This is a genomic window from Brachyspira hampsonii (assembly GCF_002214805.1).
Lineage (GTDB): Bacteria > Spirochaetota > Brachyspiria > Brachyspirales > Brachyspiraceae > Brachyspira > Brachyspira hampsonii.
The window spans coordinates 519,043-576,713 of sequence record NZ_CP019914.1 but is presented as its reverse complement, the minus strand read 5'-3'; the positions used below and the strand labels follow the sequence as shown (position 1 = coordinate 576,713).

Genomic DNA, 57,671 nt, shown 5'->3' with positions numbered 1-57,671 from the left:
TTATAGAATATATAGGCATAGAAAAAATTATTGATATAGTATTGCATGAAAATAGTTTTTGGACTGAAGAAAAAGAAGAGTATTTTAATTTTATAGTAAGGAATATTAAAGATACACCAAAGTTAAAAAGGCTTTGGATACTGCAGTATATATTTTTATATTTAGTTTCTGTAAAAGATGATGATAAAATTAATGAGATATCCCATTATACAAGCATAGAAGTTTTCGATGACATGGCTTTTGATAAGAGATACGATAAATCAGATAATTCAAAATACAATACATACTTAAAGAAAAATAAACTTAGAATGACAAGCATAAAAAATGCAAATGATCCTAAAGAAGGAAAGATATTGATGCAGCTTCTTAGAAATAATAAGCTAAATTCTAAATACGGAAGCATTAATAATTTTATTGCATTACAAACATCATTCAGCAGATGCAAAGATTCTTTAACTATGTACAGACTATATGGAAAATCTGATAATAAAGAAGGTACAGGCTGCTGCTTGGTATTTGATAAATCATTTTTTGATACTTCTTTTAATAATTTAAATAGCAGCATAGTATTTTCATTTTCTTATGATAAAAATAATTATTCTAATATAGAATTCTATAATGAACAGACTTTGCCTTTATATTTTGTTTTATATTACAATTCTAAAAATAATGAAATAATATTTAATCCTTGCGAATCTGATTATGATAATATTATCATTGATTTAAATAACGAGTATAATGTTTGGAGCTGTGATAAAAAAGTTTATGAGAAATTAAAAAACAATATAGGTTATATATTCAATTCTATATTTAAAATTATAAAAGATTTTAATTCAGAAGAATTGTCATTATCATATCAGCTTCTTATGAATATTCAGTATTTAATAAAGGATTCATCTTTTATAGAAGAGCAGGAGATGCGTATAATACAGCTTGTAGAATATGGAAGTAACCCTTTGCATATAGATGATAAGATGAAACGCTCTTACAAAAATTATCTTTATATATTTGATAACAAGTCATTAAAAGAAGTGATATTAGCACCTAAAGTGGAAGATGCTGATTTTCTAGTAGAAAAATTTAATGACAGACTTGCAAAAGCTACAAGCATATATAATTCAAAGAATATGAAAAATAAATATAAAGTTAATGTTTATATATCTAATTCTCCTATATCTTGACAAATATATATTAATTATTATAATTATACAAAAAAATATGGAGTATTATCTTATGAAAAGTATTATATTTTCTTTGGTTATTATTTTATCAATATTTAGTTTTTCATGCGAGAAAGATAAAAGTGCAATAGATAAAGCAACAGATACTATAAATAAAAAAATAGATAATGCTTCAAAAAAATTGCAAGACAGCGTAGAAAAAGCAGGTGATACTGCTGAAAAAGGACTTGATAATTTTTCAAAAGCTATAGAAAATATTAATCCTTCCAAAGCTATGGACGATGCTTCTAAATCTATAGAATCAGGATTAAAAAAGGCAGCTGAGGGATTAGAAAAAGCAAAAGAAGATATATCAGATTCAGTAAAATAGTAATTTATATAAATAGTTGTTTTAAAATCTATTATTATGTAATTTTTATAATTTTGTTTTTTATGCTTTATCATAAAAATAAAATGCTATATAAATTACATATTTAATCTGTAAAAATTAAGTTATTTAAAATGTGTATTTAGAATGTGCTATATATATTGCAATTTTATATTGTTCTCATTATAAACTTATAATGAGTTATGTATATAAATTTATTTTTTATATGTTATATTTTTAATTATTGACTTAATAATTTTTATTTATATACTAATACAAAATAATTATTAAGGCAGATAAAATGGATTACAAAAAATTAAATGATATTATAGTTTCTATGAGAAGAGATCTGCATCAAATTCCTGAAGTTGGAACAGATCTTCCTCAAACAAAAAATTATGTTACAAATAAATTAAAAGAATTAGGACTTTCCTATAAAGAATCTTCACTTGACAGCGGATTAGTATGCGATATAGGAAGCGGTGATAATATTGCAGCTATAAGAGCAGATATGGATGCTTTACCCATACAGGAAGAAACAGGATTTGAATATGCTTCTAAAAATGGGAACATGCATGCATGCGGACATGATGTACATACTGCTTGTCTTTTAGGTGCTGCACATTATTTAAAAGAAAATGAATCAAGATTGAAAGGTACTGTAAGATTAGTATTTCAGGCTGCAGAAGAATTGGCAGTAGGTGCACATAATATGCTTAATTCAGGTTTACTGAATGGAGTTAAAGCTATAGTTGGTACTCATATAGGTACTTTGTCTGCAGATACTCCAAGCGGAGAGTTTATATTGAAAGAAGGTCCTTTAATGGCTTCTAATGACAGGATATTTATTAAAGTTATAGGAAAAGGTGCACATGGAGCATATCCTCATCTTTCTATTGATCCCATTCTTACAGCAAGTCAGATAGTGCAGGGTATTTATAATATAAAAAGCAGAGAAATACTTGCAACAGAGCCTGTAATAATATCTATATGTATGATGCATGGCGGAACACAATATAATGTAATACCTACTGAAGTAAATATTGAAGGCACTTTCAGAACTTTCAGCGAAGAAAATAGAGCATTCATAACAGAAAGAATAAAAGAGGTTGCAGAATCTATTGCAGCAGCCAACAGAGCTAAAGCTGAAGTTGTGATAAAAAGAAGGGGAGCACCTGTTGTTAATAATGCTAAAATATACGAGCAGTTAAATGAAGTTTGTAATGAACTTGGATTTAAAAAGGCATCTCATTATAGTTTATCTATGGCTGGTGAAGATTTTGCTGATTATTTGGAGAAGATTGACGGAGCTTTTATATTATTTTCTACTATGACAGAAAAGAATATAGCTCATCATAATAGTAAATTTGAAGTAGATGAGTCAAAATTATATCAGCCTCCTGTTTTGATGAGTGAATGGGCTATTAAATATTTAGAAAATAATAAATGATTATAAATTTTGATTAGTTTTTAAAATTAAATTATAAGTTAAAAATTATTGGAATATACTGTGAACTATAATGAAAAACATTTAAAAAAAATAGATGAAGCCCTAGAAAAAGCAGAACTTCTTTATGATAAATGTATTTGCTGCGGACATATATGCAATGTTAATCGCAATAAAAATAAAATAGGCAGATGCAGAATTTTTGAAGATACCAATCATATAAAAACTGCATCTCATACTTTGCATTTCGGAGAAGAGCCTATGCTTGTAGGCAAAGGCGGAAGCGGTACAGTATTTTTTTCTAGCTGTAATTTAGGCTGCGTATTCTGTCAGAATTATCAAATAAGTTCTGAGGGAGTAGGGGATATAATTGATGCTGAAACTTTGTCAGATTATTTTTTGGATTTAGAAAGACAAGGTGCTGAAAATATTAATCTGGTGAGTGCGACGCATGTTATTTATCCTGTATTAAAAGGTTTAAAAATAGCTTTAGAAAAAGGGCTTAATCTTCCTATAGTTTATAATACCAATGGTTATGATACTAAGGAGTTATTGGATTGTTTAGACGGTATTGTAGATATATATTTACCTGATTTAAAATATGTATTCGATGATAAGGCTTTTAAATATTCTAAAGCTGAAAATTATTTTAGCATTGCAATAAATGCAATAGAAATAATGAAAAAGCAAAGCGGCGATTTAGTTGTTAATGAAAAAGGCATTGCTGAAAGCGGGATAATAATAAGGCATTTAATACTTCCGAATAATGAGTCTGATTCTTATGATGTATTAATAGAACTTAAGGAGAGAGGTTTTTTAAATACGGCTATATCTTTGATGTCGCAGTATAATCCAAAATTTAAGGCTTGTAATTTTGAAAATATAAATAGAAAGCTGTATAAAAAAGAGTATGATGATTTAGTTGATTATGCTTTGGATTTAGGATTTGAAAATTTATTTATTCAGGAAATGGAAAGCTCTGATAATTATAATCCTGATTTTACTAAAGAAAAACCTTTTCAGATGCAGTGATATATTTAATATATTCATATTTTAAATTTAATTAAATGGTTTTATTTTGACAAAAATATTATATAATGTATAATATATGATGAGTATAGTGTTATTTATTAGATTTTTAAGGAAGAAACTATGAATAAAATTTTTTCACTTTTAGAAAGCGAAGAAGTTGAAAAAAGACTAGAAGCTCTTGAAGAGTTGGCAAAAAATGTAGAAAATTCCGATAAAACTACTGTAATTAAAGCTTTAAAGCCTCATATATTAGATTGGGATGAGAATGTTCGTCTAAAAGTGGCTCAAGTATTAAAATTGTATACGGGACAATAATTATGGGAAGAATAATATCTTTTTCTAGCGGAAAAGGCGGTGCAGGCAAAACTTTATGTTCAGTTAATTTCTCAGCAGAATTAGCTTCAAGAGGATATAAAGTTTTAGTTTTTGATATAGATATTAACTGTTCAAATGTATTTATTTTACTCCATGTAAAACCGCAGTCTAAACTGCAGGAATATTTTGAAGGCAGTCTCACATTAAAAGATTGCGTTATAAAAAGTGAATATGGTATAGATGTTATTAGTGCTGGAGTTAATATACAGAGATTTGTTCAGTTTGAGAATGATTTTAATTTGTCAAACCTTGCTAAAGATTTAAAAGTTTTAGCTGAAGATTATGATTATGTTATAATAGATTATGCAGCCGGTATTACTCAGCCTATGATGCGTTTCTATGAAATGTCAGATGATATAATACTTGTTGCCAATCCGGAAATTACAGCATTGACAGATCTTTACAGGCTTATGAAAATGATTTATGTCAATAATATGACAGATAAGATGTATTTGATAGTAAATAAAGTAAAAAATATAGATTGGGCTATTAATTTATACAGAGAAGTTAAGAAGGTAACGGCAAAATTTTCTCTTGATATTAATTTGGTTCTTTTAGGACCTGTACTATTTGATGAAGAAAAGGTTATGATATCTGTTCAAAAAAGAGTACCTATAATAATATTATATCCTAAAACTCCTATAAAAGGCGGTTTTTCATTGGCAGTTACTAGATATTTATACGATATAGGCGTAATGAAAGATGCAAATGCAAGAGAAAAAACTTTCTCTGATTTCTTCTGATTTATTATATAAAATATTGAAAAAAACCAAAGAGTTTTTATTTTTATAGCATATTCTTATTTTGGAATGGGGTTTTATCTGCTAATAAGAATTTTTTTATTAGCAGTAAAGTTCTGTATGTTTTGCTTACAAAAAATTAATAATAAATATTCTAAAACATTTATACATTAATATAAGAAAAGAAGTAGTTTAAATTTGACAAATACAGATAATATTGGTAAACTATTAACAGAATATAATGGAGGTATATGGTTATATGAGTAAAAATATTGTTATAACTATAAGCAGAGAATTCGGAAGCGGCGGAAGATATATTGGAGAAATGGTTGCTAAGGATTTAAATATACCTTTTTATGATAAAGCTATAATAGAAATGGCATCAGATAAAACAGGATTTTCTCCGGAATATATTAAAGAAAATGAACAGAAATTAACAGGGGCTTCTCTTTTTAATTTTGCTATAGCGGGATCTTATGCCGGTAATATGGTATTTGGTAATGGCGAGTCTTTGCAAGACACTATGTTTTTTGCACAGAGTAATGTTATAAAAGAAGTAGCCTCTAAACATTCATGCGTTATAGTAGGAAGATGTGCAAATCATATATTGGAAGGTATGGATAATTGTATTAATGTCTTTATTTATTCTGATATGGAGAGTAAAATTAAAAGAGCAGTTAATGAATATAAATTAGACAGTACAAATATAGAAAAGATCTTAAAGGAAAGAGACAAATTAAGGGCGAAACATTATAATTACTATACAGGAAAAAATTGGGGAGATTCTAGAAATTATCATGTATGTTTAAATAGCGATTTTATAGGAATTGATAATACTATAGAATTAATAGAAAAAATAGCTAAGTCAAAATTATAATAAGGTATTTATTATGAATATAATAGCTGATTTACATACTCATACTTTAGTAAGCGAGCATGCTTATAGCACAGTTGATGAAATGTTAAACTCAGCTAAAGATAAAGGATTTTTAGCTTTAGCTATTACAGATCATGGTCCTGCTTCCAGTGACGGAGCCAAATTAGTTCATTTTAAAGCTATGCATAGTTTGCCTAATTATATTAATGGTGTAAGACTTCTTAGGGGCTGCGAGGCTAATATAGTAGATTACAGCGGAAAAGTAGATCTAAGTGAAAATGTATTAGCATATTTAGATTTTGTTATAGCTTCTTATCATGAGGATTCTATACAGCCTTTGAATAAAAAAGAACATACAAATGGATATGCTGAAATTATAAAAAATCCTCATATTGATTGTTTAGGTCATATTGGAAATCCTAAATTTGAATTTGATATTGAATATATAGTGAAATTATGCAAAGAATATAATAAATTAATAGAAATTAATTCATCATCTTTTACTGTCAGGAAAGGAAGCAGTCCTATATGCCGTGAAGTTGCTTTAACTTGTAAAAAATATGAAACTAATATTGTAGTAACTTCTGATGCTCATTCAAAGTACAAAGTAGGAGATTTTAAAGATTCAATTGAATTATTGATATCAATAGATTTTCCAAAGCATCTTATACTTAATACAGATTATGATAAATTGACAGAATATCTTGGTATAGAAAAATGATAGTGTTTTTTTTGATTGTAAGTTTATCAGCATCTGTAATAGGTGCTATATGCGGAATAGGCGGAGGAATTATAATAAAGCCTGTTCTTGATTCTTTGAATGTGCTTGAAGTAAGTAAAATAAGTTTTTTATCATCTTGTACTGTTTTATCTATGAGTTTATATACATTTGTTGTATCTAAGATAAAACATGATAGTCTTGTTGATTCTAAGGTAGCAACTCCTTTGGCTTTGGGAGGAATTATAGGCGGTATATTTGGAAAGATGCTTTTTTCATATCTTATAGCATTTTTTAATAGTGAAAATATAGCAGGTATTTTTCAATCATCTATTTTGATACTATTAACATTTTTTACTTTAGTATTTACAGTAAAAAATATGGGTGATAAAAAAATAAAATCTATGCATATACAAAATATATTTTTATGCGTAATAATAGGCTTAGTTCTTGGGCTTTTATCATCATTTTTAGGTATAGGCGGAGGTCCTTTTAATATAGCTTTTCTATATTTTTTCTTTAGTATGGATTCTAAAATTGCTGCTCAAAATTCTTTATATATTATATTATTTTCTCAAATTTCAAATGTATTTATAAGTGTTGCTGACGGAGATGCTTCAAAGGTTAATCTTAATTATTTATTAGTAATGATTATAGGCGGAATATGCGGCGGTATATTGGGAAGATTTGTAAATAAAAAAATTAATTCTAAAATAGTTGATAAGTTATTTCTTATTTTATTATTAATTATTATATTAATAACATCTTACAATCTATATAACTTCTCTGTTAATATATAGTATAGATTAAAATGTGAGTGCATTATGTTAGACATCATTATCAAAAATATAGGCTCTATTGTAACAGCACAAGGAGATACCCCCTTATACGGTAAGAAACAAGGGGAGATAAAAGTATATAATAATGTTTCTATAGGCATAAAGAATGGGATAATAGAGTATGTTGGCGATTCTATTAAAGAAAAAGCTAAAAAAACATTTAATGCTAACGGAGCATTAGTTACTTCTGGTCTGATTGATTGTCATACCCATTTTGTATACGGCGGTTCAAGAGAAGATGAGAGATATAATATAATCATAGGTCATATGAGCTATTCTGATATAATAAAATCAGGTTACGGAATATTATCTACAGTTAGAGATACTAGAAATCAAACAGAAAATGCACTTTATAAGAAATCAATACCAATATTAGATAAGATGCTTCAATATGGAACTACCACAGTAGAGGGGAAAAGCGGCTATGGGTTAACGGTTAAAGATGAAATAAAGATATTAAAAGTTATGAAAAAACTTAATGATAATCATAAAATAGATATAGTAAGTACATTTATGGGAGGGCATGTAATACCAGATGAATATAAAGATGACAGAGGTTCTTATATAAATTTAATATGTAATGAGATGATTCCTAAAATATCAAAGTTAGGAATAGCAGAATTTTGCGATGTGTTTTGTGAAAACTGCGGACTTGATATGGAGGAAACAGATAAGGTTCTTAATGCTGCTCAGTCATATAATCTAGGTATTAAAGTTCATTCGGATCAATTAGAAACAAGCGGAGGTTCATATTTAGCAGCTAGATTTAATGCTGTAAGTGCCGAACATTTGATTATGTCTGATGACAGATCCATAGATGTTATAAAAAATCAGGATGTAATAGCTGTTCTTTTGCCAAATGCTTCTTTTTATTTGAATATGCCTTATGCAAGAGCTAGATATATGATAGATAAAGGAGTTCCTATAGCATTAGCTACAGATTATAATCCGGGTTCTAGTCCTTCTTTTAATATGCAGTTTATAATGAAGCTTGCATATATTATATACAGGCTTAAACCAGAAGAAATACTGAATGCAGTTACAATAAATGCAGCATGTGCTATCAATAGGGGTAAAGAAATAGGAAGTATAGAGGCAGGTAAAAAGGCTGATATTATAGTATGGAATTGCGATAACCTTAATTTTTTACTTTATAGTATGGATAATAATTTATGCAGTATGGTTTTTAAGTCTGGAGAACTTGTATATCATAATTAATATTATTTTTTATAAATTTTTTACTTTTAATAGTATTATTTTCTCTTGACAATTTGGGTTTATTTGATTATATTATAGTAATATGCGTATATATCTCTGTACGTTTTTTAGCTTTAAGGGAGTAGTTTATTTTAAATATAATGGAAGAGGAATTATTTTCTAGAAAAGAGTCTGTTAAAGATATTTTCAGCATTATAGAAACTAAATTAAAGCAGGGTTTATTTATAGAGTCTATGGAAGACTTTGATAGAATTATGTCAAAAGATTTTGAATGTGAAAATCTATATGAAAATATATCCTGTGTCAAATTTTGGATTAACAGGCTTGATAAACTTAAAACTGCACAGAGAAACTGCATAGAATACTGCAGGCTTTTAGATTCTACTTATAAGAAATTCAATGTATTTATACATGGAAAGTCTTATGATGAAAATTTAATATCAATTAACGCTATTCATTATTATGTTTATAATAAGATTATAGAGTTGATAATGCAGCGAAGCACCAATGATATTGAAGGCACGGAGGAATTACATTTACTTTCTAATGCTTTTATAGAGTTAAAGGATTATTCTAGAGCATTAAAATCGTATGAATATTTGAATACTATAGAACCATATAATTCAAGAACACTAAGTTATATTGCTATGATTTATGATAAATTAGGCAATGAAAAAAAGTGTAAAATGTATATAAGAGAAGCTTTGTTTTATGATCCTTTAAGTATAGAATTTGAGAATATAAGCATAGAAATAGTGAGAGAAATCAGAGATATAATAATAAAAAGAGGTGTTCATAATAATAGCCAAGAAGAGATAATATTATGGATGAGTGCTTATGGGGAACTTATGAACATATTGGATGTCAAAAGACCATTAAATGAACAGGAGGAATTTGATCTTAGAAGAAATATATCCAGATTGGAGGCAGATTACAGAAAGGTAAAACTTAGAGAAATTACCGCACCTAAACTTTTATCTTCGTATGCATTTTTAACTACATATCTCATCATGAGACAGAATGATTCAGATATTGAAGAAGTTAAGGTATGGGGCAGAAAGATGGCTGTAATAGATAAAGATTTGCTGCAATACTACATAAAAATATTAGATAAGGAGTGATAATATGTCAGAAGCTCTACAAAAATTAGAAAATGTATTTTCAGAAGAAACATTTACGAGAAAACCTCTTCTTAATTATACTACTAAGTATTTTGTTGATTTATCAGGTATTCTCAATGACATAAATGATAATAATGATATAAATTCTGCTATAGAAACAGCTAAAATGCAATTAGATAAAAATCCAAATCATATATCCGCTTTATATGCAAATGGATTTTTAAATTTAAAAATTGAAAATTATTCAGATATGAGTCTGGAAAAACTTTTAGGTATTTTTAAAAATGCTAAAAAATGGAATATAGTTGAGTTTATATCGCAAAAGATTTTAGATGAATATTATGAGAGTGATTATGCTTTAAGGTATTTAGCAAGTTATTATCAAAGTACTAATAGGGATTCCGAAGCATTAGAAATTTGGGAAAGACTCATACGATTTGATGTTTCAAATCCGGAACTTCCTGAAAAAATAGCTCATACCAAAGAAATGGCGGGGGATATAAAGAGTGCTGTGCATTATTATAAGATTGCTTTTGAAAGAAATCTTATGAGAGAAAGAAATAATGCTGAAAGCGATATTAAAAAAGTATTGGAATATGAACCTGATAATTATAACTATCTGCTTAAATATGAAAATTCTTTGAGGGCTCTTGTAGATTCTAATATAATGATAGATGTATGGAAAATAATATTTTTCTATTATTTTGAGAATAACAGATATAATGATGCTTTAAAAACTATTAAAAATTTGCTTAATTATGAGCAGGATATAGTAGCACAGAATAATAAAAAAGCAAAATTTTTCAGGCATAGACTTGTAGATGTTTATAAGGCTTTATATCCTAATCATACACTTTTTGAAGAGATAGAAAAAATATCCTCTATTACAAATGTCAATAAAAAACCTAAAGATTGTATAGAAATATTTGAAAAGTATATACAATATGATGTTGATAAATATGTTATACATAGAAATTTCGGAGTAGGTAAGATTAAATCTATAGATATCAATAATGTTAATATAAAATTTGTATCTCAGGAAGATATAAGGAAAATGACATTTGATATGGCTATACAGTCTCTTACAACATTGCCTGATGATGATATTAATGTTTATAAGGCTTATAGACTTAATGAAGTTAAAAAAATAGCAGAAGAAAATCCTACAGAGCTTTTAACTATTATTTTAAAATATAAAAAGACAATAACTACAAAAGATTTAAAGCAGGAATTGACTTCAAAGCCTGATGTTGTAGTTGCTGAATCAGCTTATGCTAAATGGCTTGAAAGTGCAAAAAAATCTGTGAGAGCTTCTACTACTGTTAAATTTGATAAGAATACTTTTCTTTATAATGAGGAAGCTGAAACTTATGATGCTGAAAGTTTATCTAAATTCAATAAGACTGATAATTTCTTTGAGCGATATCAAATATATATGGAGTATTTAACTTATACTCCAAATTTAAACTCTGAAGAAGCTAAAGAGATGAATGATTATTTTGTCCGTATTTCTAAAGATAAAAAAGCTCCTAATGATGAGAGAATAATAAGTACAATATATTTGAGAAGTCAGTCTAATATTGACAGCAGCATACCTTTGCTTTCAGATATTGTTAAAGATATTGATGATTATACACATATTTATGAGGTACTTCCTTCTTCAAATTATAGGGAGAAATTTATAAAAGCTATTTGGGACGGCAGAAGAGATGATTATTATAATATAATACTTAAAATGCTTTATTCTCCTCAGGTTAAAAATAATTATCTTATAGTCAATAAATTATTTGAAGACGGAAAAACTGATATGCTTGCTAAAACTATAGATGATATATTTCTTCATTATAGGGAATGTCCTGAATCATTTGTTTATTTTGCTCAGAAGATACTTGACGGGGAGTATTATGATGAGAGTGCTGGAGATATAAATATAAATAAAAATTCTCTTATGATAGGTTTGCTTAGTATAATACCGCATCTTTCAAAAATGCTTGATAAAAAAGAAACTTCTGCACAGGCTAGGAAACTTTTGAAAGTTGTGTATGATTTGGTATTTGACAAGGCTTATCTGCTTAAATTTATAGAGAATGAGTCTGAAGAAGATGTTAAAATAATATTTGGCGAATTCCAAAAATTAGTGAATTTAGAACAGCATTATAAAACTGATATTATTTCTGCGGTTATAAAACGTTTCCCTGATTGGAAGATATAATAATTATTTTAGTTTAATAAAAATTAGGGAGATTACAAAAATCTCCCTTTTTTATATAGTTGTTTTAAGAAAATAATATATTGATAAAAAATCAAAAAATAATATAGCATTGTTATTAATAGTAGTGTATAATATATAACAAATTTTTTAAATGGATATTATTATGAAATTAAGATTATCAAAAAGAGCATTAAAAGAAGATTTTCAAAGCAGTTTTGTAAAAATTATGCTTGAAGTAGCTGCCAAAGGCGATTTAATATCATTTGCCGGCGGTTTGCCTAATCCTGAATCCTTTCCTGTAGAAGATATTAAAGCTGCAGCAAATAAAGTATTAGAAACTAAAGGTGCTTATTCTTTGCAATACAACAGCACTGAAGGATACGGACCTTTAAGAGAGTTCATTGCCAATAGATACAAAAAACAAGGTATTGATGTAGAAGCTTCAGACATACTTATAACCAATGGTTCTCAGCAGGCTTTAGATATTATTTCTTCATGTTTAATAGATCCTGATGATGATGTTTTAGTTGAAGATCCGTCTTATTTGGCAGCTTTACAATCATTTCATTTATATAATCCTAATATTCATACTGTCAATTTGAATGAAGATGGAGCGGATATAAATGAGTTTAAAGATGCTATGAATAAATACAATCATAAGTTTTTTTATTCTGTGCCTAATTTCCAAAATCCTACAGGAATAACATATACAAATGCGGTAAGAGAAAAAATAGCTGATATTATGAAAGGTAAAGATACATTTTTTGTTGAAGATAATCCTTACGGCGAATTAAGATTTAAAGGAGAACATCAGAAATCTTTTGGGGCATATTTAGGAGAGCAGGCTATATTAATGGGTACTTTTTCAAAGACAGTGGCTCCAGGTATGAGATTGGGATGGATTGCATGCAGACAAAAAGAATTGTATGCCAAAATGAAAGATTATAAACAGCTTATAGATTTGCATACAGGAACATTTGCTCAGGTAGTTGTAAGTCAGTATCTTGAAGACAATGATTATGATGCTCATATTAAAAAAATAATAGATTTATACGGCAGACAATGCAATTATATGCTTGAGGCTATGAATAAATATTTACCTAAAGATATGCATTGGACTCACCCTGAGGGCGGTATGTTTATATGGGCTACACTTCCTAAAGGAATAGATGCTGTAGAGCTTTCAAGAAAAGCTTCTGATGATGGTGTTGCTGTAGTGGCAGGAGAACCTTTCTATGAAGCTAAGAGAGGTTTAGGTACTTTGAGATTAAATTATACTAATTCTAAACCTGAAGATATTGATAAAGGTATATCTATATTGGCAAAAGCTATTGAAAAAATGAGAAAGTAAAAATAATTTAAATAATATTTTAATAGAAGGCGGTAAATGTAAAATTTACTGCCTTTTTTATTTTTATATGATTATTTTTTGTATTAAAGTTAGTATATGTTAACATTATTTTACTATATTGTTCTTTTTTTGTAAAAAAAATGTTTGTTTATTTTACTTTTTTGTTGTATTAAAGGTTTTATACTCTATATGTTGCCTCTACATATAAAAAACACTATATTAAAAAAGGAAAAAACATGATAAAAAAATTTACTTTATTTATTCTATTTTTATTTATTTTTGCTAGTCTTGTATATGGACAAACAGCTAAATCTACTTTAGATGGTATGATGCAGGCTTATAACGGAGAAATGAATGCATCTGCTACTTATGCTGAGTATGCTAAAAAAACTCAAAATAAAAGTGTTGCTGCTATGTTTAAAGCAGCTTCTGCAGCAGAGGCTTTACATGCTAAACTTCTAAATGATATGGCTGTATCTTCTAAATTATCTACTAAAGCATTAACAGCTACAATCAATACTGTTAAAGTTGGTACTGATGCTGATAATTTAAAAAGCGGTATAGCAGGCGAAACTTATGAGTATACAAAAATGTATCCGGCTTTCAGCAAAGTTGCTTTACAAGAAAATAATAAAAATGTTTCTGATTTAATGAACAGAACAGCTGCTGTTGAAAAAACTCATGCTGCATTATATAATAAAACTATGCAGGATTTAAATGCTAACAAAACTTTACCTACAGTTTATTATTTATGCCCTGTTTGCGGATATGTTGAAGCAGGTTCAGCTCCAGCTAAATGCCCTTTATGTAATGCTACAGCTAGTTCTTTCCAAGCATTTAATTAATTAAAAATAATTGATTAATTATTATTTTTTATAGAGGCAAAAGCATTGATAATAATATATATATTATCAATGCTTTTTATTTTATCATAATAATAACTTGAAAAAATATTAATAGCTTATATAATATTTTAAATAATTTTTTTTAATCGGAGAAATGGATAAAATGAATTCTATGAATATTATAATAATAGCTTGTGCTATTGTGATTATTTTAATTATACTTTTTATTTTGATAAAAAAATCTAAAAGTAAGCCTAAAGTTTCATTAACAAGTTCTAAAAGTAAATTTTCATTATCATCATTATTTAATACTTCATCAATCAATGATGAGTTTTTTGCAAGTTTAGAAAATACATTAATAACAGCTGATGCAGGTGTTGAAACTACAAAAGATATTATTTCAAAACTTAGAGATGTTATAGAGAAAGAGAATATAAAAGAGCCTTCAGAAGCTAAAAAATATTTAAGAGAAATTTTAATATCTAAATTTATTTCAAAGAAAATAGAACTGAAAGATAAAACAATACTTTTTATAGTTGGTGTTAATGGAGTAGGTAAAACAACTTCAATAGCAAAATTAGCTAATATATTAAAGAAAGATCATAAAGTAATATTAGCTGCAGCAGATACATTCAGAGCCGCTGCCATAGAACAATTAGAAGAATGGGCTAATAGACTTTCTGTTACTATAGTTAAAGGTCAGCAGGCTGGGGATCCTGCAAGCGTATTATTTTCAGCATTGGATAAAGCAAAGGCTACTGATGCTGATATAGTTATAGTTGATACTGCAGGAAGATTTCATAATCAGGAAAATTTGGTAAGACAGCTTGAGAAGATGAAGAAAATAGCTACAGAGAGATTTACAGAATTTAAATTTGTACCAATATTAGTATTAGATGCTAATGTGGGACATAATGGAATAGAGCAGGCTAAAGTATTTACTAATGCTTTGGATATACAGGGGGCTATAGTTTCCAAGTTGGATAGTACTGCTAAAGGAGGGGTGGCAATAAGTATAGCTCATTATTTATCGCTTCCTATATACTATGGAGGGTTTGGAGAGAAAGTTGATGATTTCAGAGAATTTGATGCTGAAAGTTTTGTTGATTCTATATTGCAGTAATTTATAATTATTGGAGTTATATTATGTTATTAACTGTTAAACCTTCAGAAATTTTCGGATCTATTTATATTCAAATGAGTAAGAGTGATGCTCATAGAGCTTTAATAGCATCATCATTAGCTAAAACCCCAAGTATCATAAAGCATTGGATTGACAATGTGAGTGTTGATGTAGAGGTTACAAAAAATGCTGTATCAAATTTTGCTGATTTAGAAGTTATTGACGATGATCTTAAAGTTTTTCCTAAAAAAGAATATAAAAAAGAATTAACTATAGATGTTAAAGAGTCTGGAAGCAGTTTAAGATTCTTAATTCCAATAATGTCAGCATTGGGAATAACTTGTACTTTCACAGGGTCTAAAAAATTATTTTCCAGACCTATTGAAGTTTATAAAAAAATATGGAAGGAAGAGGGATTAGAATTTATTCATTTAGAAGATTCCATTAAGATATCAGGACAATTGAAAGCTTCAAATTTTAAAGTGCTTGGGAATTTAAGCAGTCAGTTTTTAAGCGGACTTTTATTTGCCTTGCCTTTGCTTGACGGTAATTCTAATATTATTATAGATGGAGAATTAGAGTCAGAACCTTATGTTATGATGACTTTGAAAACACTTAAAGCAGCAAATATAGAAACTCTAAGACATGATAATAATATAATAGAAGTATACGGCAATCAGGAATATTCAGGTATTGATTATGAAGTAGAATCAGATTGGTCGCATGCTGCTTTTTTTGCCGCTGCGGGTGCTTTGGGAGGAGAAACTACATTATACGGTCTTAATAAGTATTCTATTCAAGGTGATAAAGAAATACTCAATATATTAAAATTTATGGGAGCTTCTGTTTTATACAATGATGATGATTCTATTACGATAAAAAAAACAAACAGATTAAATGCACTTGATATAGATATGGCTAATATTCCGGATTTAGGTCCTATAATTACTACGCTTGCTGCTACAGCAAAAGGTAAAACAAGATTGTATAATGCGGGAAGATTAAGATATAAAGAAAGTGATAGAATGGGTGATTTGATGGATAGTTTCTTAAAGATAGGGGCTAAGATAGAGGTAACTGAAGATGAAATATTAATAGAAGGAGTTGAAAAACTTAGAGGAGGAAATACTACTTCTCATAATGATCATAGAATAGCTATGGCACTTGCTGTGGCATCTTCTGTTTCAGATGGTAATATAATTATAGATGATGCTGAATCTATAAATAAATCATCTTTCAATTTTATAGAGCAATTTAGAAGCATAGGCGGTAAAATTGAATTATAAACTATACAGTACATTAGTAAGAATTGATAGTTGTATATAATTTGTTACAGGTACAGTTGCTTTTATAACTTTAGAATCTAAAAAGATATTTTGCTGTGTTTCATACCATTTTAGAATCTCTCCTGAGCTGCAGGCATTTTTTATATCTGATGATGTAAAAAATATTGCTGTATCTATTTCTTTTTCTATAGATTCTATATTATTTCCTGTAAGTTTTGATGTGAATTCTATTGCTTCATATAGATGATTTTTTCTATAATCCATAGCTTTTAATATGGCTCTTGAAAATTTTTTTACTGTATCTTGATTATTATTTATATATTCTAATGTTGATACAAAACTGCTTGTTAATGCAATTTCATCTATGTAATTTATTATATCTGATAATAGAATATAATCATTTGGAATCTTATCAGTAATTTCTCTTGCATAAGGCTCCCATGTTGATACGGCATCAACTTGTTTGTTTATTAAAGCATTAGCAAGATTGGTAATATTAATATTGGTTAAATTTATATCTTGTAATTTTATATTATTATTTTTTAATGCTATATTAAGCATAGTTTCACCTGAAGTACCCAAGTGGGTTGCCACTATTTTTCTTTTCAAACCAGAAATACTTTTAATTCCGGTCCATTTTCCTGTTATTATTTTTTCGCCTTTGCTTATTCCGTTTGGTATTAATATTTGTACATCTCCATTTATAATCAGAGAATGTGCGGCATGACCTATATATGTAAAATCAAGTTCTTTAGAAATCATAGATAAAATAGCAGCATGTCCATTAAAAAATTCATATAATTCAGCATCCAAATTTTCTTCTTCAAAAAAACCTTTTTCTTTTGCTATTGCAACAGCTGAAGCTCCAGCAAATTCATATAAATATCCTATTCTTATTTTTGTATTTGCAGGTTTATCTTCTTCTTTTGGCTTGATGCATGATATTAATATAATTACAATAAAAAAAATATAAATAACTTTATTCATAATATATATCCTAATTATATTATAAAAATCAAAATACAATAATATTTATTTTGATTGATTATTAAAATATTTTTTCTTATTTCTAAATCTTAATCTCACTACTCTAAATAATGCTTCTGCTATAATATTTTTAGACATCTTTGATTGTCCGCTTCTTCTTTCATAAAATATTATAGGTTCTTCCTCTACTTTGTAGCCATTGCTTTCAAAGGAATAATTCATTTCTATTTGGAAAGAATATCCTGCTGAAAGTATATTATCAAAGTTCATATTCTTTAATACAGATACCCTGAAACATTTAAATCCGCCTGTAATATCCATAATTTTAGAACCCAATACAAATGATGCATATCTATTTCCATAGTATGAAAGGAAAAGCCTTCTTAAAGGCCAATTTACAACGCTTATTCCATTGCAATATCTTGATCCTATTACTAGATCTAATTTTTCATTTTCCATTCTTTCTATAAATTTAATTACAAAATCAGGATCATGAGAGAAATCGGCATCCATCTCTATTACATAATCAGGATTGTATTGAAATGAATGTTTAAATCCGGCGATATATGCAGGTCCTAATCCTTCTTTTTTTTCCCTTTTTAATAAATGTACTCTATTATTAGATAAATATTTTTCTACGATATTTGCAGTACCATCAGGACTATTATCATCTACTACTAAAATTTCTATATATTCAGGTAATGATAATACTTTATTAAGCATTTTTTCTATATTGTCTTTTTCATTATATGTTGGTAATACTATAATAGCTTTCATTTTATATCTGACTTTCTCCTGTTTCTTTTTACTGTTTTTTGTGTTTTTTTAACATTCTTTTTTATGTAATTATCTATATTGAACATAATATACTTCACATATCTTATATATAATGTTTTAGGATCTATTATATTTTTATATGAGAATATTTCGTTATTATTATCTATAGTATAAAATACAATATCCCCAAATAAAATAAGATCATTATCATCTATTGCATTATCCATTCCCATTAAATTAATTTTCACCCCAACCGATATAGATGTGTCTATAATTTTATATCCAACTATATATGAATTCTCATAATCAAATTCCATATCAAGATAATCACTTAAATCCCTGAAAGTTTTTAATTTTACTTCTTTATTTCTGTATTTTACTATAATGTTTTCTTTTATATCATCATCTTCAAAAGAGAAATTAATATTCTGCATTTGATTAAAAGGCTGTTTTATTTTTAAATCTGTTAATAATTGCTTAGATTTTTTTATTTCTTCATTTGTCATTTCTACAGGACTTGCTAATGATAATTTACACTGTTTATTTAATTTATATTCTTCATTATCTAATGTTTGTAAGGTATTAGATTTTCTATCATATTTTACATGTTTTAATATTTTATCATTCTTATTATAGATAGTCCATATAAACATATCTGCTAATATACTCATAATATAATTTTCTGTAAATATTTTTTTCCAATCATCTGCTGTCCATTTTTTTCCTGTCATTAATGCTTTGCTTAATCTTGATATTTGAAACTTATATGTAGCTTTTATATTACTTTTTATACTGTAAAATTCATCTAATAAATCTTTACTTATATTGTAATATTTATCTATTTTTGATATATATTCTTTTTTCTTATTATCAAATATTTTATCAATATCTAGTTTCTCATTTATATATAATGTGAAAGAAGAAGAAGCATCTTTTAATAATCTTTTCCCATCTTTATCTATTCCAAAATCAAGTATTATTTTATCAGATAGTTTATCTTCAGAAATATCTAATTTTTTTGCAGCAGCTTTAAATGCTAATTTTGAAGTATTTTTTATTTGATAGTATTTAAAATTATTTGATATATAGTCAATAAGAATAAGAGAATAAAGACTTCCATTGAAAGCTAATGTTGATATGGCATAATTAGCAAGAGATATTCTTCCTGATTCGCACCATTCTTTCAAATTATAAGCTACTTTTTCGATTTTATATTCTGATTCATATACTAAATATGGAATCATTACATATTTGTAGGTTGTATTAGCTCCTTCAAATATCCATCTTTCATATATACTTTTTATTACATTAATAAATGAATTAAAATCAAAATATGAAATTATTTTATCTAAATCTTTTATTTTTGCGGGGGCTTTAAGTTTAGAATATTCTAAATATATATATTTTATTATGATTATAGGTATAGTTTGATTGGAATTTTTTCCCTTTACTCCGTATAGTAAAGATTCATCTAAACATAATAAGTTCTTTTCAAATTTCTTATCATAGTTTTTATTTACAAAATTAACTATACTGTCAATATCTTTAAAACCTGAATTAATTATTTTTTTATTTTTCCATTTTTTCAATATATCTCTGGCTAAATCACTATTTAAACCTTTTAAATACTCATAAGATTCTTTTTTCTTACGATTAATTATTTTTATTGCAGCTTTTCTAATATTTGGAGATTCATTTTCTAAAAGAGAGCATAGTATTTTGCTTGATCCGAAATCTATTTCTTTACTATAAAGTTCATTTAAAAATGGTATGAAATTTTTACTGCTTTTAGTGACTTTTCTTACGAAATTTTTATTGGCAAATAAACTTTCAAAATATTCTGAATTCTTCTTGATAAGAGAATAAAAGAAATTATTAAATTCTATATTTTTTATCTGAACCGCAAACGAATCATAATATGATATCCTATCATTATAGGAATAAAAGAATATATAAGAAATAAAAATATCATCTAAAGTTACATTGAGATTAATTAAATAATCTAAACTCTCTTGGTATGTTGTTGCAAATCCTTCTTTTCTTATTAATATTAAATAAGTTAATGCTTTATAACTATTAGTTTTTAATATTATATTGAGAAGTTTTTTTGCTTTTTTTGAGTAATCTGATAATAATAAGATGTAATATATTCTATAATTATTTAATATTGAGCTTTTTATAAATTCTATATCATTATTATCGGGGGCTCTTTTTATATGGTACGGAGCATAAGGTTTTAAAGCACTGAAATAACCAAATGCTGATTTCTTTACATGGAATTTTTTTATTAAATCATATCTTTTATCATCTTCATATATTATATCATCATTTATTACTGTAATGCTGTTAGGAGTTCCTATATGTTCAACAACATTATATTTAACATAATAGGAATCATATATTTTCTGCATCAGCAAATCTATTTTTTTATCGGCTATTTTTAAATTAGCTGTTTTATCTTCATTTTTTAATAAGATTGCTGTTAATATTAGATATATTCCGCAATTATTGCTGCTTTCTAATTTTTTATATAATGAATAAAAATATTCTTTATCTTTATTATAAGTATAATTAGCTTCTCTTAAAAAGTCCAATGCATATATATCATTTTCTATTATTCCTCTATTGATGATGCATATTTCTTTTTCTAAATTGTATCCTTCATATCTTTTGCTGAATAGAGAACTATTAAATTTTTCCATAAATTATACTCTTTAATTTTCTAGAAATAAACTTTATTATACTATCATTTAAATAAATAATAAATACTATATTAATTTACATGTTTTTTACAGCTAATTGTCCGCAGCCTGCTAATATTTCCTGCCCTTGTTTAAATCTTTCAACAACTTCTATTCCGTTGTCTTTTAGTATTGATTTAAATCTTAATATAATATCTTTATTTGGTCTTTGTAATTCAGGGGCATGAGCAACAGGATTCATAGGTATAACATTAACTTTGAAAGGAAATTCTTTTTTCAAATTCACAAGTCTGTATGCATCATTAACTGAATCATTAATATCTTTTATAAGAACCCATTCAAAAGTAATCATTCTTTTACCATTTCTACTGTATCTTTTAAGTATCGCCATCAGATTTTCTATAGGATATCTTTTATTAATAGGCATAATTTTATCTCTGACATCATTTTTTAATGAATGCAAAGAAACAGCCAATCTGCAGTCTAGATCTCTTTCTATTAGCTGCTTTATTCCTGCAACTTCTCCTGATGTTGATATTGTAATATGCCTTATTCCTAAATTAAAGCCTTTAAATGAATTTATGGTATCTATTGCTTTAAAAAGGTTCTTTGTATTTGCTAAGGGTTCTCCCATACCCATAAATACTATAGAATTTACCTTTTTAGTTACAGCCCTCATAAGTAAAAATTCTGCAAGTATCTCATCAGCAGTAAGATTTCTTGACAGTCCCATGCTTCCTGTAGCACAGAAAGCACATCCGTAGCCGCATCCCACCTGCGATGATAAGCAGAAAGTTACTCTGTCCTTTTTATTCAATATAACAGATTCTATTTTTTTCTTATCATATAGAGAAATCAGCAATTTTTGTGTTCCGTATTCATCTTCTGATATAGTTTCTATCTTTGAATTATGAATAAAATAATATTCATCTAATAAAATTCTCAAATTCTTAGGTATATTGCTCATATCATCGAAACTTACAGCATATTTTTTATATATCCAATTAAGTATTTGAGATGCATGAAATTTAGGGAAATTATTTTCTATACAGAATTTAGATAATTCATCTTCTGAAACATTCATTATAGATATTTTTTTAGCCATATTATAATAATTAATAACCTTTTTAATATTATTAAAATTATAATAGCTGATAACATATTATTCATAAGCTATCAGCCAATTATTATTTTATTATAAAAATATTTTGTGCCTATAACCTATAAGCTGTTATTTAACTCCTCAGCAGCTTTTAGTAGGAGAACTGTCAGAATTACCGCTTGATGAGCTGGAACCGCTTTTATTTTTATAATCATTAACATAGAATCCTTTTCCCTTGAAGATGATACCGCTATTTAAAGATATCATTCTTTTAGCTTCACTTCCGCATTCAGGGCATACTGCTTTAGCTTCAGCGGTTATGGATTGAAATTCTTCAAATTCATGTCCGCATTTTTCACATTTATATTCATAAGTAGGCATAATTTTTTCCTTTTCAAAATTAAATTATAGCTTAATAATATATTATTTAATTGAAAATCTGTCAAGTGAATTTATTTCCGTATTGCTGCAGAAGTATTTTATATTGACAAATGCATTTATAACTTTATACTTGATTAATATTAATATAAGGACTTTTTTATGAATAAAAGAATTTTTGAATTAAATTCAGAAGATGTTTTAAATATGAATGCATCTTTATTAAAAGAGGTTATTAAAAGATCTGAAGGACGGTCTGTAATGGCAGAAGTATGCTGCGGTCATCAGTCTTTTATAGATTCTGTAAGTAATGCTGAAACTGCTTCTGCTTTTGGGGCGGATTTAATAACTTTGAATTTATTTGATATGAATAAGCCTTTCATTTGGGGACTTTATGAAGAAAAACATGATACTTCAGAGAAAATATGGCTGGCTTCAAAATTAAAAGGATTTATAAATGAAATAAACAGCAACAATGACAATATTATTAGAGATTTGAAAAAAATTACAGGAAGATTAATAGGTGTTAATTTAGAGCCTGTTCCAGATGGAAGTAATTATAATTCAGGTTTTAGAGCTTCAAAAGAAAATTATGAAAAACTTATCAAGTATGGTTTTGATTATGTTGTTCTTACAGGAAACCCTAATACAGGAGTTACTATAGAAAGCATATCAAAGGCTTCCAAAGAATTAAAGAATATTTGCTCAGATAAAATTCTTATAATAGCAGGTAAAATGCACGGTGCAGGCGGAGATAATGTTTATTCTATGGAAGAGCTTGACAGTATGGTGAAATCAGGTGCTGATGTTGTTATGGTTGGAGCCCCTTCTTCACTTCCGGGATATACTGTAGATTTCGTTTATGAACAGATAAAGAGGATACATAGTTTAGGTGCTTTGGCAAAAACTGCAATAGGTACTTCTCAGGAAGGTGCCGATGTAAATACAATTAGAGAAATGACATTATGGTCAAAAATGGCAGATGCTGATATAGTACATATAGGGGATGCTGCCTGCGGAGGAATGGCATTGCCTGAAAATATTATGGCTATGTCCATTGCTATTAGAGGAATAAGACATACCTACAGAAGAATGGCTTATAGAAAATAGCCTTAATTATAATAATAGATAAAGGTGTATTATTATAATATGCCTTTATTTATTTCATTAAATTTTTCTTTTAAAAGTATCATATAGTCATGATATTTATTTGCAAGATTATCATCAGGTTCTATTACTGTATTGCCGATTAGAGAATTTCTTATATCGTCTAATGAAACCCTTTTTCCCAATAATAATATAGCAGATAAAGCAGCACCAAGTGAAGCACCTCCTGAAGGAAGTGTTTTTATAGGGCATTTCCAAATATTTGCTATTATTTTTAATATTTCTTTATCTTTTGTAGGTCCTCCTGTAACGGCAAGATCTATTTTATTTTTGGAAGTAAATTGTTCAGAGTATAAAGCCACTAGCCCCAAAGAACTTAATACTATACCTTTATAATCATCATCAAAAGAAGGAACTGAATGGAATCTTTTTATAGGAAATGCCATGCTTATAGGTACTGATTCATTTTCTTTCTGCCATAGAACTAGAGGCATATTATCAATGTTTTTTTCTAAAGATTCTGTAATTTCTTTATAATCTCTTGTATATAATTTCATGATTTCGTCCCATATTATGGCACCGTTAGTTCTGCAGAATATCATGAAAGGATTTCCTATTCCGTCATACATAGCATTTGATACTCCGGAATAATCTCGGCTGTTTTCATCAATATTGATCATATAAACAAAACTAGTTCCTAATGATAATATATCTCCTTTGTACAAAACTTTTGTCTGAGGATTATCTCCGCTTCCTATACCAACTATACATTCACTGTCAAATCCGTATTTTTCTGCAAAATATTCGCTTATATATCCTGCGAAGCTAGAAGGATCATTTATATTTCCTAATTTTTCTTTTAAATCATTTGACACAGTATTTAATAAAGTATTATTCCATTCTTTTTTTGTATAATCCATTAAGCTCATTCCCGAAGCATTTCCAAAATCTACAGGTATATTATCTTTCGCTGTTAGTATTGATGCTATAAATGTATTTAATAAAAATATTTTATATGTGTTTTTTGATAATTCAGGATTGTTGTCAAAATTATATTTTATTATCGCACCTGTAAATCTGAGCGGAGAATTTGAAGCGGTTATTTTTATCATATTATCTTTTCCGCCTACTGCATTTCTCAATTCTTCAGCTTCTTTCTGTGTACATGAAGTTCTCCATATAGGGGCATAATCATAAGAATATGAATCTTGTAATATTTCAGCTAAACTATTATTTATTGATGATTTATCTTTTAATTTTTCTATATTTGATTTATATTTCTCTGAAAGATAAACATGTCCATGCTGCTGAGCTGATATTTGTATTGCTTTTATCTCTTTTGTATTAAATTTTTCTTTTAGCTGTAATAGTGATTTATCCAATGCCGCTAAAAATATATTTATATCCTGTTCTGCTTTTCCTTTTGTATTTGAATCTATCAGCAATGTATTTTTATTCATTTTTGAATATTTCATTTCTTCTAATGAATTAAATACTATAGAGATATTTAACTCATTTTTATAATTCTCGCAATTTATAATACTTAAAGTTATACTTTGTGTGCTTAAATCTATTCCTAATGTATACATTTGCTTATCCTTAAAAAATATTTATTAAATCATTTTACTAAATTATTATATTTGAAGTATATAAAAATATATATAAAAAATCAATATTTTTAATACTAAATTATAAAAAACTTTATCTTTGCAAATTGATTTTTATATATTTTTAGTATTTAATATTATCTGAAAAATTTAATAGCTCTCATTTAATTAATAATTATGAAATATCAAGTATTAGCAAAAGAAAAAACTTTAAGAAATATTTTAAAAGAATGTATTAAAAAAGACAGATTTACAAGTATTGATATAGTTGAAAGTTTGAAACTTACAAAACCTACTGTAAATGAGTCTTTAGATATATTATTTAAAAATGATTTTATAACAAAAGAAAATTTTACAGAAGGTATGGTTGGCAGAAAAGCACAGATTTGGAAAACAACTCTTCATAAAAAAAAGTCTTTGGCAATAGATATAGATTTTAATTTAGTAAAGATAGCTATTGTTGATATGGCTGGAAATTATTATAATTATCAAGAGTATAAAAAAACTATTAATAATAATAATTTTTTTAATGTTATAAGTTTTATAATAAATGATTATAGAAAAAAATATAAAGAATCTGAAGAAATAAAAAGATTAGGGATATCAATACCCGGAAATATTAGTTTTGATAGGAAAAATATATTATATGCTACGAACTTGGGGCTTGAAAATATTAATATAAAATATTTGGAAAATGAATTAAATTTGGATATTATTTTGGAGAATGAGGCTAACAGTGCGGTATTGGGAGAATTTTTTCTGTCAAAAGAGGCTGATAAAAACAATTATATGCTCATATCCATATCCAATTTCGGAGTAGGAGGAGGACAAATAGTTGATGGTAAATTATTAAAAGGTGCACATAGATTAGCCGGAGAAATAGGGCATTTTACTATTATTATGGATGGTGAACCTTGTACCTGCGGAAATAGGGGGTGCTTTGAAAGATATGCTTCTTATGAGGGATTAAAAAATATTATGAAAAAACATAAACTAGACTTTGATGATATCAATCAGCTTTTTGAAAGTTATGATAAAAAAAGTGAAAAAGTAATAAAGGAGTACTGCAAATTTTTGGGAAGAGGTATAAGAAGTTTACTATCTATATATGATTCCAGTAAAATTATTTTAAGCGGAAAAATGACTGATTATTGGGATAGAATTTATCCTTATATACAAAAAGAAATATTTGAGAATAATAATTTCTATTCAAAATTTAATGTTCTTATTTTTAAATCTAAATTAGGTGATAAAGCTTCTCTAGTAGGGGTAGGTCTTATTAATTTTTTTAATTTTATATATGACAGTGATTTTTTTAGTTAAAAATCATATTTTTCTTGACAAATATAATTTTTTTTACTAAACTTTTATTAGTAAAATGATTTTATTATTTATTAAGTAAACTCATTTTACTAAATTAATTATCGGAGAGTAAAGAAATGGAATATTTTACAAGTACAGACAAGGTAGTTTATAAAGGAAAAGACAGTAAAGATGCTTTTTCATTCAAACAATATAATGCTTCAGAAGTTATATCAGGAAAAACTATGGAAGAGTGGATGCCTTTTGCAATGAGTTGGTGGCATACATTAGCTGCAGGAAGCTCTGATCCTTTTGGTGCTCCCGCAGCAAGCAGACCTTGGAATGGTAAAGAGGCATTAGAGGCTTCTAAAATGAGAGTAGAGGCTGGATTTGAACTTATGCAGAAATTAGGAATGAATTATTTTTGTTTTCATGACAGAGATTTAGCTCCTGAATATAAAACTCTAAAAGAAACTAATGAAAAATTAGATATGATAGTAAATTTAGTGGCAGAAAGTATGTCTAAAACAGGCAAAAAACTTTTATGGGCTACTTCTTCTTTATTTACAAATCCTAGATATATGCATGGTGCTGCTACTAGTCCTTATGCTGATGTTTTTGCAGTTGCAGCTGCTCAGACTAAAAAAACTATGGATATAGCTAAAAAATTAGATGCCAAAGGATATGTATTCTGGGGTGGAAGAGAAGGTTACGAAACTTTACTTAATACTGATATGAAAAGAGAATTGGATCATTTAGCTTATTTCTTATCTATGGCTGTTGAGTATAAAGAAAAAATAGGATTTAAAGGACAATTTTTTATTGAGCCAAAACCAAAAGAACCAACAAAACATCAATATGATTTTGATGCTGCTACTACTTTAGAGTTCTTATATCATTATAATTTGGATAAATATTTTGAGCTTAACTTGGAAGTAAATCATGCTACTTTAGCAGGACATACTATGCAGCATGAAATGCAGGTTGCTAGAAATCATGGAAAATTGGGTTCTGTTGATATTAACTACGGAGACACTTTCTTGGGTTGGGATACAGATATGTTCCTTACTAATGTATATGATGCGGTATTAATGATGGTAGAGATTATAAGAAATGGAGGATTAAAAAACGGAGGATTTAACTTCGATGCTAAAGTAAGAAGACCATCTCATACTATGGACGACTTAATATATGCATACATTGCCGGAATGGATACTTTAGCTTGGGGATTAAGAATAGCTGACAAAATAGTCAAAGACGGATGTTTCGATAAATTTATTGAAGAAAGATACAGCTCTTATAATAGCGGAATAGGTGCAAAAATAGAAAGTAAATCAACTTCATTAGAAGAATTATACAATTATGCACTAGCATTAGAAGAAAAAGAACTTCCTAGCGGAAATCAGGAATTACTTGAAGCTAAATTAAATCAATTTATATATAATTTATAATATTTCACAAAGGAGAAAATCATATGAAAAATATAATTTTGATTTTAAGTATTATATCTAGCTTACTGTTAATTTCTTGTTCTAATAATGCTTCATCATCTTCTAATGGCAGCGGAGATAAAACAATAAAAGTATGGCATATTCAAAATGTTGGAAAACAAATAACTATTAAGGAAGAAGCAGGAAAAAGATTTACAGAAGAAAATCCTGATTTCAATGTAGAAATAACACCTATGAAAAATGATGCTTATAAAACCCAGATACAAATAGCAGTGGGGGCCAACAATGCTCCAGATATATTTTTCACTTGGAGCGGCGGTACTATGATAGATTATATAAAAGCAGGGAAAATTATAGATTTAACTCCATATATTGCTAAGTATGATTTATCTAATACTTTGCTTCCAGCTTCTTTGGGTCAAGGAAGTTATGAAGGAAAAATATATGGTCTTCCTGTAGAATCTTCAATAATAGCTATGGTATTCTATAATAAAGAGTTATTTGAAAAAAATGGATGGCAAATTCCAACAACTTTAACAGAATTTGAAGTATTATGTGATCAAATAGTTGCTAATGGCATAAAGCCTTTTGCATTAGCAAATAAAACTAAATGGACAGCATCTATGTACTATATGTCATTGGTTTCTAGAATAGGTGGAAGCAAAGTATTTTATGATGCTGCTAACAGAGTAAATGGAGGAAGTTTTGAAAATCCGGCATTTATAGAAGCTGGTAAAAAGCTTGTTGAGTGGGTTGATAAAGGTTATTTTAATGATGGTTTCAATGGTCTTGATGATGATTCAGGTCAGGCTAGAGCTTTACTTTATACTGATAAAGCTGCAATGTCTATATCTGGTTCATTCTTAATAAGTTCAATATCAAGTGAAAATCCGGATTTTGTTAAAAAATTAGATGCTTTCATTTTCCCTATAGTTGAAGGAGGAAAAGGAGATCCTAAAGAATTAGTAGGTACAATAGGGGATAATTTTTATAGTATATCTTCTTCATGTAAATATCCAGAAGAGGCTTTTAAATTAATGATGAAATTTGTAGATAATGAATCTGTTCAGGAAGGATTATCTATAGGTAAATTACCACCTGTAAAAGATTTAAAGGTTGATTCACCTATATTTGATAAAATTGTTAATGCTATAAATGAAGCTTCAACTGTTCAGCTTTGGTACGATCAATATTTACCAGCAGAACTTGCTGAAGTGCATAAAGATACATTACAAGCTATGTTAGCTAAAACTATGACTCCAGAAGAAGCATGTAAACAATTAGAAGCAAAGGCTCTAGAATTATTAGGTCCTAGTTCTAAATAATAAATATAGTATACATAATAGTGACTCATTATATCACTATTATGTATGTTTTATAAGTATTAAGGAGTGTCTATGTTTTCTAAAATTATAAAAATAAAAGATAGAGAAATACATATTGTATCTATAATATTTTTAATTCCTTCTTTAATCTTTATGATATTATTTATTTTTTATCCGATTGTAGATTCTTTTATACTTAGTTTGCATAGTTGGAATGGAATAGATCCCGTAAAAACTTTTGTAGGGATTGAAAATTGGAAAATATTAATTACAGATATAAGATTTTGGAAAGCCCTAAAAAATAATTTATTAATATTATTCTTATCAATTATAATACAAATGCCTGTAGCTATATTATTAGCTTTAGCGATGGATTATGTTGGAAGAAAATTTAATTTTTTACGATCTATATATTTTCTTCCTATGCTTATGTCATCTGTAGCAATTGGCTTTTTATTTAGATATGCATACGATCCTCAATTTGGAATTATAGCTGGCATTTTGAATATTTTAAATATAGATATTACAATAGACATATTAGGAAATCCTAATATATCAATATTTGCCATTATTGTTGTTATATGCTGGCAATTTATACCTTTCTATTTTATTTTATATGTGGCTAGCATAAGTTCAATACCATTGGAATTATATGAAGCTGCTAAAATAGATGGTTCTAATTATTTTTATTATGCAAAAGAAGTAGTTATACCATATATATCTCCTACGATAAAAAGCAGTATTATACTTTCTATGGTTGGTTCATTAAAGTACTTTGATTTAATATATGTTATGACAGAAGGCGGTCCTAATGGAGCTACTGATTTAATGGCAACTTATATGTATAAAAATTCATTTGTTTCATTAAAACTTGGTTATGGGGCTACTATAGCATTTGCCATGCTTATCATAATTTCTATAATTTCATTTATAACATTTAAAAAATTAAATACTGCTGAAAAATAGGAGGAAATAATGAATAAAAAAGTATATAGTCATAATGAAAAAATCATTAAAATATTGGTAATATTTCTATTAATATTATATGCTTTAATATCTTTTATACCATTTTACTATACTTTGATGACTGGATTTAAAGAACAATTTGAAGTATTCACCAATGGAGTATTTGCTTTTCCAAACAAATTAAATTTTTCAAATTATATTTCTGTACTAAAAGGCGGTATATGGTCATATTTTTTTAATAGTGTAATTGTTACATTAATATCTTTAATATTAATAATATTTTGCTCATCTCTTGCATCTTATGTATTTTCAAGGCTCAATTTTAAGTTTAATAATTTATTTTTTGGTATCATTATTGTATCTATGACAATACCTGTACATGTAACATTAATTCCAATATATTTATTAACTCAAAAATTTGGTTTATATGATACGATATTTGCATTAATAGGTCCATATGTTGCATTCAATTTACCAATATCCATTTTTATATTGACAAATTTTATGCAAGAAATTCCTAAAGACTTGGAAAATAGTGCAGAAATAGATGGATGCGGAAAAGTAAGAACTTTTTTTAATGTTATTCTTCCGCTTTCAACGCCAGGTTTAGTTACTATAGCAATATATGCTACAACAACAATGTGGAATGAATTTATATTTGCTTTAGTTTTAACTCAATCTAAAGCTAATAGAACACTTCCTTTATCTGTATGGGAATTCCAAGGACAATATACTGCTAATATACCAATGATGATGAGTGTATTAGCTCTGGCAGCTGCCCCAATGATATTAGTATTTATATTCAGTCAAGATAAATTAATAAAAGGTATGATGGCAGGAGCTGTCAAATCTTAATTATGAAAATATAAAAGGAGTTTTTAATGATTTATAAAGATAAAACAAAACCTATATCTGAAAGAGTAAAAGATTTAATTTCACAAATGACTATAGAAGAAAAAGCATATCAGCTTACTTCTGTATGGTCTTATGAAATCACTAAAAAGGATTTTACATTTGATATTGATAAATTAAAAAATAAATTTCCATACGGATTAGGACAAATAACTAGAATAGGAGGAGGAACTCCTACAAAAGTACAGAATATACCTAAATTTAGAAATGAAGTGCAAGAATATTTTATGAATAATACTAGATTACAAATACCTGTAATGTTTCATGAAGAATCTTGCAGTGGAGCTATGTTCGATGGAACAACTAATTTCCCTCAAGCTATAGGTGTAGCCGCAACATTTAATGATACACTATGTGAAGAAATGGCAGATATAATAGGAAAGGAATTAAATGCTGTAGGATGTAATCAGACATTGGCACCTCTTTTAGATGTTACAAGAGAACCTAGATGGGGAAGACTTGAAGAAACTTTTGGAGAGGATGTATATTTGGTTTCTCAAATGGGTATGGCTTATATTAGAGGAATACAAAAAAATAATATTTATTCTACAGGTAAGCATTTTGTAGCTTATGGGGCAGCAGAAAAAGGATTTAATTGGGCACCTGGACAAGTTCCTGAAAGAACTTTAAGGGAGGTTTATCTTGCTGCATTTGAAGCAGCTATAAAAGAGGCAAATTTAAAATCTATTATGCCTGCTTATCAAGAAAATGATGGAGAACCTTGTCATAGTTCAAAAAAATTATTAAAAACAATATTAAGAGATGAATGGAAATTTGATGGATTAGTAGTAACTGATTATAGCGGTCTTACTTTATTGGAATCTTTCCATAAATTATTTCCTGATTATAACTCTATAGCTAAAAGAGCGATAGATTGTGAAGTTGATATAGAACTTCCTACTCAAGCGGTATATGGAAAAATCTTAGTAGAAGAAGTAAAAAATGAGAATATTTTAGAAAAGAATTTAGATAAGATAGTAGAAAGAGTATTAACTAAAAAATTTGAATTAGGTTTATTTGATAATCCTTATATACCTGAAACTATATCTTTTGTTATGCGTTCTAATGAAAGTTTACATAAATCATTAGAATTAGCAAGAGAGAGTATAGTTCTTTTAGAGAATAAAAATAATATTTTACCATTAAAAAAAGATCAAAAGGTGGCTATAATAGGTCCTAATGGAAATTCAGTTAGAAATCAGCTAGGAGATTATGCTTTTAAAGCCCATGTGGAATCGCTTGTAGAAACATTAAGGGTCATGTCTAATAACGAAGACAATAATAATGCTACTGGTTTTACTATGCAGGAAAGAGTAGATTTGGATGCTAATATTTTGTATAATTTTATTAGAGAAATAGAAGGTGTTTCTGTATATGAAGGTGTTTGTTCCAAAATAGGAAAAGATAATGTATTTTTATCTTTGGGTTCAGAAATATTTGAAACTACAGATGAGCTTGTTAATGAAGCGGTAGAAACTGCTAAAAAATCAGATGTAATATTAGCAATATTAGGTGATAAATCAGGATTAGAAGATGGAACTAGTTCTGGAGAATCAAGAGATAGATCATCTTTAAATCTGCTTCCTGGTCAAAATAAATTGCTTAAAGAATTAAAAAAATTAGGAAAACCTATTATATTGATATTAATAGTAGGTCGTCCTGTAACAATGCCTTGGGAAAGAGAAAATATGGATGGTATAATATGTGCTTGGCTTCCAGGAGAAATGGGTGGACAGGCAATAGCAGATGTATTATATGGAGATTATAATCCGGGAGGAAAGCTTCCTGTTACTTTTCCGCATAATATAGGACAAATACCTATATACTATTCTCATAAACCATCAGGTGGTTCTGAAAGAATGTGGGGCGGTTATGTAGATGGACCGCATGAGGCTATATATAATTTCGGATATGGATTAAGCTATACTAACTTTGAATTATATGATTTTAAAGTTGATAAAAAAGAATTATCTCCTACAGATAAAATTAATATATCTTGTAAAATAAAAAATGTAGGAAAAGTAAAAGGAAGTGAAGTTGTACAGCTTTATTTTAGAAATAATGTTTTAGGTGTTACAAGACCTGTTAAAGAACTCAAGGGATTTAAAAGAGTAACTTTAGAACCTAATCAAAGTGTTGGAATTAATTTTGAAGTGCCTATACATATATTGGCTTTCTATGATGAAGATATGAAATTTGTTATGAAAAAAGCTAATGTTGATATTTTATTAGGTGTAAGTTCTGATAATATCTTGTTTAAGGAAACTATATTAGTAAATAAAGATGAAGAAATAAAAGAAAAAGTGTTTACTACAAAAGTAAATTTATTATAAATAAAAATAAAGGATTTTTATTATGAGTGATCAATCTTATCAAACAAAATTAATTCATTATAAAGAAGGAGGAAATGGTCCTGTAGTGCCTCCTGTATATCAAAGTAGTTTATTTACTTTTGAAAGTTGGGAAGCAATAGATAAAGCATTCGATGATCCTTTCAATAATTCTATATATACAAGAGGAAACAACCCATCTGTATCATTAGTAGAAGAGAAGATAGCTTGTTTATGCGGAGCTGAGAGAGCTAAATTATTTTCTTCAGGTATGGGGGCTATATCATCATCAATACTTCATTATGTTAATTGCGGAGATCATATAATATCTATAAAAAATGTTTATGGTCCTGCTAATAATTTTATGAATGTATATTTAAAAGAAAAATGTAATATAGAAACTACTTTTGTAGAGGGTAAAAAAATAGAAGATTTTGAAAATGCCATTAGAGAAAACACAAAATTAATATATTTGGAAAGTCCTTCATCTGCAGTATTTAGTTTGCAGAATATAAAACAAGTTGTGGCATTAGCAAAAAAACATAATATCAAAACTATAATAGATAATACTTGGGCTACTCCTATATTTCAAAGACCTTTAGAAATGGGAATAGACTTAGAAGTTCATTCTTGTTCTAAGTATTTAGGAGGACATAGTGATGTAGTTGCTGGTGTTGTAGTCGGTAAAGAGCAGGATATTAAATCGCTATTTGACAGAGAACATGCATTTTTAGGAGCTAAAATGTCTCCTTTTGAAGCTTGGCTTATATTGAGAAGTTTAAGGACTTTAAAAATAAGAATGATGCAGCATCAGGAAAATGCTTTGGCTGTTGCTAAATATTTAAATAATAATCCTAAAGTTAAGAAAGTTATGTATCCGGGACTTGAAAATTTTGATCAATATGATTTAGCTAAAGAACAAATGAAAGGATTTTCAGGACTTATGGGATTTGTTATTAATTCTGATAATTTAAATGATATAAAGAAATTTTTCAATAGTTTAAAATGCTTCAGAATAGGAGTAAGTTGGGGTGGACATGAAAGTCTAATATATGCTCCTGCCATAAGTTATTTAAAAGAAATGCCTAAAGAACAGTTTGATGCTATGGGCATATCTTTGGGGGTTATGAGAATATCTGTAGGATTAGAAGATTATAATGATCTTATAGCTGATTTAGATGAGGCATTAAAAAATATAAAATAATTTTTTGGAGTGTTATGTATGGAAAAGAAACAAATAAATACATTTTTAAAAATATTCCCCCTTATATTTATATTAGTTGGTGTTCTTATAGGTACTGTAAGATTTGGCATAGCAATAGAATTTTTACTTATAATAGGTACTGTTATTTGCTGTATTATTGCATATACTGCAGGATATAAATGGGAAGAAATGGAAAAGGCTTTTGTAAAAAAAATAGCAGATACTTGGCTTGGGGTACTTATATTAATATTGATAGGTGCTATAGTCGGTACTTGGATATACAGCGGAGCTGTTCCTATGCTTATATATTATGGTATAAAATGGATTAATCCTTCCTTTATACCTTTTACAGCATTTATTGTTACTGCTTTCGTTGCTATATTTACAGGTACTTCTTGGGGAGCTGCTGCTACTTCTGGAGTTGCTTTCATAGGTGTGGCCCATGCAACAGGAATACCTTTACCTTTAATAGCTGGTGCTATAATAAGCGGTGCTTATGTTGGGGATAAAAATTCTCCTATATCTGATACAACAGTTTTATCAGCTATGGGTTCAGGTGCTCAGTTAATAGACCATATAAAATCTATGCTGATAGTAACTATACCTTCTGTAATAATATCAAGTATTATATTTATTGTTTTAGGTTTTACTGCTTCTTCTAATATAGATATCTCAACAGTTAAAGAAACTAGAGAAATATTAGATTCTTTAGATTATATGTTTAATTTTAATATATTATTATTACTTCCAGCTGTTGTTGTTTTTGTAGGAAGTTTTAAAGGTTTATCACCTATAATAACTATGTTTTTAGGAAGTTTCCTAGCTTTAATATTAGGTGCAATATTCCAGGATTTTGGTTTTTTAAATTCGGTAAAAGCCTTTGTATCAGGATTTAATGTTTCTATGTCAAATTTACCTGCAGATCAAATACCTGCTAATTTAAATAATTTATTAAATAGAGGCGGTATGGTTAATATGATGCCTACAGTATTATTTTTGATATCTGCTTTAACTTTTGGAGCTATGCTTCAGCTAATAGGAACTTTGCAAACTATATTGGATTTATTATTAAAAGTTATAAAAGGAGTTAAGAGTTTGATGATAGTAACTTGGTTTACTACATTCATTGTTAATTCAAGTGTTAATAGTACACAATTTACTTTTTTAACTTTAGGTCCTATATTCCAAGATATATATAAAAAATATAAATTACATCCTTCTGCTTTATCAAGAACTATGGAAGAAGGAGGAACTTTAACTGAACCTATAGTACCATGGACAGTAACAGGTGTTTATATGGCATCTACTTTAGGAGTGGCTACTTTACAATATTTACCTTATTCATTCTTTAATTTGGTTAGTATTGTGGTAATGTTTATATATATACTTATTTTTCCTAAATTAAAATTTGCTATTCCTGTATTGAAAGAAAAAGAAGAAGATAAAAAATAATCTATCATGCCTATAAATAAAAAAGCAGGTATAATTAATTTTATACCTGCTTTTTATATTTTATAATTTATTATTTTTTGGCATGTTCAAGCATTTCTTCGGCATGTTTTATGCTTGCTTCTGTGATTTCTTTTCCTGTTATCATTCTTGCTATTTCATTAACTCTCATACTGTCATCAAGCTCTTCAATAGTTGAAGTAACAATATCATCGCCTTCATTTTTTGTAACTTTAAAATGATTATTAGCATATATTGCAATTTGTGCTAAATGAGTAACGCTAAGCACCTGTTTTCTTTTTGATAATGCAGCTATTTTTTCGCCTATAACTTCAGCAATTCTTCCGCCAACACCTACATCTATTTCATCGAATACGCATGTTTCACAATAATCTCCTAAAGAAAGTACATTTTTTAGTGAAAGCATTATTCTAGATATTTCACCGCCTGAAGCAATTTTTCTAAGAGGCTGAAACATACTCTGCTTATTCGGTGCTATTATAAATTCTATATTATCAATACCCGTAGAATTAGCTTTTATATTGGCACCGTCTATATTAAGTATACCGTCATCATCTTCATCTAAAGTTATTTCAACATCAAATTTTGTAGATGACATTCCCAAATCATTCATTTCATTTTCTATTGCTTTTATAAAATCTTCTTTTCTATTATGCCTTATATCCGATATCTCTTTTGCAAGTACGGAAGTTTTTTCTCTTAGTTTTTCTATTTCTTTTTTTAAGTTTTCAATATCCTCTTCAGAGAAATTTAGAGATTCTAATTTTTCTTTGGATTCTTTGGCATAAGATATTATTTCTTTTATATTAGAGCCGTATTTCTTTTTTAAATTATTAATGAAGAAAAGTCTTTCATTAAGTGATTGAAGTTCTTCAGGATCAAATTTTGTTTTGGATCTTATTTCAGTTAAAACAGTTTTTATATCTTCGAGATTTAATGTTATGCCTTCTATTTGTGATGCGATATCTGAAAGTCTATTATCATATTTGGATATGCTTTGTAATGCCGAAATGCTTCTAGTTAATTTTATATAAGCTCCGGATTCGCTTCCGAATATATCTTTATTAATAGAAGAAAGAGACGAAGCTATACTTTCTGCATTTGACATCATAGTAATATCATTTTTTATATCTTCATCTTCATTTGGCTTTAATTTAGCTTTTTCTATTTCATCTATTGCATATTCTAAAAAAGATTTTTCTTTTAAAATATTGTTTTTATTTTGATATATTTCATTATACTGTTTTATTAATTTGATGAGTTTATTATAATGATTTTTATAATTTTCAAGCTTTTCATCAATATTTAAATAACTGTCATAAAAGTTTAAATGATTTGCCGGATTAAAAAGAGACTGATGTTCATGCTGTCCATGTATATCTACTATCAAATCACCAAGTTCTTTTAATTCAGCTACTTTAACACCTACATTATTTATAAAAGATTTGCTTTTTCCGTCTTTTGTAATTTCTCTTTTTATATTAAGCTCATCATTATTTATTTCTATATTCCATTCTTTTAATTTATTTTTTACAATATCAGCAGATGATTGAAGAGAAAAATTTCCTGAAACAATTAATCTGTCGCCATTAGCTCCAACCATTCTAGTAGAACCTTTTTCCCCTGTTATGAGTTCTAATGCACTGATTATAATGCTTTTACCAGCACCTGTTTCACCTGTAAGTACATTGAAGCCGCTGCTGAAATTTATTTTTAATTTATCTATTAACACAAAATTTCTAATTTCGAGATATTTAAGCATTATCTACCCCAATTAAGTTTATTCCTAAGTATATCATAAAACAGCCTGTTTGCACTTTGAAATATATAGCAGTTTTTATTACTTATTTTCGCTTTTATCTTATCATTATTTTTAAATTGACATATATCATATCCGTCTATTGTTATCATAGCCTTTAATGATTTTTGTGTCAATTCCAATTCTATATTATCATGTTTAGGAATAACTAGCGGTCTGAAGGTTAATGAATGAGGTGCTATAGGTACAAAAGATATTGCATCAATGGTGGGGGCAAGTATAGGACCTCCTGCACTTAAAGCATAAGCAGTAGAGCCTGTAGGGGTTGCTATTACAACACCGTCTCCTACTATTGAAGATATTAGTTTACCGGATATTATAATGTTTATATGTATTGCTCTGCCGTCGCATTTACTTAAAACTAACTCATTAACAGCGAGATGTTCTTTATATGTATCTTTTTCTTTTGAATAAACCCTTACAGATAATAATGTTCTAGGCTCTATTTCATATAATGTTTTTTTATTTTCAAAATATTCTTCTAATATTAAATATGCTTCTTCAGGAGGTATTTCTGAAATAAAACCTAATGTACCGTTATATATTGGAAGAACTGATATGTCATATTTTATTGCTATTTTTAAAGCGGAAAGCAATGTACCATCTCCGCCTATAGATATCAGCATTGATACATTTTTTAACTCTCTTGCTGCTTTTTTTATATTATTGTAAGATGATATATCATAATTTATTATAATAGCTTCTATATTATATCTTTTTATTATAGTATTTATTTTTTTTAAAATTCCATCAGTATCAGTTCTAAGAACATTAACTATGATTCCTATTTGTTGCTTTTTCCTGTTATTCATAATTATTAAGTAATTTAATTAAAAATAAAAAAAATATTTATTAATTATAACAAACAGTTATTAATATATCAAGTTGTATATTGATAATTTTTTATTTTTATAATAAACTATTTATTATGATATTATTTAGTTTAATTTATTTTTTATTAAGTTTTATTTTTACATTATTGTGTGTAATTGTAGCCTTTTCAATTTACCCATTTATAAGATTATTTTCTAAGAGAAAAGCTTCGCAATATGTTCATACTATGGCTAAATTTTGGGGCAGAGTGCTTATGAAAATGGCATTCATTTCTTTTGATATAGAAGGAAAAGAAAATTATGATCCTAATAAAACTTACTTACTGACTCCTAATCATCAAAGTGCTTTCGATATATTTGCATGCTTCAGTATATTTAAAAATTCTTTTGCATTTGTATCAAAGGATACTTATGGAAAAGTACCTTTAATTGGTTTTGGTATGTCTCTTGCTAATTACATATTTGTTAAAAGAGGTACGGTAGGTGCTGTAAAATCTATAGATGATATGGAAAACAGATTAAGAAATAATATCAGTATAGTCATTTATCCTGAAGGTACAAGAAGTGCTACAGGAGAAATAAAAAAGCCTAAAAGAGGAATATTAAAAATATCAGAAAGATGTTCAGATATACCGGTTTTGCCTGTTGTTATATATGGTACTAGAGATATTATGAAAGCTAGAAGTATTAAGATTGTCCCATTTAAAAAGATAACTGTGAGATTTTTAGAGCCTTTCTATTTTAAAGATATCAATGGTGATGATAATGATAAATTGGATTATTGGTATGACATTATGAGTAAAAATTATAATGAATTAAGAGATAAATTAATATCAAATTAAGTTTTGACTGTTAGACTTGTTTGAGAAGCACTTGATAAGATTAAGTATAGAATTATTTAATTTTTAAATTAATATATAATGTTTTATATGTTGTATTTGTTACTGTTTTAGTATATAAACATGTACTATTTTGCGAAGCGTATACTAACTTGTCTAGTATAGAATCTTTTCACATACAGGCATTAAAGTAGGATTTTTTCGTAATAGAGAAAGGCTGCAAAATAATAATTATATATATCAAATGAGTAATTCTTCAATTAATAAATAAAATTAGTTTTGAAACAACTTTATCATTAGGAATACAGATATTTTTATAGAATATATAGAAATAAGAGTTTTATATACTAATAAATGTTTTTATTCTATAATAAGATGTTAAAATGTATATATTATTTTTATGTTATACTTGAAAAAAATAATCTTCGTATTATAATTATATCAATTATGCGTTTATATTAAACCAAAAATCACTTAAAAAATTAGGAGTATAAAATTGAATATTAATAATAACGCTTCTCAGTTAAAAAAAGATATCTTGGTAAAGATTGCATTAATGTTTATTGAAGACAGGCTTGTAGAAGATATTGATAGGCTGCCTATAGAGATAATACCTAGAGATAGCAAATCTATAAGATGCTGTATACACAATGACAGAGAAATAATAAAGAATAGAATTATGGCAAGACTTGGTATAAGTGTTGAAGGCAAGGAGGATAGCGGAATACCATTGTCCGGATATGCTAAATTAGCATTAGAAAGAGATAAACCTACTTGGCCTATGCTTACAGTTCTTGATGAAGCTTGCAATGCTTGTGTAAGGGCTAATTTTATGGTAACTAATGCCTGTCAGGCTTGCTTAGCCAGACCTTGTATAGTTAATTGTCCTAAAGATGCCATAACAATACTAGATGAAAAAAGGGCACATATAGACAGCAGTAAATGTATTAACTGCGGATTATGTTTAAAAAACTGTCCTTATCATGCTATTATTTATATACCTGTTCCTTGCGAGGAGTCTTGTCCTGTAGGAGCTATTAATAAAAATGAGTATGGCAAAGAAGTAATAGACTATCATAAATGTATATTCTGCGGAAATTGTATGAGAGAATGTCCATTTGGTGCTATGATGGATAAGGGGCAGCTTATAGATGTTTTAAAGCATTTAAAGGCAGATGAAAAAGTTAATGTTATGTATGCTCCTGCCATAGCTTCTCAATTTAACGCTAAACCGGGACAATTAAAAAGTGCTTTATTAAAAATAGGATTTAATAAGGTATGGGAAGTTGCTTTGGGAGCAGATGTTACATCAGATAAAGAGGCTGCTGAGTTTGAAGAGAGAATGGAAAGAGGGGATAAACTGATGACTACTTCATGCTGTCCTGCCTATGTAAAAGCGGTGAGAAAGCATGTACCTGAACTTATTCCTTGCGTATCTGAAACTAGAACCCCTATGCATTATACTGCTGAAATGATGCATAAAGATGATCCTGATGCTATTAATGTATTTATAGGACCTTGTCTTGCAAAAAGAAGAGAAGGTTTAGATGATGAGTTAGTAGATTATGGCTTATCTATGGAAGAGCTTGATGCTTTATTTATAGCTACAGGTACTGATGTATCAAAAGAACCTGATTTAGATATAGAAACTGTTCCTACTGCTTCAGGAAGAAAATATGCTATGAGCGGCGGTGTTGCTGAGGCTGTTAAAGTAAGATTAAAACACCCTGAAAAATTAAAAGCTGCTGTGATTAACGGACTTGATAAAGATGGTATGAAACAGTTAAAAGGTTATGGAAAAGTTCAGGCAGGAGAAACTCCTATTACTGCTGATACTCCTAATCTTGTTGAGGTTATGGCTTGTAATGGAGGCTGTGTAGGCGGTCCTTGCGTGGTAAAAAATCCTAAGGCTGCTACTGTTCAATTACAAAGATATGCTGCGACAGGTAAGGAAGTAAAAAAAGATTGATAAGTTCTTATGAAATTATTAATAAAGGTAAAAGTCTTATTTCTTAGGCTTTTGCCTTTATTTTTATTCTTCTAATAATTTTTCTATATTTTTTAAATTTCTTTCTTTGGCATAATATAGAGCATCATGTCCGTTCTTATCTTTAATAGTCTTGTCGGCTCCATGTTCTAATAGAATCTTAACTATTTCAGCATAATTTAAACTGTCATTTCCAACAATGGCAACTTCTAATAATGCTGTATATGATAAATGATTAATATGATTAACATCTATATCAGTGTTTTCAAGAAGGAATTTCACTGTTCCTAAATGTTCTTTTTCGCATGCTAGCATTAATGCATTCGATCCGAAAATATTTAAAACATTTTTTGTATCAGCTTTTTTATATATTAGTTTTATTATATCAAGCATTCCTCTTGAACTTGCATATAGAAAAGGAGAATTCAATTTTTCATCTTGTATATTTACATTTGCATCATTATCAACTAGAAGTTTAACCATTTTTATATCATTTTTATATGCCGCTATCATTAAAGGCGTTCTTTTTCTTTCATCCCGTAAATTTACATTTATTCCCATTTCTATATATTCTTTTACAGATTTTATATTTCCGCTATGTACCGCAGAAAAAAAATCACTTCTTGTATCTGCCAATAAAATACTGCTCATATATAAAATAAATGCAAATATAAATGATAATTTCATAATTGCTCCTAGTATATTTTTATTATTTATTATATAACAAATCTTTTTTTGATTAGTTTTATTAATATAGTTTAATTATAGTTTTTACAACTATATAAATATACATTATAGTTTTTATTATATTTTTAATAATGATATTTAAAAAATATCCGAATAATTATTAAAGAATTATAATAGTAATTGGGACTTGAAAATGCATTATATAGGTTTTTTAATAGCTTTTATTTTATATTTTACAGCTAGTTTAAATGCTGTTGTTTATGATGTTTTTTCAAACACAAATAATATTTATTATACCACATTAAATAATATTACTAATAGTTATATATTGAGCGACAGCGACTCGGCACTTAATTATCTAAGAGGAGATACAGCTCTTGATTCTAGTATTTTACAGGGGCTTATATATAGTAAGGATATTAAATCTATAAAGGGTGCTAATGGAGGAGATGCCATATTCTTCCATAATATTAAATCGTATGTGAAAATAGATTATTATGTAGGAGATGGTACTCACAATTTTGATGATACTATGACAAGTTTTACTTTGGAGTTTTATTTGAATCCTTATAAAATAAGAATGAATTCTCAGGTATTATCAAAAACTGCTATATATAATGAAAATGGTGTTACAAAATCTTCAGGCATAAAAGCTAATATTGTTAATGGCAGATTAGTTTGGCAGTTTAATAACATATTTTCCTATAATGGAGTATATACAAATGTTATATTATCTGAGGGAGAATATCTGAAAGAAAATGAATGGAGACATCATAGTGTAAGTTTTAATGCCTCTACAGGAAAATTAGTGAAATATATAGACGGCCTTGAAGATCAGGTTGTATACTTGACTAGAACAGGAGATGCAACAGGTTCTCCTTATACTATAGAGTTTGATAATATAAAATTGGATCCTTTATATTTAGGAAATGGTTTTATAGGCGGATTGGATGCTTTTTATTTTACACCTCGTTATAAGCAGACTTTTAATTTATATAATTATACTGCAGACGGAGAGATAATAAGTAAGGTTATGGATTTGGGAAATAGGAATACATTTATTGACTCTATAAATTATGTTGGAAATTCTACAAATGGAAGTTATATAGATATGTATTACAGAACTTCAGATTATTATTTTGCTTCTGAAGATGTTAATATAGCTTGGGAGCCTTTAAAAAATTATACAAATATTATGACAAATACAATGACTAGATATATTCAGATTAGAGCTGTATTGAAAAGTAATGTTGATAGAAATGTTACGCCTGTATTAAATAATGTTTCTATAGATTATCATCATCCTGAAAAACCTTTAGTACCATCTAATTTAAAAGCTGATGTGGTAAGCGGTACTTCTGTTATGCTAAGTTGGAGTGGTTCTCATGAAAATATATCAGGTTATAAAATTTATTATGGAACTAAATCAGGTGAATATAATGAAGCACAATACACACCTATAGTAATAGAGAATGTACATGAATATAAAATAGAAGGACTTAAAGAAGGAACAGTTTATTATTTTACTGTTACAGCTATAGGCGGAGAGGGTGGAAATATAGAAAGTGGTTTTTCTGAAGAAGTTTATGTAAGACCAATTCAATAAAAAGGAGTATGAACGTGTCTACTAATACTAAAGCAATGAAATTAAGTAATCTTGCCGAAGAATTATTAAAAAAAGGAGTAAATGAAGAAGCTATAGAAGCTTTGAAAAGAAGTATGAGATTAAGTACTTCTGATGATATGAAAGCATATTTACAAGTGGCAGTTTCTTTATTTGAAAACGGAGATTATGAACATGCTAAAATATTTTTAAATACTTTTTTGGAATATTGGATGGCAGCAGAAGCCTATTTCATTTTAGGTGCTATTGCTAAAAAAGAATATAGACTTGAAGAGGCTTTTGAACTTTACAGAAAAGGAATCACTTTATATACTTCATCAAATCTTAATCCTTATTATGAATTTTTATCTTTATGCACCCTACTTAAGGAAGAAGATAAAGGATTGGAAACTGCTAAAAATGTACTTAAAATTAATGCTAAAGATAGGGTTGCTTTAGTATATATGGCTAATTACTTCTTTAGAAATAAACTTTATAAAGAAGCTATGAATTTTTATAAAATCTTAGTAGATAATAAATTGGCTGACCATAATGATTATCATTATTATGGTGTTTGTTTGCATGAAATTAAAGATTATAAAAAGGCAGAAAATATGTATTTGCAGGCTTTAGCTATGTATCCTGCTGATACTCCTGAAGTTTTAGCTCTTAAAAACCTTAGAAGTAAAACTTTAAAAGATAATTATCCTAATTTGAAAGAAAGCAGAGAAAAGTATACAAATAAAATAAAAGAAAATCCTGAATCCAGTGATTATTTCCATTTAGGTAATATTGAATTTATCGATGGAAATTATGAAAAGGCTGCCGAATTTTATTCTAAAGCCAAAGAAGTTTATGAAGAGCATGTTTGCATTTCATAATATAAGCTAATAGGATTACTTTTATATTTTTATTATATCTTCTGTATATATAATTTAATTTTATATTGATACATTTATCAATTTTCTTATATTTATTTTATTAAATAATTTTTTATTTGTGTGTATTATATTTTATAATAAAAAATCCAAAAATATAATATAAATTTCTTGCAAAAATATTGTTTTAATTAATAATAATTATGAGTTTCTGATAAGTTTACTTGTCAGAGATTTGTGGTGAATAATTTTTATTAATAATTTTAAAATAAAAATTGTAAGTGTCTAACAAGTTTACTTGTCAAAGTATTTATTTATAAATTATAATTAATACTAATTTTAAAGCTATAAACGAGCAGCTGATAACTTTAGTTGTCAGATATTTTAAGCGAGTTTATAGCTAGCAATAATAAACAATTTTTATTAATTAAGGAAGGCATAATGTCATATTTTGAAGAAGGTTTGCAATTATTTAGAGAAACTCAGTTTGATAAAGCATCAGAATTATTTATTAAAGCATTAGAAGAAGATGGGGATAATTCTGAAATATATAATTATTTAGGTCTTTCTAAACAGGCATTAGGATTTTTTGAAGAGGCTATTAATTATTATGGTAAAGGTATAGAAATAGATGAAAATTATGCAGAGCTTTATTATAATAGGGCAAATTGTGAATGTAATCTTGGGATTTATGAATCAGCTGTAAAAGATTATGATAAAGTTATAGAATTAGTACCTACTCATTCAAATGCTTATGATGACAGAGGATATGCTAAAGGTAATTTGGGGTATTATGAAGATGCACTAAAAGATATTGATAAAGCTATTGTTTTGGATAGCAATAATATAGATGCTTATATAGACAGGGCATTCATAAAATTAATGTCGAAAAAATATATTGAAGCTATAGAAGATTATAAAAAAGTATTGGAATTAGATGATACAGAAGTATATGCTTATAATGGAATAGGAGATGCTAAAAGGAGTATGGGGCTTTATGAAGAAGCTATTTCTTATTATAATAAAGTTATAGAACTTTCCAATTCCAATAGTTCTTATGCTTATAATAATATAGGTGCATGCAAAATAGGATTAGGTTTGTATAATGAGGCTATAGCAGATATAAATAAAGCATTAGAAATATATGATGAATATACCGATGCTTACAATAACAGAGGAACAGCAGAATATAATTTAGGACTTTATAAAGAGGCAATAAAAGATTTTAATAAAGCCATAGCATTATCGCCTCAATATTTTTATGCTTATAATAATAGAGGAAATGCCAAAAGTGCATTAGGATTATATGAAGATGCTTTAGAAGATTTTACTAATGCAATTAATATAGAGCCTCAATATATTGATGCATATTATAACAGAGCAATTGCTAAAAATAATATTGGACTTCATAATGAGGCTGTAAAAGATTATGATGTTGTAATAGAATTGGATAATAACAATATAAATGCTTATTATAATAGGGGGCTTTCGTATTATAGTTTAGGAGATTATGAAAAAGCTTTAAAAGATTATAATAGAGTTATAGAGTTAAATCCAAAATTGGCTGATGCATATAATAATAGAGGGTTTACAAAATATAGTATGGGTTTATATGAAGAAGCTATAAATGATTATGACAAAGCCATAGAGATAGATTCAAATTATGAAAAGGCTAAACAGAATAAGCAAGAAGCTTTGAAAAAATTACGGAATTAATTTAATTTTGATAATTTGACAAAATACATTTTTAATGATATAATATAAAAGTATACTTAAAGAGAAACTCTAAACTCTAAACTCTAAACTCTAAACTCTAAACTCTAAACTCTAAACTCTAAACTCTAAACTCTAAACTCTAAACTCTAAACTCTAAACTCTAAACTCTAAACTCTAAACTCTAAACTTGTTTAAAGTTTAGGAGTAAAATATTTATTGTTAATATTTTGTTATTTATGATTTTAGAGTATTAAAAGATTAAACATTTTTATTATTGCAGTAAAGTACTAGTATAAAAAAATTAATTAAAAGGAAGTAAAAATGAAAAATGATTTTGAAAAACAAATAGAACCATTCTTTTTTGTAGAACATGAAAATACCGCTTCTCTTTGTTTAAATGTTGGAGAATATAAAGTAGAAATATTTGAAGAAAGAGAAGATGAAGGTTTTGAAGGAGGAGGGTATGATTGGCAGTCTTTGGCTATAGTGTTTTTAGAAGAAAGAGTGCCTGATTTAAAAGGGATTATTGATTTTGATTCTGAATCAAGTATGTTCTGTGCTTACAGCAGCAATATTGAAGCATTAAAGAAATTTGCTTTATTATTTAAAGAGGCATGCGAAGATGATAAACTGATAAGAGATTTATTTTCTAGGGCTGAACTTGATTAAATATTAGCTTTTATATTTATTTTTGACAAAGTTAATAATTTTAAGTATAATACATATATGAGAAATAAATCAAATATTAAACAAATAAAATATTTTAATCCTTTAAATGATTATTTTACTGATAAAGGCAGCAGCGAGTCCATACTTTTGGATTTTATTAATTCTATAATGATTAATGCTAATATGAAAACTTTTCGTTCTGTTGAAATTCTTACCCATTTCAATCTAAAGAAAAATAGGAATCTAAAGGAAACAATAGCACCGAAGGTGGCACGCAAGGTGGACAGATGTCGCAGATGCCTCGATGTAAAATGCCTTACTCAAAACGGTTCAGTTGTTATTATAGAAATACAATTACAAGGCAATTCTAGATTTCCAGAACGCATACTTTATTATTGGGCTGCTAATTATAGTAAATTACTAAAGCATGGTGAAAGATACGATGTACTTACTCCTGTAATAAGTATCAATCTATTAAATTTCAATTTGGATAAAACAAAGAATATACATTCATGTTATATGCTTTATGATATGAATAATAAAAAGTTATTAACAGATCATTTGCAGATACATATAATAGAGTTAAAAAAAATTAAGAAAAATGCATTATCTAGAGATTTAAATTATTGGCTAAAAATATTTACAAGTAAAAATTTGGAGGTGTCTATGTCTGAAATAGTAAAAGAAAAAACCATAATGGAAGAAGTGCAGAAAAAATATAATAATTTTGTCAAAAGTAAATTAATGATGATGGAATATGAGAAAAAAGAGGCATATCTATACGGTAATCAAATAATGCTTGATGAGGAGAGAAGATTAGGAAGGGAAGAAGGTATAAAAGAGGGTATAGAACAAGGTATAGAACAAGAAAAATATTCATTAGATAAAAATATGAAAAAAGAAAATATAGATATTGATATTATAAGTAAAGTAACAGGCTTAACTATAGAAAAAATCAAAAAGTTGTGAACTCTCATTTATTTAATAAAATATTTTATCGAACAATTTTTTATATTTTGTATTTGAATAACTATTAGCATATTAATTTTTTAATAATCAGTTAAATTTATAAAATTGCCTTATAAATAAAATTATTCTCTAGTATAGAAAAATCATATATCTATAATAGAGTTATGTAAACTATAACTTAGGATTAAATTTATGAAAAAGTATAAACCAAAAACAAAAGAAGAACTCAAAAAATTAGTATTTACAGACGGTATAAAACTTAGCGATGTAGATACAAGCCTTATTACAGATATGAGCGAGCTTTTTCAAAAAAGTGAAAGAAAAGATTTTGAAGGCATAGAAGATTGGGATACTTCTAATGTTGAGAATATGTCTTGGATGTTTAGAGAATGTTTAAGTTTTAATCAGCCTTTAGATAAATGGGATACTTCTAATGTTACAAATATGAGCGGTATGTTTAGTATTGCTAAAACTTTTAATCAGAATATAAATAATTGGAATGTTAGTAAAGTTGAAGATATGAGTTATATGTTTAATGCATGTGATTCTTTTAATCAGCCTCTTAATGATTGGGACGTATCTAATGTAAAAACTATGGAGGCTATGTTTCATTCTTCCATTTCTTTTAATCAGCCTTTAAATAGCTGGAATGTATCCAATGTAAAAACTATGGAATCTATGTTTTATTCTGCCGATTCTTTTAATCAGCCTTTAGATAAATGGAATACAAAAAAATTAAGCAAAATGTACTCAATGTTTAAATATACTGACAGCTATGATTATTATGATTCATTAGCAAATTGGGATTTAAGTAAAGTATCAGATATGAGTGATTTATGCACTAACTATGAAAGATTCTATGAAAAATTGCCTTTAAGGCTTAGAGTATATATGCAGGCATTTTATGGTTCTCACAACACTTATGTACCTATTGAAAATAGTGATAAAGAATATGATGATGATGAATATGATTTTATATCAGAAGAATATGATTTAGTATCAAGAGATTATGTAACTATCACAAAAGAAAATGTCAAAGAAGTATATAATGCAATATCAAAAGACACAAATAAAAAAGTTATGGCATTAAAAAAGAAATTAGAAACAGAGTTTAGTGAAGAACTTTCATCTGTTACTGATGATTATAATTTCAAAACTATAGAAGAAGCAGAAAAATATGTTGAAGATAATTATAATAAAAAAGATGATAAGAAAGTAAGCTTTATAAATAATAATTATAAGGTTTTGATAAAAGATAAAGCTAGAGAAGTTGAAAATAAAGTTTTAAAATATATATATTTAGAGTATTTAGTTCTTAAAAGAGATATTAAAAGATTAACGCAGATTGATAATATAGTTAATTTACTTGATAAAGAATCATTTGTAAATTTTGCTAAAAATATCTATGATGAAACTAATAAAGAAACAGCAGCTTTTATTTATTGTTTATACGGAGGAGATAAAGCCATAAAAAATATATATAAAAAAGAAAAAGATACTAAACTTTCACTTTTAATAATTAAATTAAATATAGAAAGTAAATATGCACTTAGAATATTATATGAAATATATTCAAGTACAAAAAAATCTGAAGTACGTTATGAAGCTTATAATCTAATTGAAGAAGTGATTAAAAAAATGAATATTAGCTATGAGGAGTTTGAATTAAGATTTTCTCCTGATTTCAGCTTTAATTCTCAAGGAGAGAGACTATTAAATGAAGATTATAAATTAATTTTGAATAATGATTATTCTTTGAGTTTGTTTGATATAAAAAATAATAAAGAGTTAAAAAAGATTCCTCAAAACTTCGATGAAGATTTAAAAGATGAAATAACAAAATTAAGAAAAAAAATTCCTTCTTTTATGAAAGATACTTCTTCTCTTTTAGCTGTTTTATTAGCAAGCGGAGAGAAATACAGTTATGATATATTCAAAGATATTTTTATTGATAATGCTATGATGAATAGATTTGCTTCATCTTTAATATGGAATCTATATGATAATAACTATAATTTTATAACAACTTTTAGATATTCAGGTGACGGAAGTTATTCAAACTGTGAAGATGAAGAAGTAAAAATTGATGATAATAGTTTTGTAGGTTTAGCAAGCCTTGTAGAAATGGACGATAATACTATAGATAAATGGAGAAAGCAGCTTGAAGATTATGAAATAGCACAGCCTTTACAGCAATTAACAGTTATAAAATTAGATAAAGATAATTTGAAAAGCGAAGTAGAAAAAATAGATAATTTAGAAATAGCTTATGGTACTTTTAAAGCTTTCGGTGCAAGATATGAAATGTATTCTGAATATATAGGATACGATGTTGTCAAAAATTATTCATTAAAAACAAAGAATGGAGATACTTTTACTATAGATGCAGATGTTAATTCTAAAACTGATTATCATGACAGAGTAAAAATTAATATTTATTTTGATAATGAAAATGGAGAGGAAGTAAGTAAAAGATTTATTTATACTTTACTAGTATTAATGATTTGGGATTTTAGACTTACAGATTTATTTTAATTATAATATATAATTTTTAAATTTATAATTAGGATACTAGATTATGAAAAAATACAAACCAGCAACAAAAGAAGAACTCAAAAAATTAGTATTTACAGACGATATAAAACTTGATTGTGTAGATACAAGTCTTATAACGGATATGAGCAATCTTTTTCATGAAAGTAAAAGAAAAGATTTTGAAGGCATAGAAGATTGGGATGTTTCTAATGTTGAGGATATGTCTTATATGTTTGCATATATGGACTATAATTTTATTTTAGACTTATCAAGAATAGATTTTAATCCTAATTTAAATAATTGGAATGTATCTAAAGTAAAAAAGATGAGTAATATGTTTGCCTATTGTTCTAATTTTAATCAGTCTTTAGATAAGTGGGATACTTCTAATGTTGAAGATATGTCATTTATGTTTTTGGGAGCAAAAGAGTTTAATCAGCCTCTTAATGATTGGAATGTTTCTAATGTAAAAGATATGAGAGGTATGTTCAAGCTAGCAGAAAGTTTTAATCAGCCTTTAGATAAGTGGGATACTTCTAGTGCTGAAGATATGTCATGTATGTTTAATCTGGCAAAAAACTTTAATCAGCCTTTAAATAATTGGAATATTAGTAAAGTTGAAGATTTATCAAATATGTTTAGTTATTGTACTATTTTTAATCAGCCTCTTAATGATTGGGACGTATCTAATGTAAAAAATATGGAATGTTTGTTTGATAGCTGTGAGAATTTTAATCAGCCTTTAGATAAATGGGACGTTTCTAATGTTGAAAATATGTTTAGAATGTTTGATGATTGTAAAAAATTTAATCAGCCTTTAAATAGCTGGAATGTATCCAATGTAACAAATATTGCATGCATGTTTATGTTGGCAGAAAGTTTTAATCAGCCTCTTGATAAATGGAATACAAAAAAGGTAATTAGTATAGCATTTTTGTTTAAATATGCTGAAAAGTTTGATAATTATGAATCTTTAGAACATTGGAATTTAGATAAATTAAAAGATATAACTTTAATTTGTGATGATGAAAATAAATTGCATACAAGACTTAAAGTATATATGCAAGTTTTTTATCCTAAAGAAGATTATATCACTATAACAAAAGATAATGTTAAAGAAATATATAATCTTATTTCAAAAGATAAAAATAGAAGAATATCCAAATTAAGAAAAAAACTTGAAAGTGATTTTTCAGAAGAACTTTCATCTGTTACAAAAAATTCTTATTTAAAAACTATAAAAAATAATGAAAAATGATATTTTAAAATTAAAGTTAATTTGGAGAGAATTATGAGAAAATACAAACCAGAAACAAAAAAAGAATTAAAAAAATTAGTATTTACTGACGGTATAAAACTTTGTTATATTGATACAAGTCTTATCACAGATATGAGCAAGCTTTTTTATGAAAGCAAAAGAAAAGATTTTGAAGGCATAGAAGAGTGGGATGTTTCTAATGTTACAAATATGGATATGATGTTTGCGTATATGGGCTATAATGCGTTGGTAAGATATTCAGCTATAGATTTTAATCCTGATTTAAGTAATTGGAATGTATCTAAAGTAAAAAGTATGAATAACATGTTTACTCATTGTTCTAATTTTAATCAGCCTCTTGATAAATGGGATGTTTCTAATGTTGAAGATATGTCATTTATGTTTTATGGTGCGAATGAGTTTAATCAGCCTTTAAATAATTGGAATGTATCAAAAGTTAAAAATATGAGAGGCATGTTTCAGGAATGCGAAAACTTTAATCAGCCCTTGAATAAATGGGACACTTCTAATGTTAAAGATATGTCATTTATGTTTACTCGTGCAAAAGTTTTTAATAAGCCTTTAAATAAATGGAATATTTCTAAAGTTAAAGATTTATCAAGTATGTTTGCATATTGTGATGTTTTTAATCAGAATCTTAATGATTGGGATGTTTCTAATGTTGCAAATATGGATTCTTTATTTAGGCAATGCGAAAAATTAAATCAGCCTTTTGATAAATGGGACACTTCTAATGTTGTAAACATGGAAAAGACATTTTTCTCATGCATGAAATTTAATCAACCTTTAAATAGTTGGAATGTTTCTAATGTAGAAAATATGGATATGATGTTTTATATGGCACAAAGTTTTAATCAGCCTCTTGATAAATGGGATACACAAAAATTAATCACTGCTGCGGGACTATTTAGATTTGCGTATAAGTATGATAATTATGGGTCTTTAGAAAATTGGAATTTAGATAATTTAGAAGAAGTTGGTACTTTTTGCGATGATGAGGATAAATTACATACAAGACTTAAAGTATATATGCAAGCATTTTATCCTAAAGAAGATTATATAACTATAACAAAATTTAATGTTAAAGAAATATATAATCTTATTGCAAAAGATAAAAATAAAAGAGTTGTAAGATTGAGAAAAAGAATTGAAAGCGACTTTTCACAGGAACTTTCATTTGTTACAAAAGATTATAATTTCAAAACTATAGAAAAAGCAGAAAAGTATGCTCAAAAAAAATATAATGCTAAAAAAGAAGATAAAAAACTTACATTTATAAAGGATTGTCATGTACTAATAAAAGATAAATCAAGAGAAGTAAATATTACAGTTATAAAGTATATATATTCAGAGTATTTATCTTTGAAAAGAACAATTAACAGATTAGAAAAAATTGACAATATAGTTAACTTGCTTGACTTTGAATCATTTTTGAAGTTCATTAGAGAAATTTATTTAGAAAATCAAAGCATAGAGATTGCAGGTTTTATTTATGCTATGTACGGAGGAGATGAAGCTTTAAAAGAGATATCTGAATTGATATCATTAGGTATTGATTCAAAAGTTTTCCTTATAATGATAAAATTCAATATAGAAAGCAGATATGCACAGAGCTTATTATATGAAATATATATAACCGCAAAGAATTCTGTAGTTCGTAAAGAAGCTGGAAAAATGATTAATGAATTGATTGAAAAAATAAATATAGGTTATACTGAATTTAGATTAAGATGTACTCCAAATTACGGATTTAATTCTCAATGTGAAAAAATATTAAATGATGATTATAAATTAATTGTTAATAATGATTACACCTTGAGCTTGTTTGATATAAAAGATAATAAAGAATTGAAAAAGGTTCCTCAAAACTTTGATGAAAAATTAAAAGAAGAAATCAAAGAATTAAGAAAAGAAATACCAAAGTTTATTAATCATACTGCTAGTATTTTAAGTATTACATTAATAGACGGTGATATATACAGTTATGATTTGTTTAAAGAAGTTTTTATTGATAATTATTTAATGAATAAATTTGCTTCTTCTTTGATATGGAATCTGTATGATAAAGATAAAAACTTTATAACAACTTTTAGATATTCAAATGATGGAAGTTATTCAAATTGTTATGATGAAGATGTAAAGATTAATTCTAACAATTTTATAAGTTTGGCAACTCCTGCAGAAATGGATAATAACACTGTAGATAAATGGAGAAAACAGATTGAAGATTATGAATTAGCACAGCCAATAAATCAATTAACACTTATAAAATTAGATAAAAAGAATTTGAAAAAAGAAATAAAAAAGATAAAAAATATAGAGGCAAGTTACGGAGCTTTTAAGGCATTTGCTAAAAGATATGATATGTATACCAATGATGTATTGGGATATAATGATACTATAACATATACATTTCCTGCAAATGACGGAGATATTTTTACAATGTCTGCAAAAGTCGATGCAGATATAGAATATGATGAGCCAATAGATATCACTATTGATTTTAAAAAGAGTGAAAATAAAAAAGAAATTAGCATCAGATTTGTTTATACTTTCTTAGTATTTACAATTTTGGATTTTAGATTGACAGATTTATTTTATTGATATCATAATAAAATAATTTTAATAAAATTGATTGTAAATATATAAAAAAGATATATAATTAATTATTAAAAGATATTAAAATATACAGAGGTTTTTTTATGGAAGTAAATTACAAAAAAATAGCAGAAGAGATAATATCAAAAGTAGGTAAAGATAATATAGAATCACTTAGTTATTGTGCTACAAGATTGAGATTAATTGTGAAAAACAGAGAACAAATTAAAGATGCTGAAGTTGAAAAAATAGAAGGTGTTGTAGGAGTTTTCTATAATTCAGGACAATATCAAATAGTTCTAGGTAAAAATGTCATGCCTGTTTATGATGAGATGGTAACATTGGGAGTAAGACCCCTATAATAAGTATCATTTATAAAGTTTAACGAATATATTATTTTTGTTCGTTAAACTTTTAATTATTAAATTCCAATTCTTCAAACGAATCTTTATCTAATAACTCGTAATGATATCCCTGTTCTGTTAAAAATAATTGTCTTTTATGAGCAAAATCTTCTTCTTTTGTATCTGTAGTTATTATTGAAAAGAAGTAGCTTTTATTTTCACCTTTTTTAGGACGAAGAACTCTTCCTAATCTTTGAGCTTCTTCCTGTCTTGAACCGAAAGTTCCGGAAATCTGTATTAAAACATTAGCATCAGGTAAATCAACAGCTAAATTGGCAACTTTACTTACTATAAGTATTTTTATTTCTCCGGTTTTAAATTTTTTATATATTATATCTCTTTCGCTTTGAGGAGTCTTTCCTGTAATTATAGTATATCCTGTTAGCCTTTTCATCTCATTTAATTGATCCAAATACTGACCTATTATTAGAATATTTTTTCCTTCAAGCTTTTCTATAATTTTTTTTACTACTCTATATTTAAGAATATTTTCACTTGCTATTCTAAATTTTACTTTGTCGCTGGATACAACATAATCAGATCTATGAGAATCATCTAATGGTATTCTTATATCATAACAGTATGCTTCAGCTATAAATTTCTTTTCTTCTAATTCACGCCAAGGTATATCGAATTTTTTAGGACCTATAAGACAGAACACATCTTTTTCAAGTCCGTCCTCCCTAACTAAAGTAGCAGTAAGTCCCAATCTTCTCATACTCTGAATTTCACTTGTAAGTTTTATTATAGGTGCAGGAAGCAAATGTACTTCATCATATATTATTAATCCCCAATTATGCTGAAAGAATAACTCGAAATGCACAAATGGAGATTCTTTATTTTTTCTATATGTAAGTATTTTATATGTAGCTATTGTTATAGGCTTTATTTCTTTATTGAGACCATTATATTCACCTATATCTTCAGGAGGAATATCAGTTTTATCCAATATTTCATCTCTCCACTGACGGCATGCTGTAACACCTGTTACTATTATAAGAGTTTTTGTCTGAGTTTTATGCATTGCTGCAATTCCTACAATAGTTTTACCAGTACCGCATGGAAGAGCTATAACTCCGGCACCGCCTTCAGGTTTACCATCAGCATAGAAAGCATCTACAGAATTTTTTTGATAATCTCTTAATGCAAAATCATCTCCGCTTGATGCCAATTTTTCTCTCATATTAAAATGATATTCTTCGCCTGTTTTATATCCTGCCAAGTCCTGAACAGGATAGCCTATGTTTATAAGGGCAAGTTTTATATGACCTCTGTATGTTGCATCTATTTCTAATTTGTTTTTGTTAATTTCTGACTTTATATATTTAGTCATTAATTTATAATGCAGGATTTCATCAATGATATTTTTATCTTCGCTTATAAGATAGTATTTATCATATTCTTTTATTATTTTTATTCTTCCGTATTTTTCTATGCTAGTTTCAATCTGCTTTATTATATTTTTCGGAATTTCGTAAGATGTATATTTTTTCAAAAAATTAAGTATTTGATCTGATGTATAATTTAAACTAGCAGCATTCCATAAAGAGACTAATGTTATTCTATATGTATGTATATATTCAGGACTCTTTACTAATTCAGCAAATACTAACATGAAATTTCTAATTTCTTCAAAATGTTTTGTACTAACATCTAAAAGAATAGTACCATCGCCCTGAACTATAATAGGAGCATTTTTATTCAATTTTTTTTCCTTTCGATATTTAATGATGTATAATTTTTTTAATAAACATTATTTTCTATCAATGAAATAGTTTCTCTAAATAAAGAAAGATATTCAATATTATTAGTATTTTTAGTAGTCCAAGACTTTAATACATTCAAAGCTTTTGTTCTATCATTTTGTGATAAATAAACATCAGATAATGTTAAAGTTGCCTGAGGGAGCAAATAGCTTTTAGGATATGCTTTAATAAAATTTTCCAAAGTAGATACAGCTTGAGTATAATTGGTTAATCCTATTTGTGTATTAGCCAAATTATACATTGCAGTTTCCTGCAAATAGAATCCTCTTGAATTTGCTACTTCCTGATAGTATTTCTCAGCTTCTTTTAGGTTATTTATATCATAATAAACACATCCTAATGCATAAGCACTTCTTAATTTAAGTTTGCTTCCTTTAGCAGCATTATATACCTTTTGAAATCTTGAAGTAATATCTATTATTAGGGCAGGATCATTTAATTGTTCTGCTGGTAATTGTGCATTTTGATATACATTATATAAAGCTAGTGCTGATTCGAACTCTACATTATTAGCGGCATCCTGACTTTCTATATTTGCTCTGTAAAGCAGAATTCCAGCTGCAATTACTACTATTAGAACAAATCCGGATATAAATATTATTCTATTGTTGTATATATATGTAAATATTAATTCAGCATTTTTTTGCAGTTTATTTGTATTTTCAGACATAAAAATCCTCTTAAAATCTATTAGTTGAGAATAATCAATTATAATAATTAAACATAAAAAAATCAAG

The 57,671-nt window shown here is 27.2% G+C and carries 46 protein-coding genes and 1 pseudogene (1 of these 47 running past the window's edge); 36 read left to right on the top strand and 11 right to left on the bottom strand.

The window, feature by feature from the left end; genetic code table 11:
- The 16 genes from BHAMNSH16_RS02300 to aroA all read left to right on the top strand — a co-directional run.
- On the top strand, nucleotides 1-1,181 hold the 3' portion of the coding sequence (locus BHAMNSH16_RS02300; RefSeq protein WP_069731708.1) for a tetratricopeptide repeat protein. 868 nt of this gene lie to the left of the window's left edge; the window shows 1,181 of its 2,049 coding nt (coding positions 869-2,049); the start codon falls outside the window, past its left edge; the stop codon is at nucleotides 1,179-1,181.
- A 52-nt stretch (nucleotides 1,182-1,233) separates the two neighbouring features.
- On the top strand, nucleotides 1,234-1,551 hold the full coding sequence (locus tag BHAMNSH16_RS02295; RefSeq protein ID WP_008731996.1) for a BAR domain-containing protein: 318 nt from the start codon (nucleotides 1,234-1,236) through the stop codon (nucleotides 1,549-1,551).
- A 298-nt stretch (nucleotides 1,552-1,849) separates the two neighbouring features.
- Nucleotides 1,850-2,998 carry a M20 metallopeptidase family protein gene (locus tag BHAMNSH16_RS02290; RefSeq protein ID WP_008731993.1) on the top strand — a complete coding sequence of 383 codons (1,149 nt, stop codon included), beginning with the start codon at nucleotides 1,850-1,852 and terminating at the stop codon, nucleotides 2,996-2,998.
- 60 nt (nucleotides 2,999-3,058) lie between these two features.
- Nucleotides 3,059-4,027, top strand: coding sequence for a radical SAM protein (locus tag BHAMNSH16_RS02285; protein WP_008731991.1), 969 nt, complete (start codon nucleotides 3,059-3,061; stop codon nucleotides 4,025-4,027).
- A gap of 120 nt (nucleotides 4,028-4,147) precedes the next feature.
- Entirely contained in the window at nucleotides 4,148-4,342 is a 195-nt protein-coding gene (locus BHAMNSH16_RS02280; RefSeq protein ID WP_008724735.1) for a hypothetical protein, read from the top strand.
- 2 nt (nucleotides 4,343-4,344) lie between these two features.
- Entirely contained in the window at nucleotides 4,345-5,145 is an 801-nt protein-coding gene (locus BHAMNSH16_RS02275) for an AAA family ATPase (protein WP_008731989.1), read from the top strand.
- Between the two features lie 256 nt (nucleotides 5,146-5,401).
- The gene (locus tag BHAMNSH16_RS02270) at nucleotides 5,402-6,019 is read left to right on the top strand and encodes a cytidylate kinase-like family protein (protein WP_008731987.1); all 618 of its coding nucleotides are present in this window, start codon (nucleotides 5,402-5,404) and stop codon (nucleotides 6,017-6,019) included.
- A gap of 13 nt (nucleotides 6,020-6,032) precedes the next feature.
- Nucleotides 6,033-6,740: a phosphatase gene (locus BHAMNSH16_RS02265; protein ID WP_008731985.1), complete on the top strand. Its 708-nt coding sequence runs from the start codon at nucleotides 6,033-6,035 to the stop codon at nucleotides 6,738-6,740.
- Complete coding sequence (locus BHAMNSH16_RS02260) at nucleotides 6,737-7,537, top strand: sulfite exporter TauE/SafE family protein (RefSeq protein ID WP_069731707.1); 801 nt, start codon at nucleotides 6,737-6,739, stop codon at nucleotides 7,535-7,537. Before BHAMNSH16_RS02265 ends, BHAMNSH16_RS02260 begins: the two co-directional genes overlap by 4 nt.
- A gap of 24 nt (nucleotides 7,538-7,561) precedes the next feature.
- Nucleotides 7,562-8,794 (top strand): imidazolonepropionase, encoded by a 1,233-nt coding sequence (gene hutI, locus BHAMNSH16_RS02255; RefSeq protein ID WP_008731999.1) that lies wholly within the window; start codon nucleotides 7,562-7,564, stop codon nucleotides 8,792-8,794.
- A gap of 140 nt (nucleotides 8,795-8,934) precedes the next feature.
- The gene (locus BHAMNSH16_RS02250; RefSeq protein WP_008732002.1) at nucleotides 8,935-9,915 is read left to right on the top strand and encodes a tetratricopeptide repeat protein; all 981 of its coding nucleotides are present in this window, start codon (nucleotides 8,935-8,937) and stop codon (nucleotides 9,913-9,915) included.
- Between the two features lie 4 nt (nucleotides 9,916-9,919).
- Nucleotides 9,920-12,127: a transcript cleavage factor gene (locus tag BHAMNSH16_RS02245; protein ID WP_008732004.1), complete on the top strand. Its 2,208-nt coding sequence runs from the start codon at nucleotides 9,920-9,922 to the stop codon at nucleotides 12,125-12,127.
- A 163-nt stretch (nucleotides 12,128-12,290) separates the two neighbouring features.
- Complete coding sequence (locus tag BHAMNSH16_RS02240; protein WP_008732006.1) at nucleotides 12,291-13,478, top strand: aminotransferase-like domain-containing protein; 1,188 nt, start codon at nucleotides 12,291-12,293, stop codon at nucleotides 13,476-13,478.
- 236 nt (nucleotides 13,479-13,714) lie between these two features.
- A complete protein-coding gene (locus BHAMNSH16_RS02235) occupies nucleotides 13,715-14,323 on the top strand; it encodes a rubrerythrin family protein (protein ID WP_008732008.1) in 609 nt (202 codons plus the stop codon).
- 163 nt (nucleotides 14,324-14,486) lie between these two features.
- A complete protein-coding gene (gene ftsY, locus BHAMNSH16_RS02230; RefSeq protein ID WP_039955037.1) occupies nucleotides 14,487-15,446 on the top strand; it encodes a signal recognition particle-docking protein FtsY in 960 nt (319 codons plus the stop codon).
- Between the two features lie 23 nt (nucleotides 15,447-15,469).
- On the top strand, nucleotides 15,470-16,732 hold the full coding sequence (gene aroA / locus BHAMNSH16_RS02225) for a 3-phosphoshikimate 1-carboxyvinyltransferase (protein WP_008732013.1): 1,263 nt from the start codon (nucleotides 15,470-15,472) through the stop codon (nucleotides 16,730-16,732).
- On the opposite strand, the gene BHAMNSH16_RS02220 is transcribed toward aroA, so the two are convergent.
- The 5 genes from BHAMNSH16_RS02220 to BHAMNSH16_RS02200 form a co-directional block, all read right to left on the bottom strand.
- Nucleotides 16,727-17,719 (bottom strand): ABC transporter substrate-binding protein, encoded by a 993-nt coding sequence (locus tag BHAMNSH16_RS02220; RefSeq protein WP_008732015.1) that lies wholly within the window; start codon nucleotides 17,717-17,719, stop codon nucleotides 16,727-16,729. The two genes, aroA and BHAMNSH16_RS02220, sit on opposite strands and share 6 nt — an antisense overlap.
- A gap of 45 nt (nucleotides 17,720-17,764) precedes the next feature.
- On the bottom strand, nucleotides 17,765-18,496 hold the full coding sequence (locus BHAMNSH16_RS02215; protein ID WP_008724754.1) for a polyprenol monophosphomannose synthase: 732 nt from the start codon (nucleotides 18,494-18,496) through the stop codon (nucleotides 17,765-17,767).
- Complete coding sequence (locus BHAMNSH16_RS02210) at nucleotides 18,493-21,198, bottom strand: DUF4132 domain-containing protein (protein WP_069731706.1); 2,706 nt, start codon at nucleotides 21,196-21,198, stop codon at nucleotides 18,493-18,495. The genes BHAMNSH16_RS02215 and BHAMNSH16_RS02210 overlap by 4 nt, the downstream gene beginning before the upstream one ends.
- 76 nt (nucleotides 21,199-21,274) lie before the next feature.
- Nucleotides 21,275-22,303: a dual-specificity RNA methyltransferase RlmN gene (rlmN, locus tag BHAMNSH16_RS02205; RefSeq protein ID WP_069731705.1), complete on the bottom strand. Its 1,029-nt coding sequence runs from the start codon at nucleotides 22,301-22,303 to the stop codon at nucleotides 21,275-21,277.
- A gap of 138 nt (nucleotides 22,304-22,441) precedes the next feature.
- Nucleotides 22,442-22,681: an FmdB family zinc ribbon protein gene (locus BHAMNSH16_RS02200; RefSeq protein ID WP_008727251.1), complete on the bottom strand. Its 240-nt coding sequence runs from the start codon at nucleotides 22,679-22,681 to the stop codon at nucleotides 22,442-22,444.
- Between the two features lie 159 nt (nucleotides 22,682-22,840).
- Between BHAMNSH16_RS02200 and BHAMNSH16_RS02195 the strand changes: the two genes are divergently transcribed.
- Nucleotides 22,841-23,788: a DUF7916 family protein gene (locus BHAMNSH16_RS02195; protein ID WP_069731704.1), complete on the top strand. Its 948-nt coding sequence runs from the start codon at nucleotides 22,841-22,843 to the stop codon at nucleotides 23,786-23,788.
- Between the two features lie 32 nt (nucleotides 23,789-23,820).
- Here the strand turns inward: BHAMNSH16_RS02195 and BHAMNSH16_RS02190 are convergent, their stop codons facing one another.
- Entirely contained in the window at nucleotides 23,821-25,374 is a 1,554-nt protein-coding gene (locus BHAMNSH16_RS02190) for a xylulokinase (RefSeq protein ID WP_008727253.1), read from the bottom strand.
- 195 nt (nucleotides 25,375-25,569) lie between these two features.
- On the opposite strand from BHAMNSH16_RS02190, the gene BHAMNSH16_RS02185 reads away from it, so the two are divergent.
- The 8 genes from BHAMNSH16_RS02185 (at nucleotide 25,570) to nhaC (ending at nucleotide 36,334) form a co-directional block, all read left to right on the top strand.
- Nucleotides 25,570-26,715: an ROK family protein gene (locus BHAMNSH16_RS02185; protein WP_069731703.1), complete on the top strand. Its 1,146-nt coding sequence runs from the start codon at nucleotides 25,570-25,572 to the stop codon at nucleotides 26,713-26,715.
- A gap of 116 nt (nucleotides 26,716-26,831) precedes the next feature.
- Complete coding sequence (gene xylA / locus BHAMNSH16_RS02180) at nucleotides 26,832-28,145, top strand: xylose isomerase (RefSeq protein ID WP_008731168.1); 1,314 nt, start codon at nucleotides 26,832-26,834, stop codon at nucleotides 28,143-28,145.
- Between the two features lie 23 nt (nucleotides 28,146-28,168).
- The gene (locus BHAMNSH16_RS02175) at nucleotides 28,169-29,470 is read left to right on the top strand and encodes an extracellular solute-binding protein (RefSeq protein WP_008731166.1); all 1,302 of its coding nucleotides are present in this window, start codon (nucleotides 28,169-28,171) and stop codon (nucleotides 29,468-29,470) included.
- 72 nt (nucleotides 29,471-29,542) lie between these two features.
- Nucleotides 29,543-30,436, top strand: coding sequence for a carbohydrate ABC transporter permease (locus tag BHAMNSH16_RS02170; RefSeq protein WP_069731702.1), 894 nt, complete (start codon nucleotides 29,543-29,545; stop codon nucleotides 30,434-30,436).
- A gap of 9 nt (nucleotides 30,437-30,445) precedes the next feature.
- Nucleotides 30,446-31,291, top strand: a complete 846-nt coding sequence (locus BHAMNSH16_RS02165) for a carbohydrate ABC transporter permease (RefSeq protein WP_069731701.1) — start codon at nucleotides 30,446-30,448, stop codon at nucleotides 31,289-31,291.
- A gap of 26 nt (nucleotides 31,292-31,317) precedes the next feature.
- A complete protein-coding gene (locus tag BHAMNSH16_RS02160; protein WP_008728638.1) occupies nucleotides 31,318-33,681 on the top strand; it encodes a glycoside hydrolase family 3 N-terminal domain-containing protein in 2,364 nt (787 codons plus the stop codon).
- Nucleotides 33,682-33,703: 22 nt separating this feature from the next.
- Nucleotides 33,704-34,882, top strand: a complete 1,179-nt coding sequence (locus tag BHAMNSH16_RS02155; RefSeq protein ID WP_008728637.1) for a trans-sulfuration enzyme family protein — start codon at nucleotides 33,704-33,706, stop codon at nucleotides 34,880-34,882.
- An 18-nt stretch (nucleotides 34,883-34,900) separates the two neighbouring features.
- Nucleotides 34,901-36,334 (top strand): Na+/H+ antiporter NhaC, encoded by a 1,434-nt coding sequence (gene nhaC, locus BHAMNSH16_RS02150; protein ID WP_008728636.1) that lies wholly within the window; start codon nucleotides 34,901-34,903, stop codon nucleotides 36,332-36,334.
- A 70-nt stretch (nucleotides 36,335-36,404) separates the two neighbouring features.
- Here nhaC and recN read toward each other — a convergent pair whose 3' ends face one another.
- Both recN and BHAMNSH16_RS02140 read right to left on the bottom strand, forming a co-directional pair.
- Nucleotides 36,405-38,114 (bottom strand): DNA repair protein RecN, encoded by a 1,710-nt coding sequence (gene recN, locus BHAMNSH16_RS02145; protein ID WP_008728635.1) that lies wholly within the window; start codon nucleotides 38,112-38,114, stop codon nucleotides 36,405-36,407.
- On the bottom strand, nucleotides 38,114-38,983 hold the full coding sequence (locus BHAMNSH16_RS02140) for an NAD(+)/NADH kinase (protein WP_008728634.1): 870 nt from the start codon (nucleotides 38,981-38,983) through the stop codon (nucleotides 38,114-38,116). Before BHAMNSH16_RS02140 ends, recN begins: the two co-directional genes overlap by 1 nt.
- 248 nt (nucleotides 38,984-39,231) lie before the next feature.
- On the opposite strand from BHAMNSH16_RS02140, the gene BHAMNSH16_RS02135 reads away from it, so the two are divergent.
- On the top strand, nucleotides 39,232-39,846 hold the full coding sequence (locus tag BHAMNSH16_RS02135; RefSeq protein ID WP_008728633.1) for a lysophospholipid acyltransferase family protein: 615 nt from the start codon (nucleotides 39,232-39,234) through the stop codon (nucleotides 39,844-39,846).
- Between the two features lie 493 nt (nucleotides 39,847-40,339).
- On the top strand, nucleotides 40,340-41,812 hold the full coding sequence (locus BHAMNSH16_RS02130) for a 4Fe-4S dicluster domain-containing protein (RefSeq protein WP_008728632.1): 1,473 nt from the start codon (nucleotides 40,340-40,342) through the stop codon (nucleotides 41,810-41,812).
- A 63-nt stretch (nucleotides 41,813-41,875) separates the two neighbouring features.
- On the opposite strand, the gene BHAMNSH16_RS02125 is transcribed toward BHAMNSH16_RS02130, so the two are convergent.
- A complete protein-coding gene (locus BHAMNSH16_RS02125; protein ID WP_069731699.1) occupies nucleotides 41,876-42,517 on the bottom strand; it encodes an ankyrin repeat domain-containing protein in 642 nt (213 codons plus the stop codon).
- Between the two features lie 193 nt (nucleotides 42,518-42,710).
- Between BHAMNSH16_RS02125 and BHAMNSH16_RS02120 the strand changes: the two genes are divergently transcribed.
- The 9 genes and pseudogenes from BHAMNSH16_RS02120 to BHAMNSH16_RS02080 all read left to right on the top strand — a co-directional run bounded on the left by BHAMNSH16_RS02120 (nucleotide 42,711) and on the right by BHAMNSH16_RS02080 (nucleotide 55,126).
- Complete coding sequence (locus BHAMNSH16_RS02120) at nucleotides 42,711-44,123, top strand: fibronectin type III domain-containing protein (RefSeq protein WP_008726895.1); 1,413 nt, start codon at nucleotides 42,711-42,713, stop codon at nucleotides 44,121-44,123.
- Nucleotides 44,124-44,137: 14 nt separating this feature from the next.
- On the top strand, nucleotides 44,138-45,001 hold the full coding sequence (locus BHAMNSH16_RS02115) for a tetratricopeptide repeat protein (protein WP_069731698.1): 864 nt from the start codon (nucleotides 44,138-44,140) through the stop codon (nucleotides 44,999-45,001).
- A 438-nt stretch (nucleotides 45,002-45,439) separates the two neighbouring features.
- Entirely contained in the window at nucleotides 45,440-46,714 is a 1,275-nt protein-coding gene (locus BHAMNSH16_RS02110) for a tetratricopeptide repeat protein (RefSeq protein WP_069731697.1), read from the top strand.
- Nucleotides 46,715-47,035: 321 nt separating this feature from the next.
- A complete protein-coding gene (locus tag BHAMNSH16_RS02105; protein ID WP_008728773.1) occupies nucleotides 47,036-47,383 on the top strand; it encodes an immunity 51 family protein in 348 nt (115 codons plus the stop codon).
- 57 nt (nucleotides 47,384-47,440) lie between these two features.
- Nucleotides 47,441-48,352 (top strand): Rpn family recombination-promoting nuclease/putative transposase, encoded by a 912-nt coding sequence (locus tag BHAMNSH16_RS02100; protein ID WP_069731477.1) that lies wholly within the window; start codon nucleotides 47,441-47,443, stop codon nucleotides 48,350-48,352.
- A gap of 192 nt (nucleotides 48,353-48,544) precedes the next feature.
- Nucleotides 48,545-50,887, top strand: a complete 2,343-nt coding sequence (locus BHAMNSH16_RS02095; RefSeq protein ID WP_069731476.1) for a BspA family leucine-rich repeat surface protein — start codon at nucleotides 48,545-48,547, stop codon at nucleotides 50,885-50,887.
- Between the two features lie 43 nt (nucleotides 50,888-50,930).
- Nucleotides 50,931-52,142: pseudogene (locus BHAMNSH16_RS02090) on the top strand (BspA family leucine-rich repeat surface protein); the annotation flags it as partial.
- A gap of 36 nt (nucleotides 52,143-52,178) precedes the next feature.
- The gene (locus BHAMNSH16_RS02085) at nucleotides 52,179-54,770 is read left to right on the top strand and encodes a BspA family leucine-rich repeat surface protein (RefSeq protein WP_069731474.1); all 2,592 of its coding nucleotides are present in this window, start codon (nucleotides 52,179-52,181) and stop codon (nucleotides 54,768-54,770) included.
- Between the two features lie 98 nt (nucleotides 54,771-54,868).
- Nucleotides 54,869-55,126 carry a PTS transporter subunit EIIB gene (locus BHAMNSH16_RS02080; RefSeq protein ID WP_008728799.1) on the top strand — a complete coding sequence of 86 codons (258 nt, stop codon included), beginning with the start codon at nucleotides 54,869-54,871 and terminating at the stop codon, nucleotides 55,124-55,126.
- Between the two features lie 52 nt (nucleotides 55,127-55,178).
- On the opposite strand, the gene BHAMNSH16_RS02075 is transcribed toward BHAMNSH16_RS02080, so the two are convergent.
- Nucleotides 55,179-56,873: a DNA repair helicase XPB gene (locus tag BHAMNSH16_RS02075; protein WP_008728800.1), complete on the bottom strand. Its 1,695-nt coding sequence runs from the start codon at nucleotides 56,871-56,873 to the stop codon at nucleotides 55,179-55,181.
- 38 nt (nucleotides 56,874-56,911) lie between these two features.
- The gene (locus BHAMNSH16_RS02070) at nucleotides 56,912-57,604 is read right to left on the bottom strand and encodes a tetratricopeptide repeat protein (RefSeq protein WP_069731473.1); all 693 of its coding nucleotides are present in this window, start codon (nucleotides 57,602-57,604) and stop codon (nucleotides 56,912-56,914) included.
- Nucleotides 57,605-57,671 lie beyond the last annotated feature (67 nt).

Bases quoted from the DNA above. Each gene is read 5' to 3' on its own strand.
- BHAMNSH16_RS02295 (WP_008731996.1), top strand. From the start codon at position 1,234: ATGAAAAGTATTATATTTTCTTTGGTTATTATTTTATCAATATTTAGT.
- BHAMNSH16_RS02290 (WP_008731993.1), top strand. From the start codon at position 1,850: ATGGATTACAAAAAATTAAATGATATTATAGTTTCTATGAGAAGAGAT.
- BHAMNSH16_RS02280 (WP_008724735.1), top strand. From the start codon at position 4,148: ATGAATAAAATTTTTTCACTTTTAGAAAGCGAAGAAGTTGAAAAAAGA.
- BHAMNSH16_RS02275 (WP_008731989.1), top strand. From the start codon at position 4,345: ATGGGAAGAATAATATCTTTTTCTAGCGGAAAAGGCGGTGCAGGCAAA.
- BHAMNSH16_RS02270 (WP_008731987.1), top strand. From the start codon at position 5,402: ATGAGTAAAAATATTGTTATAACTATAAGCAGAGAATTCGGAAGCGGC.
- BHAMNSH16_RS02265 (WP_008731985.1), top strand. From the start codon at position 6,033: ATGAATATAATAGCTGATTTACATACTCATACTTTAGTAAGCGAGCAT.
- BHAMNSH16_RS02260 (WP_069731707.1), top strand. From the start codon at position 6,737: ATGATAGTGTTTTTTTTGATTGTAAGTTTATCAGCATCTGTAATAGGT.
- hutI (WP_008731999.1), top strand. From the start codon at position 7,562: ATGTTAGACATCATTATCAAAAATATAGGCTCTATTGTAACAGCACAA.
- BHAMNSH16_RS02250 (WP_008732002.1), top strand. From the start codon at position 8,935: ATGGAAGAGGAATTATTTTCTAGAAAAGAGTCTGTTAAAGATATTTTC.
- BHAMNSH16_RS02245 (WP_008732004.1), top strand. From the start codon at position 9,920: ATGTCAGAAGCTCTACAAAAATTAGAAAATGTATTTTCAGAAGAAACA.
- BHAMNSH16_RS02240 (WP_008732006.1), top strand. From the start codon at position 12,291: ATGAAATTAAGATTATCAAAAAGAGCATTAAAAGAAGATTTTCAAAGC.
- BHAMNSH16_RS02235 (WP_008732008.1), top strand. From the start codon at position 13,715: ATGATAAAAAAATTTACTTTATTTATTCTATTTTTATTTATTTTTGCT.
- ftsY (WP_039955037.1), top strand. From the start codon at position 14,487: ATGAATTCTATGAATATTATAATAATAGCTTGTGCTATTGTGATTATT.
- aroA (WP_008732013.1), top strand. From the start codon at position 15,470: ATGTTATTAACTGTTAAACCTTCAGAAATTTTCGGATCTATTTATATT.
- BHAMNSH16_RS02220 (WP_008732015.1), bottom strand. From the start codon at position 17,719: ATGAATAAAGTTATTTATATTTTTTTTATTGTAATTATATTAATATCA.
- BHAMNSH16_RS02215 (WP_008724754.1), bottom strand. From the start codon at position 18,496: ATGAAAGCTATTATAGTATTACCAACATATAATGAAAAAGACAATATA.
- BHAMNSH16_RS02210 (WP_069731706.1), bottom strand. From the start codon at position 21,198: ATGGAAAAATTTAATAGTTCTCTATTCAGCAAAAGATATGAAGGATAC.
- rlmN (WP_069731705.1), bottom strand. From the start codon at position 22,303: ATGGCTAAAAAAATATCTATAATGAATGTTTCAGAAGATGAATTATCT.
- BHAMNSH16_RS02200 (WP_008727251.1), bottom strand. From the start codon at position 22,681: ATGCCTACTTATGAATATAAATGTGAAAAATGCGGACATGAATTTGAA.
- BHAMNSH16_RS02195 (WP_069731704.1), top strand. From the start codon at position 22,841: ATGAATAAAAGAATTTTTGAATTAAATTCAGAAGATGTTTTAAATATG.
- BHAMNSH16_RS02190 (WP_008727253.1), bottom strand. From the start codon at position 25,374: ATGTATACATTAGGAATAGATTTAAGCACACAAAGTATAACTTTAAGT.
- BHAMNSH16_RS02185 (WP_069731703.1), top strand. From the start codon at position 25,570: ATGAAATATCAAGTATTAGCAAAAGAAAAAACTTTAAGAAATATTTTA.
- xylA (WP_008731168.1), top strand. From the start codon at position 26,832: ATGGAATATTTTACAAGTACAGACAAGGTAGTTTATAAAGGAAAAGAC.
- BHAMNSH16_RS02175 (WP_008731166.1), top strand. From the start codon at position 28,169: ATGAAAAATATAATTTTGATTTTAAGTATTATATCTAGCTTACTGTTA.
- BHAMNSH16_RS02170 (WP_069731702.1), top strand. From the start codon at position 29,543: ATGTTTTCTAAAATTATAAAAATAAAAGATAGAGAAATACATATTGTA.
- BHAMNSH16_RS02165 (WP_069731701.1), top strand. From the start codon at position 30,446: ATGAATAAAAAAGTATATAGTCATAATGAAAAAATCATTAAAATATTG.
- BHAMNSH16_RS02160 (WP_008728638.1), top strand. From the start codon at position 31,318: ATGATTTATAAAGATAAAACAAAACCTATATCTGAAAGAGTAAAAGAT.
- BHAMNSH16_RS02155 (WP_008728637.1), top strand. From the start codon at position 33,704: ATGAGTGATCAATCTTATCAAACAAAATTAATTCATTATAAAGAAGGA.
- nhaC (WP_008728636.1), top strand. From the start codon at position 34,901: ATGGAAAAGAAACAAATAAATACATTTTTAAAAATATTCCCCCTTATA.
- recN (WP_008728635.1), bottom strand. From the start codon at position 38,114: ATGCTTAAATATCTCGAAATTAGAAATTTTGTGTTAATAGATAAATTA.
- BHAMNSH16_RS02140 (WP_008728634.1), bottom strand. From the start codon at position 38,983: ATGAATAACAGGAAAAAGCAACAAATAGGAATCATAGTTAATGTTCTT.
- BHAMNSH16_RS02135 (WP_008728633.1), top strand. From the start codon at position 39,232: ATGGCTAAATTTTGGGGCAGAGTGCTTATGAAAATGGCATTCATTTCT.
- BHAMNSH16_RS02125 (WP_069731699.1), bottom strand. From the start codon at position 42,517: ATGAAATTATCATTTATATTTGCATTTATTTTATATATGAGCAGTATT.
- BHAMNSH16_RS02120 (WP_008726895.1), top strand. From the start codon at position 42,711: ATGCATTATATAGGTTTTTTAATAGCTTTTATTTTATATTTTACAGCT.
- BHAMNSH16_RS02110 (WP_069731697.1), top strand. From the start codon at position 45,440: ATGTCATATTTTGAAGAAGGTTTGCAATTATTTAGAGAAACTCAGTTT.
- BHAMNSH16_RS02105 (WP_008728773.1), top strand. From the start codon at position 47,036: ATGAAAAATGATTTTGAAAAACAAATAGAACCATTCTTTTTTGTAGAA.
- BHAMNSH16_RS02100 (WP_069731477.1), top strand. From the start codon at position 47,441: ATGAGAAATAAATCAAATATTAAACAAATAAAATATTTTAATCCTTTA.
- BHAMNSH16_RS02095 (WP_069731476.1), top strand. From the start codon at position 48,545: ATGAAAAAGTATAAACCAAAAACAAAAGAAGAACTCAAAAAATTAGTA.
- BHAMNSH16_RS02085 (WP_069731474.1), top strand. From the start codon at position 52,179: ATGAGAAAATACAAACCAGAAACAAAAAAAGAATTAAAAAAATTAGTA.
- BHAMNSH16_RS02080 (WP_008728799.1), top strand. From the start codon at position 54,869: ATGGAAGTAAATTACAAAAAAATAGCAGAAGAGATAATATCAAAAGTA.
- BHAMNSH16_RS02070 (WP_069731473.1), bottom strand. From the start codon at position 57,604: ATGTCTGAAAATACAAATAAACTGCAAAAAAATGCTGAATTAATATTT.